The organism is Streptomyces sp. ISL-98, assembly GCF_018614055.1.
GTDB lineage: Bacteria > Actinomycetota > Actinomycetes > Streptomycetales > Streptomycetaceae > Streptomyces > Streptomyces spiramyceticus.
This window is the reverse complement of sequence record NZ_JAGGPB010000065.1, coordinates 1-57,671: the sequence shown is the minus strand read 5'-3', so window position 1 is coordinate 57,671 and position 57,671 is coordinate 1. Positions and strand designations below refer to the sequence as shown.

Genomic DNA, 57,671 nt, shown 5'->3' with positions numbered 1-57,671 from the left:
TGGGGCGGACACTTCTGGTCCGGCTCCTACTTCGCCGGATCGTGCGGCGGGCCACCCCTGACCGTTGTCAAGCAGTACATCGAAAACCAGCAGCGCCCCGTCTGACCGTCACCACGCAGGCGCAGAGCCCTCCGGCCCAAGGATGACCCTTCCCCCCTGAAGGGCGAAGCACTGGCCAAGATCAGAGGTAGAAGTTCAGGTGCGTAGATACGAAGCTCCGTTGACGTCCAGTACCGCGCCCGAGCACCAAGTGGCTTCGGGAGAGGCCAGGTAGAGCACGGCGGAGGCGATCTCGTCCGGTGTGGCGACCCTGCCGAAGGGGCTCTGTGAGCGGATCCGATCGCCCTCCGCGTCACTGAGCCGGTCGGCGACCCGTTCGGTGGCGACGAAGCCGGGCGCCACCGCGGCGACCGCGATGCCGTGGGGCGCGAGGGAGACGGCCAGTGACTGCCCGAAGGCGTGCAGCGCCGCCTTGGTGGCGCCGTATGCCGGGTGGTCGGGCTCGCCCCGAAACGCGCCGCGCGAGCCGATGGTGACGATCCGCCCCTCCCGGCCACGCTCGATCATGCGATGGGCGGTGCAATAGGTGACGTTGACCGTGCCGAACAGATTCACCGCGGCGGTGCGCTGCCATGCGTCCTGCCAGTCCGGGTAGGACGTAGTGGCCGGCGGGTGCGCAATCATCACAGCAGCGTTGTTCACCAGTACGTCCACGCCGCCGAGTGCCTCGTCGGCTTCGGCGACCAGGGCTTCGACGCGCGCGGGGTCGGTGAGGTCCCCGCTGACGAGTGTGTGGCCGTTCCCGGCGAGGCCGGCGAGGGTTTCCTCCGCGTCGGACCGCCGGGTGGAGCAGTGCACTGCGACCCGATCGCCCTGTCGGGAGAACGCTGTGGCTACGGCACGTCCGATTCCCCGAGATGCGCCGGTCACCAGTACGCCTCGGCTCATTTCGCGAACACCTTTGACTCGTCCGACTCGTCCTGGAATACGTGAAAGCAGGGGCGGCTCATACGAGGCTCCTTCCGTGGTTGTCGGGTTGTCGTCATGACTTTGACCCTCCGCATGACTGAATGTCAACATTAGGCTTTATGGACATACTTGGAGTTCCGGTTGGGGGTCAGAACCCGGCTGTGGGCAGAGCGCGGCGGCGGGGCCTGGCCGAAGAGGCCGCCGATTGCATTCGAGAGGCGATCTTCGCCGGGCGTTTTCCGCCTGGTGCGCCTCTGCGCGAGGTCGAGCTCGCGGCGGCGCTGGACATCAGCAGGGGATCGGTCCGCGAGGGGCTGGCCGTGCTCGCGCGGGAGGGGCTCATCCGCAGCGCGTGGCACCGGGGCACGAAGATCATCGATGTGACAGCGGACGAGGCCGAGGAGGTGTACGCCGTCCGTGCGGCGCTCGAGCGGCTGGCCGCGCGCCTCGCCGCGGAGCGGGCCACCGAGGAGCAAATCGCGGAGCTGAACGGGATCGTGGACACGATGGCGGCGGAACTCGCCGAAGGCGCCGACGGTCCTCGGTTGCTGGCCTTCGACCTGGAGTTCCACGACCGGATCTACCGCCTCGCCGGCAACCGCCGCCTGTACGACGGCTGGGAAGGCGTGCGCTCACAGGTCCGCCTGTTTCAGCTGACCCGCGTACGGCTCGGGTACGAGGCCTACCGCGCGATCGTCGTCGACGAGCACCGCGAGCTGGTACGGCTGATCGGCGAAGGGGACATCCCGGCGCTGCAACAAGCCGCGGAGGAGCACGTTCTGTCGGCCTGCCGGGCCTTGTGCGGGCAACTCGCCGGGATGCCCGGGCCCGAGGAGTAACCCCCCGTCGAGCCGGAGGGGGGTTCGTCACAGGTTCTGCGCGGCCGCCAGCAGGATCTTCAGCAGCTCGTCAGGCGCGTCGCGCATCACGTTGTGGCCGGATGCGACGGCGTGCGTGCGCCAGGCGGGGTCGTCGACGAGCCGTTCATAGAGCGGGGTGAACGGAGACTGCCCGTCCCAGCCGGTGGCGTAGAGGTAGTCCCGGCTCCGGTACCGGTCGAGGCCGCCTTCCAGACGGATTGACTGGAGCAGGGAGGCCAGAGGGTGCGGGGTGGCCCGGGGGTCGAAGAAGGGCAGGGGGGCGCTGGTGAAGCCGGTCTCGTGTGCCCCGTCGAGGTACCAGGCCCGCTCCTGATCGGTGACCAGGGACCAGCAGGAGTCGCCGTCTTCGGGGACCATGGCGTCGATGTAGACCAGTCCGGCCACCCGGTCCGGGACGCGGTCGGCGGCGCCGGTGATCACCATGCCTCCGTAGCTGTGTCCTACCAGCACGGCGTCAGCGATCTGCTGGTCCGTCAGGAGATTGACGACGTCATCGATGTGGGTGTCGAGGTTGACCGAGGCGGTGAGCAGGTGGCTGCGCTCCCCCACTCCGGTGAGCGTCAGGGGGTAGGCATCGTGTCCGTGCGCGCGTAGCTGCCGGGCCAGCGGTTCGAAGGTCCATGCGCCGTGCCAGGCGCCGGGTATGAGAACGAAGGTGGTCATCGGAACATCCCTTGGGTGGTCAGTCGGTGACGGAGAGGACGATCTTGCCGGTGGTGCGGCGGGTGTCGCCGAGTTCATGAGCCTTCGCCGCCTCCTCGAGTGGAAGCACGGTGTCGATCTCGGGCCGCAGCAGGCCCGCCTCGGCCAAGGCCGCGATCTCCCGCATGCCTGCCTGGTCGGCCTCCACGGCCATGAAAGCGGCGCGCAGTCCCAGGGGGCGCGCCTCGTCGGTCAGGTACGCCTCAGCCGGGGACGCGAGGGAGACGAGTACGCCGCCGGGGCGGAGGGTGCGCAGGGAGCGCGGCCCGTAGGCGCCGCCGATCGCGTCGATGACCACGTCGACCGGTTCGACGGCCGTCTCGAAGTCGGCTTTGGTGTAGTCGACCAGCTCATCCGCGCCGAGTTCACGCAGGAAGTCGTGCTTGGCCGAACGGGCGGTGCCGATCACGTAGGCACCGCGGGCTTTCGCTATCTGCACGGCAAGGTGGCCGACGCCGCCCGCCGCCGCATGGATCAATACCCTTTGGCCGGGCCGCACTTCGGCGACGTCGACCAGGGCCTGCCAGGCGGTGAGCGCCGCCAGTGGCAGCGCGGCGGCCTGTACGTGGGTCAGACCTGCGGGCTTGCGCACCAGGTGCCGGGCCGGGGACGACACGTACTCGGCGTACGTACCGGCCGGAAGCGGGTGGCGCGGCATGCCGAACACCTCGTCCCCAGGAGCCAGTGTGGTCACCCCCGGGCCGACGGACTCGATGACGCCGGAGACGTCCCAGCCGAGCCGGATCACGGCACCTGCCAGCCCACCGGAGGCCCGGTGCCAGGAGTCGGTCGGGTTGACCCCGGCCGCGTGCACCCGCACCAGCACCTCGGCCGGCCCGGGCTCCGGGCGCTCCACCTCGATCATCTTCAGTACCTCGGGCCCGCCGAAACCGTCCTGACCAATCGCACGCATCGTCATCCCCCTTGTCCATTCGGGCCGTTGCGGCCTCGCTTGGATCAAGCTTCTCGCTTTCCAGCGCCCAGAACGAGCGGCAAGATTGCCAGTATCTGAAAGAATCTTGCCATGCACCGTGTCGTGGTCCTGGCCCTCGAAGGCGTTTATCCCTTCGAACTCAGCATTCCCGTAAGGATCTTCGGCAGCGCCGCCGGACCTGACGGTGAGCCGCTGTACGAAATCACCACCTGCAGCCTGGACGGCCGCCCGGTCACCACCAGCGCCGACTTCGCCATCACCGTGACCCACGGGAGCGAGGCGCTCCGGACGGCCGACACCCTTGTCATCCCACCCTTCACCTGCGGTCCCGACGAGGAACGCGACTGGCTGCCCGATGAAGTGGCCCGCGCCCTGGCCCTCCTGCCGGCCGGCGCCCGAATCGTCTCCATCTGCACCGCCTCCTACGTCCTCGCCGCCGCCGGCCTGCTCGACGGCCGCCCCGCCACCACGCACTGGAACGAGGCCGACCACTTCCAGCGCGCCTTCCCGCAGGTGGAGGTCGATGCGAATGTGCTGTTCGTCGACAACGGCCAGGTCCTCACGGCGGCGGGAGTGGCAGCCGGAGTCGATCTCTGCCTGCACCTGGTACGCCGTGACCACGGCAGCGAGATCGCCAACCGGGTGGCCCGGCTCTGCGTGGTACCCCCATGGAGGGAGGGCGGCCAGGCCCAGTACATCGAACGCCCCATGCCGGAGCCCTCCACGGACACCACGGCGGCGACGCGCGACTGGGCTCTGCGAGAGCTTCACCGCCCGCTGGCCCTGAGCGAGCTGGCGGGGCACGCCCGAATGAGCGTCCGGACATTCTGTCGACGCTTCCGTGACGAGGTCGGCATGCCGCCCGGCCAGTGGCTCTCCCAGCAGCGTGTCGAGCACGCGCGACGGCTGCTGGAGGCCACCGACCTGCCGGTCGACGAGGTCGCCGCCCACGCCGGCTTCGGCACCGCCGCCTCACTGCGCCAGCACCTCGCCACCACGATCGGTGTCTCGCCTACGGCCTACCGCCAAGCATTCCGCACCAGGTGAGACACGAGGTCAAACAGCAGGCAGCCCTTCCGACGCGAACACGGGCCCGGGCTGCCGGTTGGGCTCAGGCAGTTTGTGCGGCGGCAGATACGGGGGCCGGTTCCGGGCGCGTTCCCGCCGCCCACCGTGCCACCGGCCCCGCCGCGTACGACGCCGCCAAGTGACTGCGACGGTGTCCGGGTGCAAGCGCGAGATCGACCAGCGTCCGCACCGGACCGTCCGGGCACAACAGCGCGTCGCACAACTCGAACGATGCGTCGCCCCGCGCGGTCGTGCACGCGTCCCACTCCCACCGGAAGTGGGACGTTAAAGGTGTCCCGTAACTGCTGGCCGGGCCGGCCGCCGCTCAGGCACGTTGCGGTGAGGGCCCTCGGTAAATGAGAGGCGGGGTGCTGCTGGTTGGGCCACACTGGCGGGGCATCAGTTCGTCCCTCCTCCAAGCACCTACCAGCCAGCTCGCCATGGGAGCGTCCATGACAGCACCTCGCCTGACCCCGTTGTTGCAGCAGTTCGACTTCGCATGTGAGCGCCTGGCCAACCGCATGGCAGGGCCGGTGATGGACAGCGGTGACGGTTCGGAGACCAAGGTCGGCCCTATGACCGATGAGGAGTACTTCTGGGAGCCGGTGCAAGAGTGCTGGTCGGTCCGGCTGCGTGCGGCCGGACCGGGTCCGCGCGCGACCCTCCTGGCCGGCACCGGAGACTGGGGACGTGACACCGCGTCCTACCCGCACCCCTGGCCGCCGCCCTTCACCACCATCGCGTGGCGCCTGAGCCACCTGAGCGAGATGCTGTCCCTCCGCGCCGATCACACAGCCGGCGGCCACACCCTCACCCGGGACGACTACCGCATCAGCGGGAACGTGGCAGGTGCCGTCGCTGAGTTCGACGCCGGCGCCACGGCCTGGCGGAAGGCGCTGCTGAGCATCGACGACGCCGCACTCGACACCGTCGGCTACTGCACCTATCCGCACGGCAGCGACCCGGAGGAGCCGTTCATCGACATCGTGTGGTGGGTCAACCAGGAAGTCCTGCACCACGGAGCCGAGATCGCCCTGATACGCGATCTGTACCGCGCACGACAGCCCTGACCCAGCACACAGCGACGGGCGGACCGTCAGGATGTGGCTGTAGCCGGGAGGTCCGGGTGGGTCGGCGGGTGGCCGGACGCGGCGGGGAGCGTGAGGACCATGGTCATGCCGCCACCGGGAGTGTCCTCGGCGGACAGCGTGCCGCCGATCGCTTCGGCGAAGCCGCGGGCGACCGCCAGGCCGAGGCCGACCCCGGCGCCGCGCGGGGCGTCGCCGTAGCGCTGGAACGGGGCGAAGATACGGTCCTTCGCCTCGTCCGGGACACCGGGGCCGCGGTCTGTCACCCGGACTTCCACACGGTCCGCCATGGAACTGGCAGACACCACCACGGGCTCGCCGTCGGGGGCGTACTTGACCGCGTTCTCGACGATGTTGGCGACCGTGCGTTCCAGCAGGCCCGGGTCGACCGCGACCATCGGAAGGTCTTCGGGTATGTCGAGAACGACGCTGTCCTGCGGTACGCCGCGGAGCGCCATCGGGACGACTTCGTCGACGTCGATCTCCCGGATGAGCGGGGTGATGGTGCCGGTCTGGAGGCGGGACATGTCGAGGAGGTTGCCGACGAGGTGGTCGAGGCGGTCCGCGCCCTCCTCGATGCCTTCGAGGAGCTCTGCGCGGTCCTGGTCGGACCACTCCACGTCGTCGGACCTGAGGGAGGAGACGGCGGCCTTGATGCCGGCCAGTGGCGTACGCAAGTCATGGCTGACGGCGGCGAGCAGGGCCGTACGGATGCGGTTGCCCTCGGCCAGTTCGCGGGCCTGTTCGGCCTCGCCGACCAGGCGCTGACGGTCCAGTACCACGGCGGCCTGGGCCGCGAAGGCGGCCAGTACCCGGCGGTCCTCGGCCGGCAGCAGGCGGCCGGAGAGGGCCAGGGCCATGTGGTCACCGACGGGCATGTCGACGTCCGCGTCCTCGGGGCGTGAGAGCGGATGGGCCATCCCCACGCTGCCGGTGCAGGTCCACGGCTCGACGTCGCCGGCGCGCTCCAGCAGCGCCACGGATTCCATGTTGAAGGTCTGGCGGACCTGGTCGAGCAGCGCTTCCAGGCTTGTCTCGCCGCGCAGCACGTTGCCCGCGAGGAAGGAGAGTATCTCGGACTCGGCGCGCAGCCGGGCGGCTTGGTGGGTGCGGCGGGCCGCCAGGTCCACCACGGAGGCGACCGAGACGGCCACCGCGAAGAAGACCACTATGGCGACGATGTTCTTGGGGTCGGCGATGGTCCACAGGTGCAGCGGCGGCGTGAAGTAGTAGTTCAGCAGCAGCGAGCCGAAGGCGGCCGATGCCAGGGCGGGAAGCAGTCCGCCGAGCAGCGCGGCGCCGACCGTCAACGACAGGAACAGCAGCATGTCGTTGGGCAGGCCCATTGCGGGAACGATGCTGGTGTGCAGGTACGTGAGCAGTGCCGGGCCGCCCACGCCGATCAGCCAGCCCCAGATGATCCGGGCTCGGCCCAGGCGGGCGACGCGGGCCATGGGCAGGCCCCGGCCCTTGGCTGCCTCTTCGTGGGTGACGATGTGAACGTCGAGGTCGGGTCCCGATTCACGGGCGACGGTGGCACTGACGCCGGGGCCGAAGGCGTATTGCCAGGTCCTGCGGCGGCTGACGCCGAGCACGATCTGGGTGGCGTTCACCCCGCGCGCGAAGTCGAGCAGGGCGGACGGGACGTCGTCGCCTATGACGTGGTGGAAGGTTCCGCCCAGATCCTCGACCAGTGTTCGCTGGACGGCGAGTTCCTTGGGCGAGGCGGCGGTCAGGCCGTCGCTGCGGGCGATGTAGACCGCCAGTACCTCGCCGCCGGCGCCCTTCTCGGCGAGCCGGGCGGCGCGGCGGATGAGGGTGCGCCCCTCGGGGCCGCCGGTGAGACCGACCACGATGCGTTCGCGGGAGCCCCAGATCTTGGAGACCCGGTGCTCGGTGCGGTACTCCTGCAAGTATTCGTCGACGCGGTCTGCCGTCCACAGCAGCGCCAGCTCGCGCAGTGCGGTGAGGTTGCCGGGCCGGAAGTAGTTGGACAGGGCCGCGTCGACCTTGTCGGATTTGTAGATGTTGCCGTGAGCCATCCGGCGGCGAAGTGCCTGGGGCGACATGTCGACCAGCTCGATCTGGTCGGCGCGGCGGACGACCTCGTCGGGGACGGTCTCGCGCTGCCGTATTCCCGTGATCGACTCCACCACGTCGCCGAGCGACTCCAGGTGCTGGATGTTGACCGTGGAGACGACGTCGATGCCGGCCTGGAGCAGTTCTTCGACGTCCTGCCAGCGCTTGGCGTTGCGCGAGCCCGGGACGTTGGTGTGGGCGAGCTCGTCGACAAGGGCGACGGCCGGGCGGCGCTCCAGCACCGCGTCGACGTCCATCTCCGTGAAGACGGTGTTGCGGTACTCGATCTCGCGGCGCTGAGTCTCCTCGAGGCCGTGCAGCATCACTTCGGTGCGGGGCCGGTTGTGGTGTTCCACGAACGCGACCACACAGTCCGTGCCACGTTCGGTCCGGCGGTGCGCCTCGGAGAGCATCGCGTACGTCTTGCCGACGCCGGGTGCCGCGCCGAGGTAGATCCGGAGCTTGCCGCGTCCCATGGTTCCGATCTTTGCAGTCAAAGGCTTGTTTGCCGCTCCGCGTTCACAACGGCCTGCTGGACCGCGGAGGGCCTCACATCTCGAAGCGGTAGCCCATACCGGGGGCGGTGATGAGATACCGGGGATGCGAAGGGTCTGGTTCGAGTTTGCGCCTCAGTTGAGCCATGTAGACGCGGAGATAGTTGGCCTGGGTGTTGTAGGTGGGGCCCCACACTTCCTGCAGCAGTTGCTTCTGGGTGACAAGCCGCCCGCGATGGTGGATCAGCACTTCCAGCAGGTGCCATTCGGTCGGGGTGAGGCGGACATCGCGCCCGTCCCGCTTGACCTTCTTGGCCATCAGGTCGACGGTGAAGTCCTCGGTCGCGACACTCGCCGGATCCTCGGTAGGCGCCAAAGCCGTCGTCCGGCGAGATGCGGCCCGAAGCCGGGCCAGCAGTTCGTCCATGCTGAACGGCTTGGTGATGTAGTCGTCGGCCCCCGCGTCGAGCGCTGCGACCTTCTCGTCGGAGCTCCGGCGGGCGGAGACCACGAGGATCGGCACACGAGTCCAGCCGCGAAGCCCGGTGATCACTTCGATGCCGTCCATGTCGGGCAGGCCGAGGTCCAGCAGTATGACGTCGGGGTGGCGGGCGGCGGCCAGCCGGAGAGCAGTGCCTCCGTCGGGCGCTGAATCCACCTCGTATTTGCGTGCCTTGAGATTGATTTCGAGAGCCCGTACGAGCTGTGGCTCGTCCTCCACCACCAGCACCCGAGTCATCGGTGTGCCGCCTTTCCGTTGTGCACGAGGAGCGTGTCGTCATGGACTGGGGAGGGAGCCGTCGGCCCGAGGAGACTCCTCGGGCCTCGGGCTCCCGCCCATCGGCGTAAGACACTCACCTCTCGGTGAGTTCCTTGAGTGCGATGTTGAGCTTGAGGACGTTCACCCGGGGCTCGCCCATGAAGCCGAGGATCCGGCCGTCCGTGTTGTCCGCGACGAGCTTGTCGACCTGCTTGACGTCGAGGTTGTTCTTCTCGGCGACGCGGTGGACCTGGATCTTGGCGTACTCCGGGGAGATGTGCGGGTCCAGGCCGGAGCCGGAGGAGGTGACGGCGTCGGCGGGCACGTCCGACGGCTTGGGCTTGTAACCCTTCGCCTCGTTGTCTGCGACGACCGCCTTCTTGGCGTCGGTCACCCACTGAATCAGTTCCTTGTTGTCGCCGGACCGATTGGTCGCGCCGGAAAGGATCAGCGAGTACTGCGTGTTGACGCTGTTGGAGCCCAGGCCGTTGGACGGACGCGGCTGGAACCACTTCAGGTCCGGGACCGCCGCTTCCTGTGCGTCGTCGGGGTTCTTCTTCGGCAGGTTGTACGTCTGCCCGATCAGCTCCGAGCCGACGACCTTGCCGCCGGACTTGATCTCGGAGCCGTTGGCCTTGTCGTTGAACAGAGCCTGTGCCACGCCGGTGACGGCGAGCGGGTAGATGACGCCGCAGATGACGGTCAGGACGAGGAGGGCGCGGAGCCCTGCCCCGATGAGCCGTGTGGTGCCGCTGAAAGAGTTGTTCATGACGTCACCCGATGCCAGGGATGAGGGAGATGAGCAGGTCAATGATCTTGATGCCGATGAACGGTGCGACCAGGCCGCCGAGTCCGTAGATCCCGATGTTGCGGCGCAGCATCTTGTCGGCGCTCATCGGCCGGTACTGCACGCCCTTCAGGGCGAGCGGCACCAACGCGACGATGATCAGCGCGTTGAAGACGACGGCCGACAGGATCGCCGACTCCGGGGAGGACAGGTTCATGATGTTGAGCTTGTCCAGGCCCGGATATACGACCGCGAACATTGCCGGGATGATCGCGAAGTACTTCGCGACGTCGTTGGCGATGGAGAAGGTCGTCAACGCTCCCCGGGTGATGAGGAGTTGTTTGCCGATCTCGACGATCTCGATGAGCTTGGTCGGGTTGGAGTCCAGGTCCACCATGTTCCCGGCCTCCTTGGCGGCCGAGGTGCCGGTGTTCATGGCCACTCCGACGTCCGCCTGCGCCAGTGCGGGCGCGTCGTTCGTACCGTCGCCCGTCATCGCGACGAGTTTGCCGCCGGCCTGCTCGCGCTTGATGAGGGCCATCTTGTCCTCGGGGGTGGCCTCGGCGAGGAAGTCGTCGACACCCGCCTCCTCCGCGATGGCCTTGGCGGTCAGCGGGTTGTCACCCGTGATCATGACCGTCTTGATGCCCATGCGGCGCAGCTCGTCGAACCGCTCCCTCATGCCCTCCTTGACGACGTCCTTGAGGTGAATGACGCCCAGGACACGTGCGCCGCGCTCATCCTGACGAGCCACCAGCAGCGGCGTACCACCAGCCTGTGAAATCCGGTCGGTGAGTTCCTGGGTGTCCTCCGAGACACTGCCGCCCCGCTCCTTGACCCAGGCGACGACCGAGCCGGTCGCGCCCTTGCGGACCTTGCGGGCCTCTCCGTCCTCGGAGAGGTCGACGCCGGACATGCGGGTCTGGGCGGTGAAGGCCACCCACTCCGCGTCCACGAGCTCGCCCTGGTGCCGCTCGCGGAGCCCGTACTTCTCCTTGGCCAGTACGACGATCGAGCGGCCCTCGGGGGTCTCGTCGGCGAGCGAGGACAGCTGGGCGGCGTCCGCCAGCTCGGCCTCCGTCGTGCCCTTGACCGGGACGAACTCGGCGGCCTGGCGGTTGCCGAGGGTGATCGTGCCGGTCTTGTCGAGCAGCAGCGTCGACACATCGCCCGCGGCCTCGACGGCGCGGCCGGACATCGCCAGTACGTTGCGCTGTACGAGCCGGTCCATGCCCGCGATGCCGATCGCGGACAAAAGCGCGCCGATGGTCGTCGGGATGAGGCAGACCAGCAGGGCGGTCAGCACGATCAGGGACTGCCTGGCGCCGGCGTAGATGGCGAACGGCTGCAGGGTGACGACCGCGAGCAGGAAGACGATCGTCAGTGAGGCGAGCAGGATGTTGAGCGCGATCTCGTTCGGGGTCTTCTGCCGGGCAGCACCCTCGACGAGGTTGATCATGCGGTCGATGAAGGTCTCGCCCGGCTTCGTCGTGATCTTGATGACGATGCGGTCGGACAGCACCTTCGTACCGCCCGTGACCGCGCTGCGGTCGCCGCCGGACTCGCGGATGACCGGGGCCGACTCACCGGTGATGGCGGACTCGTCGACCGACGCCACACCCTCGACGACGTCTCCGTCGCCGGGGATGACGTCGCCGGCCTCGCAGACCACCAGGTCCCCGATACGCAGCTCGGTGCCGGGCACCAGCTCCTCGTTCTTGCCGGGCTCGCCGCCCTTGGCCAGACGACGGGCGACGGTGTCGGTCTTGGCCTTGCGCAGGGTGTCGGCCTGCGCCTTGCCCCGGCCCTCGGCCACCGCCTCCGCGAGGTTGGCGAAGATCGTGGTCAGCCACAGCCAGGCCGTGATCGCCCAGCCGAACCAGTCGCCGGGGTCCTTGAGCGCCAGCACGGTGGTGAGCACCGAGCCGATCAGCACCACGAACATCACGGGCGACTTGATCATCACCCGCGGGTCGAGCTTGCGGACGGCGTCCGGGAAGGACTTGAGCAGCTGCTTGGGGTCGAAGAGACCCCCGCCGACACGTCCGGGCTCGGTCTTGTGACCGGTCGGCACGTCGGAGTGCGGCGCCCGGGTCGGAGTGGCGGTGGACATGGAGCCGGGCTCCTCATGCTTCTTGATGTCGGTGGTCATGACGCCAGCCCCTCGGCGAGCGGACCCAGCGCCAGGGCCGGGAAGTAGGTCAGACCGGTAATGATCATGATCGTGCCGACCAGCAGCCCGGTGAACAGCGGCTTTTCGGTACGCAGCGTGCCCGCGGTGGCCGGGACCGGCTTCTGCTCGGCGAGCGAACCCGCCAGGGCGAGGACGAACACCATCGGCAGGAACCGGCCGAGCAGCATCGCGAGACCGATCGTGGTGTTGAACCACTGCGTGTCCGCGTTCAGGCCGGCGAATGCGCTGCCGTTGTTGTTGGCGCCCGAGGTGTACGCGTAGAGGATCTCGGAGAAGCCATGCGCGCCCGAGTTGGTCATCGAGTCGGCCGGGGTGTCCAGCGCCAGCGACGCGGCGGTGAAGCAGAGCACCAGGGCGGGGGTGATGAGGATGTAGCAGGCGGCGAGCTTGATCTCGCGGGTGGAGATCTTCTTGCCGAGGTACTCCGGCGTACGGCCGACCATCAGGCCCGCGATGAACACCGCGATGATCGCCATGATCAGCATTCCGTAGAGGCCGGAACCCGTGCCACCAGGGGCGATCTCTCCCAGCTGCATGCCCAGCAGGTTGATGCCGCCGCCCAGGCCGGTGTTCGACGAGTGGAAGGAGTTGACCGCACCCGTCGAGGTCAGCGTGGTGGAGACGGAGAAGATCGCCGAGCCGCTGATGCCGAAGCGGGTCTCCTTGCCCTCCATCGCACCGCCCGCGGCCTCGAACGCCGGACCGTGACCCGCGAACTCCGTCCACATCATGAGCAGGACGAAGCCGACCCAGATGGTCGCCATCGTGGCGAGGATCGCGTAGCCCTGCTTGATCGAGCCGACCATCCGGCCGAACGTCCGGGTCAGCGAGAACGGGATCAGCAGAATGAGGAAGATCTCGAAGAGGTTCGAGAACGGGTTGGGGTTCTCGAAGGGGTGGGCCGAGTTGGCGTTGAAGTAACCGCCACCATTGGTGCCCAGCTCCTTGATCACCTCCTGGGAGGCGACAGCGCCGCCGTTCCACTGCTGAGAGCCGCCCAGGAACTGGCCGACCTCGTGGATCCCGGAGAAGTTCTGGATGGCGCCGGCGGCGACCAGCACGATCGCGCCGATCACCGAGATCGGGACCAGGATGCGTACGACACCACGGACCAGGTCGGCCCAGAAGTTGCCGAGCTCACCGGTGCGGGATCGGGCGAAGCCGCGTACGAGCGCCACCGCGACCGCGATGCCGACGGCCGCCGAGACGAAGTTCTGCACCGCGAGGCCGCCGGTCTGGACGACGTGGCCCATGGCCTGTTCGCCGTAGTACGACTGCCAGTTGGTGTTCGACACGAACGACGCGGCGGTGTTGAACGCCTGGTCCGGGTCGATCGAGGAGAAGCCCAGAGATCCGGGCAGCGAGCCCTGGATCCGCTGCAGCAGATACAAGAAGAGGACGCTGACGGCGGAGAAGGCGAGGACGCCGCGCAGGTACGCGGACCAGCGCATCTCGGCGTTGGGATTGGCTCCGACGGCCTTGTAGATCCACTTCTCGACGCGCAGATGCTGGGTCGAGGAGTAGACGCGGGCCATGTAGTCGCCGAGAGGACGGTATGCCAGTGCCAGCGCGGCTATCAGCGCGAGCAGCTGGAGCACACCAGCGAGAAAGGGGCTCATGACTGTGCTCAGAACCTCTCCGGGTACACAAGGGCGAGGACGAGGTAACCCAGCAGGGCGACGGCCACGACAAGGCCGACGATGTTCTCGGCGGTCACAGCTTTGCCACCCCCTTGGCGATGAGTGCCACCAACGCGAAGACCGCGATCGTGGTGACGACGAAGGCCACGTCGGCCATCGTGAGCTCCTGAGAGAGGTGCGGGAATGTTCGGACCCCCAGAGCAAAGCCTGTTTCCGACCCGGCACCGGCGCCGTTGACGGGTCCCTTACGGCCATTGGCGCGCTCTTGACGACTCTCTTACGCCCGCCCCGGCCGACCTGCGGAGAAACCGGTGGCCGTTACACCGACCGCGAGGGTGTGACCCACTGGCCGCGACCTTTTCCGGTCACCGCCGAGGAGCGGGCGGCCGGGGCACTTACCGCTCCCTGACGCCCTTTCAGTACTTTTTGACACACGCTTGACGCCAGGCCGGGGAAGCCGTCAGAGGGCCGTAAATTCCCTGGGAACAAGGCGAGTTGACCGCACCTTGGCCCCTAAATTCCCTGTGGCCGCTCAAGGTCGCGGACGTCAGTGGCATGACAGCACCCCTGGGGTTCGCCCGCGGTTCGTCCCCTGCCGACTCCCCCGGCCCACCCCATGCGGGGCCCGGACCCATCAGAAGGTCTCATCCATGCTTCCCGCCGCTCCTCAGCAGGCCCCTACGGCTCCCACAGGCCGGACCCCAGGGAGTGGGCCGGACCACCGGCCTCCTCGTCGCCGGCGCCGACAGGGTGGGCTCATCGATCCCGTACAGCTGCTGAAGTCCTTCCCGGAGGCCGTCCGCAAGCTGCACCCACGGGCCCTGGTCAGGAAGCCCGTACTGTTCGTGGTCGCGGCGGGATCGGTGCTGACCACTCTCTCGGCGTTGTTCCACCCTTCTGTCTTCACCTGGGTCGTCAGTGTCTGGCTCTGGCTGACGGTGATCTTCGCCAACCTCGCCGAGGCCGTCGCCGAGGGCCGCGGCAAGGCGCAGGCCGAGTCCCTGCGCCGCGCGCGTACGGACACGGTCGCGCTGCGACTGCGGACCTGGCGCGTCGGCATCGACCTGAACCGTGCCGAGACGGAGGCCGTCGCCGCGACCGACCTCCGCCTGTTCGACTTCGTGCTGGTCGAGGCCGGCGAGCTGATCCCGGCCGACGGCGACGTCGTGGACGGGGTCGCGGCGGTCGACGAGTCCGCAGTCACCGGCGAGTCCGCCCCCGTCATCCGGGAGTCGGGCGGCGACCGGTGCGGTGTCACGGGCGGTACGACCGTGCTCTCCGATCGCATCGTCGTACGGGTAACCTCCCGCCCCGGTCACTCCTTCCTGGACCGGATGATCGCCCTGGTCGAAGGAGCATCGCGGCAGAAGACCCCCAACGAGATCGCGCTCAACATCCTGCTGGCGGCGCTCACCATCGTCTTCGTGCTGCTGGTCGTGGCACTCCAGCCAATGGCCGCCTACGCGCACGCCGCCCAGTCGACCACGGTGCTCGTCGCCCTCCTGGTCACCCTGATCCCGACCACCATCGGAGCCCTACTCTCCGCGATCGGCATCGCCGGTATGGACCGGCTCGTCCAGCGCAATGTGCTGGCGATGAGCGGCCGCGCGGTCGAGGCCGCAGGCGACGTCAACACCCTGCTGCTCGACAAGACCGGCACCATCACCCTCGGCAACCGCGAGGCCGCCGGATTCGTACCGCTGCCCGGCGTGGACGAGCTGATCCTCGCCGACGCCGCCCGGCTCTCCTCGCTGGCCGACGAGACGCCCGAGGGCCGCTCGGTCGTCGTACTGGCGAAGCGCAAGTACGGTCTGCGGGAGCCCGCCGAAGGAGAGCTGAGCCATGCGCAGTTCGTGCCCTTCTCCGCGCTGACCCGGATGTCGGGCGTCGACCTGGCCTGGGACAACGGCGCGGCATGCCACATCCGCAAAGGCGCCGCGTCCGCGGTGACCGACTGGGTGCAGATGCGCGGCGGGACCGTACCGGCTGAGGCCGGCATGTTCGCCGACTCCATCGCGGCCTCCGGCGGCACCCCGCTGCTCGTGGCGGTGCACGACTGGGACGGGGCGCGAGTCCTCGGGATCGTTCACCTCAAGGACGTGGTCAAGGAGGGCATCCGGGAGCGGTTCGCGGAGCTGCGCCGCATGGGCATCCGTACCGTCATGATCACCGGTGACAACCCGCTGACCGCGCGCGCCATCGCGCAGGAGGCGGGTGTCGACGATTTCCTCGCCGAGGCCACCCCCGAGGACAAGCTCGCCCTGATCAAGCGCGAGCAGGCCGGTGGCAAGCTGGTCGCCATGACCGGCGACGGTACGAATGACGCCCCCGCCCTCGCCCAGGCTGATGTCGGCGTCGCGATGAACACCGGCACCTCCGCCGCCAAGGAAGCCGGGAACATGGTCGACCTCGACTCCAACCCCACCAAACTCATCGAGATCGTCTCGATCGGCAAGCAACTCCTCATCACACGCGGGGCGTTGACCACCTTTTCCATCACCAACGACGTCGCGAAGTACTTCGCGATCATCCCCGCGATGTTCACGGGTGCGTATCCGGGCCTCGAAGCGCTCAACATCATGGGCCTGCACAGCCCCACGTCCGCGATCACCTCGGCGATCATCTTCAACGCCCTGATCATCGTGTCGCTCATCCCGCTCGCTCTGCGCGGCGTGCGCTACACCCCGGCGTCCGCGCACGACCTGCTGCGCCGCAACCTCGCCGTCTACGGCCTTGGCGGTCTAGTGCTGCCCTTCCTCGGCATCAAGCTGATCGACCTGCTCGTCTCGACGATCCCCGGTCTGGGCTGACACCCATCAGAGCACCGTCAAGGACCGCACGGGACTCTTGAGCCCGTGCCCGCAAGCCAGTTGCATGAAGGCGTGAACAGCAGCCTGCGCCATGACGACCGGCCACCCCATAGGGTGCCCCCGGCCGTGCGCGCTGCTCACCCGCCGGTGCGGTGACGCACCGTTTGCCCGCGGCCTCCTGACGGCGGCCGCTTTCTTTCCCGTACGCCCGCTCCCTGAAGGGCGTACGTACCCACACCCTTCGCACGTCGCGTGCTCTCGTTCCACAGCGAGGGCATCGGCGCGTGCCCGTTCCCAGGAACTGATCATGTCTTCTGCATCCCTGTCCGGCCGGACCGTGCTGGTCACCGGCGCCACCTCCGGCATCGGCTACGAGACGGCCCGGCAGCTGGCCGAGCGCGGCGCCACCGTCCTCGTTCACGGCCGCATCGCCGAAGAGGCGCGGGCCACGATCGACCGGCTGACCGCGACCGCCGGGGTCGACGCCACCCACCTGTGCGCATTCGCCGCCGACTTCACACGCCTGGATGAAATGGAGGCAATGGCCGCCCGCGTGGTCCTGGAGCACCCGAATCTGGACGTCCTGGTCAACAACGCCGCCATGGCCGCCCCCGAGCGCCACACCGTCACCGACGACGGCAACGAGATCGCCTTCCAGGTGAGCTTCCTCGCCCACTACCTGCTCACCGGCCTGCTGGAGGAGACCCTCACCAGCGAACCCGGCGGGCGCGTCATCAACGTCTCCTCCTCGCTTCACCGCACGGGCTCCATCCAGTGGAGCGACCCCAACCGCGCCCGCCGCTACTCGCGTCTCGCGGCCTACGCCCAGTCACAGCTGGCGCTGACCGTCTTCGCCGCCGACCCGCGGGTCACAGCCGCCTCCCTCCACCCCGGCATCTGCGACACCGCGCTGCTGCCGCTGTACGCCCTCAAGGGGGCCACTGCTGCCGACGGCGCCGCCCACGTCGTACGGCTCTGCGACCCGGCGGTCGAGATCGTCAACGGCGCCTACTACGACCGCGACGAGCGCGTCGAGCCCGCTCCGGCCGCCACCGAAGTCCGCACGGTCAAGCGCCTCAACAAGCTCGCCGACGTCCTCGTCGGCCACACCGCTAGAAGGGACAACGCTGCCCCTGCGCCATCACCCTATGTGGCGTTGGCGCAGGGGCTCCGGTGCCCGGTCCCACCGGTCAGCCGGTGGGACCGGGGGCCCAGAAGAGCGATGAGACCGAAGCCCTCGTTGAACCACGTCCGACCAGATCCACCCCACAGCCGAAGTCAGGTGGTCTCTCCCGTGATCCAGCTTCAGACGCCCCGTCTCCCCGCCCTCGCCGACTGGTTCCCCGCCGGGGCACCCGGCGCCGCGGCCCTGGCCGAACATGTCCTGGCCACCGGGGCCGGACAGTGTTGGGCGGACCGGGCCGTCCAGCCGCGGGCTGTCGCGGTCGCCTGGGCGGACCATGTGCTGCTCCGAGGCGATCCGCGCGCCCTCACCCCGGATTCCCTGACGCATCTCGCCGACAGCTACATCGAGGCCCCGGAGCGCTTCCTTCCGGCCCTGGGTGCCGCGTTCGCCCAGGTCGTACCGTGGGAACGGATGGTGTACGTACACCGCGCGCCCGCAGAGGCACCCCGCCCGCCGCGTGGCGTGACGGTGCGCCGGCTGGTCCCCGAGGACACCCCGGCGCTCGTCGCACTCGACGCCGATTTGGCCTGGATCCACGGAAGTTGGGGTGGCCCGACCGGCCTCGCCGCCTCCGGGCTCGGCTGGGCCGCCTTCCACAAGGGCCGAGTCCTTGCCTTGGCCTGCACCCGGTTCCTCGGAAGCGCCTACGAGGACATCGCCTGCGTCACCACTGCGGACCACCGGCGCAGACGCCTCGCCCTCGCGTGCGTCGCCGCGCTGTGCGCGGACATCACCGAACGGGGCCGCACCGCGAGCTGGTCCTGTTCCCGCGACAACCGCCCGAGCCGACTGCTGGCTTGGACCGCCGGATTCCGGCTGGAGAGCGAGTACATCCACTACGCCACCGGAAAGTCCGCCTCACAGCGCATGCGGGGCGCGAGAATCTCCGCGTGAGCATGCGGCGCACCGGTTCGGCGCCGAGTTCGGCGGATGCAGCGCGTGCTGCGGCACAGTCGGTGCACGTAACAGTGTGACCGCATAGGTTCGCCGGATTGGGCGATCAAGGCCATGAAGACGAGCGATTGGCATCCCCATCAATTGCCTTGCCCGCTAAGGGCCTTGGCGTGTTCGCATCGTCGGCACGGCACTAGAGTGAGACGGTGACCTCTCTGCCGGAAGACCCGCCGTCGCTGATCAGCGAAGACGACCGCGACACGGCCGTGCAGCGCCTGCAGGAGGCGTACGCCGAAGGGCACATCTCGCACGAGGAGTTGGACGAACGCCTCCACCAGGTGCTCACCGCCAAGACACGCAGCGAGCTCGTGTCGCCTCTGGCCTCGCTCCCGGAGGAGAATGCGGGCACCACGTCCAGGATTGCCGCCGCCGGCGGACGGATCCGGCGGCGCGGCGCATGGCGGGTACCTCGGATCCTCAAGGTCGAGTCCGCATTCGGAAGGGTGCACCTGGACCTGTCCCGGGCGGTCATCGAGCATCCGGTAGTCGACATCGAGTTGCAACTCGGCACCGGCAGGGCCAAGATCACGGTGCCTCGCGACGCGATCGTCGACGTCGAGGCTCTGCGCACCGGGTGGAAAGACTCGCTCTACAAGACCCGGCGGCGCTCCCGCCCCGGCGGGCCGAGGATCCGGATCTCCGGAACCATGGGGTTCGGACGGTTGAAGATCCGCCACGCGCGGCGTTGAGGCCCCATCCGGCACCAGGACCACCTGTCCGTCACTTCTTCGTCCCCGCTCGACTGCTGATGCTGTGACCTCATTGGGTCGCCAGTTGGCTCAGGCCGCGGTCTTGAGGGGGGCGTCCGCCCCAGCGGATGCGTTTCTCACTGCGGATGCGGGCGCGTTCTCGGCGTTCGGCGGCCAGGACGTCGCGGTGGCGGGCGTCGGCCTGGACCAGCTGGGCGATCACCGGCACCCGGTTCCCGCCGGCCGAGGCCAGCAGCATCATCGCGCGCCGGTATCGCACCGAACTCGTGCTGCCCCGGCGCACGATCTGCTGCAGCCGCTGCCCCTCCTGGTCGGTCAGTCTGCGCACACGGACAGGCTCGGCCACCGCGCCTCCAGCGGTCGGATCGGACGTCACCACACATCCAACCGCCACGACCCCCAACCCGGCGAACCTACGCGGTCAGAGCACTAGCCAATGACGGGCCGCTCCTCGGGCAGCTGGTAGAGGCGGCCGCGTACGCGCAGCGCGAGCGCGGAGGCCACGGTGATCGGGCCGATCCGGCCGATGAACATCAGTGCGACCAGGATGAGCTGCCCGGCCTCCGGCAGGTCACCGGTGATGCCCGTGGTCAGTCCGCAGGTGCCGAACGCCGAGGTGGCCTCGAAGAGGACCGCCAGCAGCGGCTCGTCACTGATCGTCAGCAGAACCATGGTGGAAACGATGACCGCGCCCACACCCAGCAGCGCGACGGTCAGCGCCTGGCGCAGTACGGAGGATGTGATCCGGCGGCCCATCACCTCCACGGCGGTGTTGCCACGCACCTCGGCGAGAATCGCCGTGCCCAGCACCGCGAAGGTGGTGACCTTGATTCCGCCCGCGGTGCTCGCACTGCCACCGCCGATGAACATCAGCACGGTGGTGACGAGCAGAGTCGCGGGCTTCATCTCCCCGACGTCGACGCTGTTGAAGCCCGCCGTGCGAGCGGTGACGGCGTTGAAGAAACCGTTGGACAGCTTGTCCGGCCAGGTGAGCGGTCCGAGGGTCCCGGGGTTGGACCACTCCAGCAGCCAGGTGAACACACTTCCCACAACGAGCAGGACAGCGGTGGTGAGGAGGGTGAGCCGGGTGTGGAGCGACCAGTGGCGGGCGGACCGCACGAACGCGCCCGAGCGGCCGCTGCGCAGCAGTTCCAGCAGCACGGGGAAGCCGATGCTGCCGAGGATGCAGGCCACAGCGATCGGCAGCATGACCCAGATGTCGGAGGCGTAGCCGACGAGATTGTCGGGGCGCAGACCGAAGCCGGCGTTGTTGAACGCCGAGACCGCGTGGAACAGCCCGTAGTACGCCGCCTCCCCGATCGGCTGCCCGTGGGCGAAGCGGAAGCGCAGCATCAGCCATGCAGCGACGGCCAGTTCCACGACCACGGTGATCCTGGCGACGCCGAGCAGGACTCTGCGGACATCCCCGATGCCCAGGCTCCCCGTCTCGGCCTGCGCAGTCAGCTGCAGGCCCAGCCGGATCCGGCCCAAGACCAGCAGCCCGAGGAGCGAGGCGAACGTCATGATGCCGAAGCCGCCGAGCTGGATCAGGCCCAGCACCACGACCTCACCGAATGTGTTCCAGTGACTGCCGGTGTCGACGACGGACAGCCCTCCGGACATCGCGCCGGTCGCGGTGAACACGGCGGTCACCACGCTCGACGCCCGCCCGTTCTCCGCCGAGACGGGGAGGACAAGCAGCGCGGTGCCGAACGCAATGACCAGAGAGAAGGCACCGACCACCACCAGTGCCGGACGGGCGAGCAGCGCTGCCCATCGCGTGCGGTCCATGCCGTGTCCCTTCGCCGCCGACACCGTCACCAAAATAGCGGCGATCCGTCAGAAAAGGATCATATGGCCCTATTCGGGACGCCGGGTCCAGGCCGGCCACTCAAGGCCGCAGACGTCAGTGGCTCTGCAGCCGGAAGCGCAGTCGGCAGATCACGGCGTCCGTGTCCCGGCGGACGGCGTGCGCGACGACCGCCCCGCGCTGGTTCTGCAGCACGCGCTGCCACAGCCGGGCCGGTTCGACCTCGGGAATGAGCACGGTGATCCGGGTGCCCGGTCGGGCGGCTGCCAACTCGCGTACGTACGCGGCGATCGGGCGACCGACGGTGCGGCGGGCCGAGGCGACGCGTATCAGCGGGACGCCCGGGTTCCATAGCGCCCAGTCCCGTTCCAGGGCCTCGGTCTGCTCGCGGTCATCGGGATCGGGGTGACAGACCGTCACCGCGCGCACCTCGTCGCCGAGCGACACCGCTGCGGTCAGGGCTTCGCTGGTGAGCCGGGTCAGGGAGGAGACCGGGACCAGTACCAGCGAGCGGTCGCAGTGCGGGGGTTCGGGGATACGGCCGACCCCGAGGCGCTCGCCGATCCTGCCGTACGCACGGTGGATGCACTCGAACCCGACGACCAGCAGCGGCAGGGCGACCACGATGAGCCATGCACCGTCGTGGAACTTGGTGGCGGTGACGACGACCGCGCTGACACCCGTGAGTACCGCGCCCAGACCGTTCAGGAGGGCTTTACCCACCCACAACGGGCCGCGTACCTCGCGCCAGTGAAGGACCATTCCGGTCTGGGCGATGGTGAAGCCGACGAAGACGCCGATCGCGAAGAGCGGGACGAGTGTGTTGGTGTCGCCGCCGGAGAAGACCAGCAGCGCGGCGGAGACGGCCGCGAGGGCGAGGACCCCGTGCCGGTGGACCTGGCGGTCGGCCTTCAGCCCGAAGACATGCGGCAGGTAGTTGTCGCGGGCCAGCAGCTTCAGCAGGACCGGCAGCCCGCCGAAAGACGTGTTCGCGGAGAGCGCCAGCAACACCATGGTGGCGAACTGGACGACGTAGAAGGCGAGATTGTGCCCGAAGGACGCGTCGGCGAGCTGGGCGAGCACGGTCACGCCCTCGGCCGGTTGCAATCCGAAGCGGGAGATCAGTACGGACAGGCCGATCAGCATCACGCCGAGAAGCGCGCCGAGGGCGACCTCGGCGCGCTGGGCGCGGCGGGCGGCCGGGGCGCGGAAGGACGGGACGGCGTTGGCGATGGCCTCGACACCCGTCAGCGCCGAGCAGCCGGAGGCGAAAGCCTTCAGCAGGAGGAGCGCTCCGACGGTGATGGCGTTGTCCGCGAGGACAGAGGCGTGGCCGGCGGCCGCCTCGGTGCTGACCGGGGCTGCGCGGAACAGGCCCACCGCGATGAGGCCCAGGATGGAGCCGATGAAGACGATCGTCGGCACGATGAACACACGGGCCGAGTCGACGATCCCGCGCAGGTTCACCGCGGTGATCAGGACCAGTACGACCAGGCACAGCCACAGCCGCTCGCCGTACAGCTCGGGGAAGGCCGACGTCAGCGCGGCCATGCCTGCGGTGACGGCCACGGCCACATTGAGGACGTAGTCCAGGACCAGGGACGCTGCCGCGACCAGGCTTGCACGACGGCCCAGATGTGCCTTGGCGACCGCGTAACTCCCGCCGCCGTCCGGGAAGGCGGCGATCACCTGTCGGTACGAGGCAACGAGCACCGCCAGCAGCGCGGCGATCGCCACGGTGACGGGGAGGGTGAAGCCGAGTCCGTAGCTGCCCGCTGCGGCCAGGACCAGGACGATCGCTTCGGGCCCGTACGCCACCGAGGCCATCGCATCGAGCGACAGCGCGGCCAGGCCGGTCACGGCGGTGAGCTTGTGCCGTGCGCCGGTATCCGGGGGTTCCTCCGCGCGGGGCGCAGTTCCGGGTTCGGTGGTCATGGCGGACATGCGGGTGGGCTCCTTTGTTGCAGGTCCGCTCAGGGTGCGCCCGAATCCGGCCGGTCCTGCCCGGCCCTGGCGCGTTCTTGGCGCGAAACGGCGATGCCTTCACGCGTTCTTGACGACAGCCGTCACGAGGGCGTCAAAGTTGACCGACGCCTCGTCAGCGGTTCATCAATGATCCGGGTACCCGCCCTCAACGGCCCTAGCGTCGGCTGCATGAGACGGAGCACACGACTCGTTCCGGGGCGCGCCCGCGACCGAGTGGAGCCCCCCGGAACGTACGCTTCCAATGCCGGCTGGGCCGGTGATCTACGGTCCGCGGCCGGCTGCGCCGCATTGCTTGTCGTTCTACTGCTGCTGATCGACGGCGGATCGGGCAGCCTCACTGCCCCGCGTGCCGTCCTGTGGACGGGACTCGCCGTCCTGCTGCTCGTGGTGCTGTTTCCGGCACGAGTGACAGCGGGCGAGGGCTGGCTCGCCTCGCGCAGCCTCCTGTGCGAGCGGCGCGTACGGACCGACCAGTTGGTGGCCGTCCGCTGGTCCGACGGCGTCGCGCAACGCCTCGTCCTGCGGGACCTGGACGGCGGACGGGTCGAGCTGGACCCACTGGTGCTCGTCGCCAATCCACCGCTGTGGCGTCTGCTGGACGCGGGCGCCCGTACGTCGCTGGGCCGGGGCACGCTGCTGTGCGGTGCGACCGCCCTGAAGCAACTGTCGCAGCGGATCGACGGCGAGACCGCCCAGACGGTCTTCAAGGTGTCCGGCCTGCAATAGCGTCAGCTGGTCACTCGCGGCTTGCCGACTCCGGTCGGCCGCCGGGGGCCAACTGCAGCATGTATACGCCGCCCGGCGGATCCCTAACGAGTTCTTGAGTCCTCACCTGGTAGTGCGGTCGTGCTGCCGAACAGGCGGGGCGGCCTACGCTCGCGCCGTGCTCAACGTGACGGGGATCCTCAAACGGCTGGTCATCGGCCGGGCCATGCGCAGTGAGGAGCTGGGCGAGACCCTGCTGCCCAAGCGCATCGCACTGCCGATCTTCGCCTCCGACCCGCTGTCCTCGGTGGCGTATGCCACGCAGGAGATCCTGCTGGTACTGACCTCGGCGGACTCGCCTACCTCCACTTCATCCCGTGGATCGCCGTCGCTGTGGTGGCACTCATGACCGTGGTGGTTCTCTCGTACCGCCAGGTCGTGCATGCCTATCCGAGCGGCGGAGGATCGTACGAGGTCGCATCGACGAACCTCGGCCCGTCGGCCGGGCTGGTCGTCGCCGCCTCGCTGCTCGTCGACTACGTCATGACCGTCGCTGTGTCGGTCGCCTCCGGCGTTGACAACATCATCTCCGCCCTGCCGGACATGGCCGAGCACCGAGTTCTGATGGCAGTGGGCTTCGTCGCGCTGCTGACCGCGATCAATCTGCGCGGCGTGCGTGAATCCGGCCGGGCCTTCGCCACCCCGACGTATCTGTTCATCGGTGGTGTGCTGATCATGGTCGGCACCGGCCTGTTCCGCTATCTGGTGGGTGACGCACCCGTGTCGGAGAGCGCCCGTTACGGCGTTGAGGCGGAGCCCGGCGACGCGGATCTGGCGGGGTTCGCACTGCTGATGCTGGTGCTGCGGGCGTTCTCCAGCGGCTGTACGGCGCTGACGGGCGTCGAGGCGATCTCGAACGGCGTACCGGCGTTCCGCAAGCCCAAGTCGGCGAACGCGGCCGCCACCATGCTGGCCATGGGCGCCATCGCCATCACAATGTTCGCCGGTGTCACCACGCTGGCGATCGTCGCCAAGGTGCACATCGTCGAGGACCCCTGCCACCTGACCGGACTCGCCGACTGCGGCTCGTACTCCCAGCGCACCGTCATCGCCCAACTGGCTGCCTCGGTCTTCGGCGGCTCGGACACCTTCGGCTTCTACTACATTCAGGCAGCGACCGCGCTCATCCTGATCCTCGCCGCGAACACCGCCTTCAACGGCTTCCCATTGCTCGCCTCGATCCTCGCCCTGCACCGCTATCTGCCACGGCAGTTGCACAACCGCGGCGACCGGCTCGCCTTCTCCAACGGCATCGTGGCGCTCGCGATCGTCGCGGCCTGCTGCTGTGGGCGTTCAAGGCGAACGTCACCGACCTCATCCACCTCTACATCCTCGGTGTCTTCACCTCCTTCACGCTCTCTCAGACGGGCATGGTCAAGCACTGGAACCGTGAGCTGCGCGTGGAGAGAGATCCGGCCGTGCGCGGCCGCCACCAGGTCGCGCGGGTCATCAACGGGGTGGGCGCCTGTGTCACAGGCCTGGTCCTGGTGATCGTGCTGTCGACGAAGTTCACACAGGGCGCCTGGCTGGCGGTACTCGCCGCGATCTTGCTCTGGGTGATGATGCGCGGCATCCGCCGCCACTACGACGCCACCTCCGCGGAGCTGGCGGTCACCGATCCGCACCGCGAGATGGTGGCGCCCTCCCGGGTGCTGGCGATCGTACTGGTCTCCACCATTCACAAGCCCACCCTGCGGGCGCTGGCCTATGCCCGTGCCTTCCGCCCCGACAGCCTCGAAGCCCTCACGGTCGCGGTCGACCGCGACGCTTCCACCGAGCTCAAACGGCAGTGGGAGCACTACGGCATCGAGGTGCCGCTGAAGGTTCTCGACTCCCCCTACCGCGAGATCACCAGATCGGTCGTGGAGTACGTCCGCTCCATCCGGCGGGAAAGCCCACGCGACGTGGTCGCCGTCTTCATCCCCGAGTACGTCGTCGGCCACTGGTGGGAAACCCTCCTCCACAACCAGTCCGCACTATGGCTCAAGAGCCGCCTGCTCTTCACCCCCGGAGTGATGGTCACCAGCGTCCCCTGGCAACTCACCTCCTCCGCCCACGCCGACCGCCCCGCAGCCCGCGCCCCCGGCGCCGTCCGCCGTGGAGAACCCAACAACACGCGCAAGAGCAGCGACGTCGGCACGCACCACTGACCTGGGTTTCCTGCTGACTGCACCAACGAGGTTCCTACACCTTGCGCTCGCAACGCACGGCCCATCACCTCGCGTGTCCACCCCGGAGTGCGTCGGCGCTGCCAAGAGGTCGCATACTCAGTGATCGTTGCGGTGTCGTGATGCGGTGATGCGGTGATGCGGTGATGCGGTGATGAGCAGCAGCCGACCAGGAAAGGTTGATGGGGGATATGAAGGACGACGCGATGGAACCGGTGTTGCCGGAGGTGGTGGACAGTCCCGCACTGCGGGCGCAGCCGACCGGGAGCGTGGCGCGGTGGCTGCTGCGCCACCAGGTTCAGCCGGTCGGACCGGCGGCCGATGAGGGGCACGCCGAGCCGCACGCCTGGTGGAAGGTGATGTGCCTGACCGGCGTCGACTACTTCTCCAGCCTGGCCTACGTACCGGCGATCGCGGCACTCGCCGCCGGGGCGGTCTCACCGCTGGCGACGCTCCTGATCGTGGCGCTGACCCTGCTGGGGATGCTGCCGATGTACCGGCGGGTGGCCAAGGAGAGCCCACACGGAGCCGGATCAGTGGCGATGCTGGAGGACCTGCTCCCGTTCTGGCGGGGCAAGCTGTTCGTGCTGATCCTGCTCGGGTTCGTGGCCACGTCATGGATCATCACGATCACCCTGTCCACGGCAGACGCCTCCGTGCACGTCGTGGAGAACCCCTTCTTCCCCCAGGCCCTGCATGGCCACGAGGTCGCCCTCACGGTGGCGCTGCTGCTGGTGCTCGGAGGGGTCTTCCTGCTCGGATTCAGCGAAGCGGTCAGCGTGGCCATCCCGCTGGTCGCGGTCTTCCTCGTGCTCAACGCGGTGGTCATCGGTGTCGGTTTGGTGGACGTGTTCACCACGCCGGGGGCGTGGTCGGCGTGGACGGACGCACTCGGCGAGGAGGGAGGCGGCCTGGGCGATCTCATGCGGCCGGCGCTGCTGGCGTTTCCGCTGCTGGTGCTCGGCCTGTCCGGATTCGAGACCGGCGTGAGCATGATGCCGCTCGTGGCAGCCGAAGGTGACAACCCCGAGCAGCGGCTGCGCTCGCGGATCCGCAACACCCGCAGGCTGCTGACCACCGCCGCGTTCATCATGAGCGTCTACCTCCTGTCCGCCAGCTTTGTCACCACCGTCCTCATCCCCGAAAAGGAGTTCGAGCCGGGGGGTGCGGCCAACGGCCGCGCCCTGGCCTGGGTCGCCCACGAGAACGTCGGGGAGGCGTTCGGCACCTTCTACGACATCAGCACCATCTTGATCCTGTGGTTCGCGGGCGCATCCGCGATGGCAGGGCTGGTCAATATCGTCCCGCGGTACCTGCCCGACTACGGCATGGCCCCCGAATGGGGACGCGCAGTACGCCCCGTCGTCATCGTCTACACCGCCCTCTGCATCATCATCACCATCGCGTTCGACGCCGATGTCGATGCTCAGGCAGGCGCGTACGCCACCGGCATCCTGGCCATGATGGTCTCCGGCGCCTTCGCCGTCACCGTCTCCTCAGTACGCCGCCGCCGACGCGCCACCGCCACAGGCTTCGCGCTGCTCACCGCGATCCTGCTCTACGCCCTGGTGTACAACATCGTCGACAAGCCCGACGGCATCGCCATCTCCGGCATGTTCATCGCCGGCATCATCGCCGTGTCGCTGATCTCCCGGGTCTCGCGCACCACCGAACTGCGCGCCGACCGACTCGTCTTCGACCCGGCCGCCCGCCAATTCATCACCGACACGCTCGCCCACGACAACTCCATCAACATCATCGCCAACCGGCGTCAGGCCGGCGACAGCGCCGAGTACACCGACAAGGAGCGCGAGCAGCGCGGCACCAACCCGGTGCCCGGCCCGGCAGATGTGCTGTTCCTGGAAATCGACGTGGTCGACCCGTCCGACTTCAGCGAAACCCTCACTGTCCGCGGCGTCGAAGTCGGCGGATACCGGATCCTGCGCGCCGAGGCCCCGGCCGCGCCGAACGCCATCGCCGCGATCCTGCTCGCCCTGCGCGACGCCACCGGTGTCCGGCCGCACTGCTACTTCGCCTGGGCAGAAGGCAGCCCCCTGCGGCACATGTTCCGCTACTTCCTTCTCGGCCGCGGCGACACCGCTCCGGTCACACGCGAAATCATCCGCAGTCACGAACCCGACCCCGACCGCCGCCCCGGTATCCACGTCGGCGGCTGACCCGCCACAGCGCCTGGCTCCACAAGGGACGTTGCCGACAGCACGAAGCCCCGGGAATTCGCCATGACCTCCCGGGGCTTCGCGCTTCGCTGTGCGCACGCGCCGCCGAACAGCAGACACCGTCGCGCCGAGACCGTCGACCTGATCCTGCGCCGCCCGCGGTCGCCGACTCATTCCGTCCGCAGGCCGACGGTCATGGTCAGGCTGCTGGGGAGGGCCTCGCAGGCGTCGCGCAGGTGCAGGGCCAGTGCCTCCCCGGCGGGTGACTCCGGGTAGGCCGGGGACATCCAGGTCCTCGCGGCATGCCTCCAGGACACCCGCTCCCATCTCTTCCTCACCTCCGAGTACCTCGGCGGCCTCGACCTGTTCGAGGACCTGGGCCTGATCGCGGTGAGCGACGACGAGGTGGGTATCTTCTGGTCGTTCGGCGCGTACTGACGTACGGGCGGCCATGACGCACGCCATGGGCAACAGTCGTTAGCAGCCGCAGGTACGTACGAGATCGACCCGGCGGCATCGACGGTTGGCTTCGACGCGCGTGCCATGTTCGGGCTGCTCCCAGTCCGCGGCACCTTCACTATCAAGCATGGCTGGATCAATGTTTCCGAACTTGCAGAAGAGTTGTCGGTGAAAGTCGTGACGGAGGCAGCCAGCTTCGAAAGCGGCAATCAGCAGCGTGACGACCATGTCAGGTCCTCCGACTACCTGAACGTGGCTCGATGTCCCGACGGAGACACTGAATCCGTCAATGACAGGCACCGTCACCGTGACGCCGTGGCAATGGCAGCCGCCCGGCACATCGCCCGACGGTGTGCCGCGCCGGCTCCTCTTGAGTGGAGTTGCCGCGCCTCCCGCCGCGAGTCACCGCTCTCGGTCCGGTTCGACGGCGTACTGGACGAGGACGAGCCCGGAACCCTCCCAGGTACGGGTGCCGAGCAGCCGCAGGGAGACCGGCGGCCGGCTCTCGAAGGCGGGGGTGCCCGCGCCCAGAACGCCGGCGCCGATCATCAGGTGGAGCTCGTCGACGAGGCCGTGGGCCAGCAGGTCGTTCCACAGGGTGTGGCTGCCGAAGACGATGATGTCGCGGCCCTGGCCGCGCTTGAGCTCAGCAATCTGCTCGTGCGCATCGGCGCGGCCGACGATGCGTGTGTTCTGCCACGGCGCGGCCGGGTCGGGCGTGAGGTTGTCGGAGACGACCACCTTGTCGATGTCGTTGTTACGGCGCGAGATCTCGCGCTCCAGCGGTGGCGCGTCAGGATCGTCGGCGATCGCCGGCCAGTAGCTCCTGAACCCTTCGTACGACGTGCGGCCGAGCAGCAGGGTGTCCGCTGATCGCAGCCGCTCGGCGTTGTACTCGGAGAACCCCTGGTCGAACGGCATGGCCATGACGTCACCGCCCGGGCCCGTGAAGTAACCGTCGAGCGAGATGATGTTGCAGACGATCAGCTTGCGCATCGCCGACACCCCTTCCGGGCATTCGTCCTCGGCATTCGGTCGTACAGGGTAGAACGCATCCACGCCGCGAAGTCATCGGACGCGCGGTTCTTCGAGCCGAGTTGTCTTCCCGGGTCCGGTCGTGAGGGTTCGGTGCACGGGCCGGGCAGGACAGGCGTGCGCGCGGGTTCCGAAATCCCCGGCGGACCCCGGCCGGGGTGAGCCGGGCGGGCACGGCGGGCCGTTCCCAGGGTCGGCGGAGGTCGGCCGCGAGTGGGCAGGCAAGGCGGAGCCGGTGTGGGCGGTGATGATCAGCCTTGTCCAGCCGCCGGCGGCCTCGGGGGTGCGAATCTTCGGCCGGGTCCATACGAGCGTCTGCTTGATCGCACTGAAGCAGTGCTCAAGTTCGACCCTGCGCAGGAACGCCTGGCACCGCAGATCGACGTCCTCGCCGGTCATCCCGGTTTTGTATCGATCACAGCCGCAACCCCACGGAGACAACACAACCTGCGGCTGTGGTCCGGGCGTTCAGCTCCCCTTCGGCTCACCACCCGCCGAAACGGACGCTGTCAGTGTGCGCCCCTACAGTGACCGCATGATCCCTGAGACACAGCCTGAGAGCGCCCCGCAGCATCTGCTTCAGAAGTGGATCGGCGACCTGCCGTATCAGCTGCTGCTCCTGGAGAAGGTGCTCCTTACCGACGATTTTCCCTTCGACTACTCCCCCAAGTCGCTGGACGCTTTGGAGGCTCGCCTGCTGCAGCGCTACGAATCCGCCCAAGTCCCCGAGAAGCGGACGGAGTTCGTGGAGAGTGCGATGGCCTATCTCGGCGAAATCCTGCTCGGCATCGCGGGCGGTGCTTGGGGCTGGAATACTCGGCCGGTCGACGATCTCCCGGGGCAGCCCGTCGTCTGGCCGGACCCCGAACTTGAACTCTCACCCGTCGCACCGATGTTGCTGATCTCGTACGCCCTCCGAGTCCGCACCGGGACCGCGTTCGCCGAGGAGATCGAGCGGCTGCGGCAGGCCGTGGCGGCACGGCAGCATGCGGTTCCGGGGTGGGAGCCGGTCAAGGAGCACACGCCACGCGTGGACCCCAGTGCGCCGCTGCCGCAGGATCCGGTGCTGACAGCGTGGCTGGCCGAGCGGAGGAAGGCGCTCTCCGTCTGGGCCGAGGACGCGTTCGACGGAGCGTGGAGGTGGAATTTCCACCCCGACACGTTGGACTGGCTGGAAGTTGTGGTGAGGCGGCGGTTCGCCACGGTGGAGGAATTCGACGCCTCACGGGACGAGCCGTTCGTACAGGGCGCCTGCTGGTACATGGGCGAGGTGATCCGGCGGAACAAGGGGGCGGTGTGGCAGTACATCCCGTTCGATCCTGACGCCGAGCCCGGGGCCCCGGGGTCGCGGGAGAGCGTGTGGACCGAGGTGCCGTTCGTGGATCAACCGGACAAGCGGGTCGGGGGCGCGGCGATTCCGCTGGGGTGCCTGCGCGAACTGCTCCTCCAAGAGGAGGTGGACGGGGAACCGAAGGAGCGCAAGGACACGCTGCGGGACGTGCTGTTCTGGTTCAGGTCGTCCTCGTACGCACACGTGGGGGCGCTCCTGAAGCGGATGGGCATGGTGGCTCGGGAGAAGGTCGACAGCGTCCTCACGAAGTACGTCGAGTTCGCGCACGACGAGCTGCCACCCCACGAAGTGCCTGCCACGCTCGAAGCGTTCGGTGTGGCGATCTCGGCCCACGGGGACGATGTCGACGATCTCGAGGAGAGCTACGCGGGCATCCTGGAGGAGGCCGCGGCACTCACCGACGGCGCGGTCACCATCACCGACGTCAGGCTGCACGGGGGCGAGTACGGCGACGTCCTGGAGTTCGCCCGCAACGGCGTCCTGGTGACCCAACACACCGAGCACATGTCGGACGACTACCTCGACCACCTGGCGATCACGGAGTTCATCGACCACGTCGATCCCGACCCCGGCGACGACATACGCCGGTTCTACCTGGTCGGCTTCGTGCGCCTCAGGGACGCCAACTACGAGAGCTACTTCGTTTTCGCCACGCCCGAACAGGCTGCCGTGCTGGAGACGGGACTCGGCCTGGAACTGCGCTGAGCGAACCGAGCGGACCGGTGATCGGCCCCGGCGCGGGGTGGGGCCGATCGACCCGGATCCGTCGTGACGCACAGGCGTGGCGCGGAGACCTCAGCTTGCCTCTTCGACGCCAGATACGGCGCACCTCGCATGGTGTCGGCGTACGAGCCCAGGTGCAGAGGCGTTGGGCCCCTCGCGTGGCAGACCGGCCGGAGCGGACCGGGGCGCCCACCTCACGGGCGCCCCGTCACCCGTGACCGCTCACGATGCGTCCGGACCCACGTCCGCCGCCGTGAGGGGACGGCGGAGAGGAGCCAGTGTCGAGTACTCGTCGGCGCCGATGTCACGGGTGGTGCCGCGCGAGTGGCCGTCGATGTCATCGGCCACGGACGGGCTCCCCAGCGTCGCTGCGCCGATCGCCGGGCTGCCCGCCGACAGCCGGAATACACCGTCGGACTCCTGCCGAAGGAGCGGGTCGACCCGGCGGTAGGTGCCGGAGGGGATGTTGCCATTGGACGCCGCACCCCACAGGATGTTGCTCTGCCAGGTGAAGCCGGTGGTCTTCCCCACCGCGACCAGGCTGCCGGCGCTGCCGACCAGGAGGTTGTCGGCGATGACCACGTCACGGGGCTCGTAGTCCCGGGTCTCGCCCGAGAGCGTTCCGGCGTTGCCGAGCAGAGTGTTGTGCACGATCACCGCGCGGTCGCACGCGTCGTTGCCGCGCCTTTCTTCGGTCGTCTCGCCGGGGTGGTGGTCGCGGGTGGTGCCGCTGCCGATCACCAAGGCCCGGCCCGACAGGCCGCCGAGGTAGTTGTTGACGACCAGATGATCGTTGCCGTAGACGCGCAGCCCGTCGGTACCGCCGATCAGGTAATTGCCCTCCGTCGTGGAGTGGTTACCGTGGCGCAGCACGATTCCGCCGCGGCTGTCGCGAATCGTGTTGTAGCGGATGCTGTTGTCCGAGGATTTCACCGAGATGGTCTCGGGGTCTCCGTCGCACCGCTCGAACAGGTTGTACTCCACGATCGCGTGCGCGCTGGACAGCGCCCGACTGCTGACGCCGAGCCGGATCGGCTCGCCGCCGTTGGCGCCGGCGTAGCTGTGGCCGGAGAAGTGGTTCTTGTAGATGTGGAGACGCTGGGCCATCGCGGTCGAGCCGGGGCCGTCGACGACGACGAAGATGCCTTCGGTCGTCTTGTCGTGGAAGCGGTTCCGGTCGATCTTGACGTCGTCGGCCCGCACGACGACCCAGTCGAGCCCGCTGATGTCGGCGAAACGGAAGTCGTTGCGGGTCAGTCGGATGCGGGGACAGCTCGCCGGAATCTCCAGAGTGGTGCTCTGGCGGAAGGCGAAGCCGCTGAGGGTTATGTTGCTCGAGTTGCTGAATACGAAGCTGCGCCGGCCCTGGAGCACCGCGCCGCCGCGAGATTCCGAGACGATGGTGATCGGCGCGCTGCTGGTGCCGTTCTTGCCCGAGACACTGATGGCACCCCCCGACGGGACGGTGTACGTGCCGTCGGCCAGGACGATCCGGTCGCCGGGTACCGCGCGGTCGATCGCGTTCTGGAGGGCGTCCAGGGAACTGACCGTCGTCGTGGCCGCCGACGCGCTGGTCGGCAACAGGGCGTCGAGTGGCACAGCGGCGAACGCTGCGCCCAGCAGGGTGCCTGTGAGAAACGTGCGTCGTTGCATGATGCCTCCGGTAGGAACGGAAAGGTGCTGAGCCGGCACCATCAGGTTGGGAAAACGCTCAGTGCCCTGTTGCCAGGAGCTAGGAGCTAGGACAGGCTTCGGAGAAGTAGCTGCGGATCGCTTGGCGTTGCCGACCTCGCCCGTGGCCGGCTCATCCGATCGGGGCTCCCGACGCACCCCGACCCCGTGGGCCCAACCCGAAGCCGCCGCAGGCGGTGAGCGCCAGGCTGAGGGCGGCAACGGCCGCGGCCACCGGCAAGGCCAGAGCGATGGATGGAGGTACACGTGTGGGGACTCCCCGTGTCATGCAATCAGTACGGCTTGCTCATAGCTTCGGGCCCTGCGCTGCCGTTCCGCTGACGTACCGCTGACGTGCTGCTGTTCCGGTCCACCTCGTCGAAGACCTGCCGCCGATTCCGCGGCGGCCGACCCATCTTCGCTATCGGAGCCAACAGCGGCTCCAGCCACCACCACTGTTGGTCTGTCAGATCCCCCCGGCCCCACGAGCGGATCCTGGCACACCTGGCCTCGTGCGTGGTGTGGTCAGCAACTCCCCGCGTCTCAGCGGGACCGGTGGTTCGACGAACTGAGGTCCTCGGCATCAACCCGTCGGAGAACGACGTCCCCACAGAGTTCCTGGACGGCAGCTGGCTTCAATCAGCATCGTGAAGCCTTCTGAACACGCCTTTCACAACACGCCTTAGGCGCTGAACGCCCAGATGAGGGTGATGGTGCCGACGAGTCCGACGGTGCCGAGAATGGTTCCGGCAATGGCGGTCCACAGGCGGCCGGTGCCGTGGACGGCGTAGTGGATGCCCGCTGCGCCGAAGGTGACGGCGAGGGCTCCGGCGATGAACCCCCATGGGAGCGTGGGCACGAGCGCGGGCACCCATGAACCTATGGCGGAGAAGGCTCCGAGGACAAGTGCGGTGGGGCCTAGGGCGACGGCGGGTGTGTCGGTTCGGTCGGGCACGGTCGGCTCAGGCATGACCTGTTCCTCCTTTGAACGTGTTCAAATTCTGCTCTGATCGTACCGACAGGGGGTGGCGGCCGACTGGTTGGGGTCGAGGCATGGCGAAGCCCCGCCGGTCCGCACGGACCGGCGTTCGGGGGTCCCGCACACGTGGCCCTTCACCTGACACTGTTTTGAGCGCTGGCCGCGGCCGCGCTTGAAGTGCTGACGGCTTGCGGATCAGACAGCTCGGGCGTTCAACTCACCGTCGAGGGTGATCCGTTGCGCTGACCAGTGCGCCATACGCCAGCAAGGTGTGTGGGCTCACTCGGCCTCCAGGCGGTAGCGCGAGGTGGTCACCACGATCTGCCCCTAGGTGGCCTTGTGCCGCTCCGCTCTCAGCCGGTGTCGCCATGTCCGTGATCCACATTCCCGTCGCGATGCATGCATGCATGCAGCCAGAAGGGATGCCGACGTGCACAACTGGCCACAAGACTTGCCGCGCCTCACCAGCGGGCGACCGCCCAGGCGAGCGCATAGCCCGCGCTGTTGAGGGCGCAGTGCAGTGCGACGGGTGGGATGAGGCTGCCGGATCGGCGGCGGAGTTCGCAGAAAAATACGCCGGCGAGGGCGGTGCCGGCCACCGCTGCTGCCACAGACAGGGCGACCCCTGTCGGGCCCGTGCCAAAGACAGCCTCGGCAGCCGCGTTCGCGCGCGTGAGCCCCCGCGAGGGCTCCACGTGCCAGAGCCCGAAGAGCACCGAGGACGCGGCGGTCGCCCAGGTGTGTCCCCACCTCCGCTCGACCATGGCCCACAGCACTCCCCGGAACGCGATCTCCTCGAGCAGTACGGTGCCCAGCGGTACACGGACCAGCACGCGGAACACCAGTTGTTCCGGGGTGAGGCTCGCAGCGCGTTCGTCCAGGAAGGCCTCCCGGGTGAACGGCACGGCCAGACCCAGCAGATAGACCACCATGACGGCACCGACCAGGACAAGACCCCAGCGCAGTCCCCGGCGGGCGGAGCTGGCTCCGAGGCCAAGGTCCGCCCAGCTGAGGCCGTCCCACCGGGCGATCAGCAGGAGAACGGCGGTCGTGGCGGCGCAGAGGGGGACGTACCAGTCGGCCGCGAGCCGATTGGCCCACACCTGCACGGCAGCGAGTACCGCGATGACCAGAGTGATCCGCATCGTCCTACCAGGATCGCCGAAACCAGTGGCGGTCCCCCGCGCAACGCGCCGGTCAGCGGTCAGGGTGCGAACTCCGGTCAGCCTGCCTTCGTCAGGACATCCTGAGCCGCACCACATCCCCCGCCCTGCCACCTGCAAGGACGTCGATGCGGACGCCGTCGGCGGGGTCCGTGAAGGTCTGGCCCGGGGCGTAGGCCGCCAGGTCGAGCCCGGTGCACCCGGTGGGTGGCGTCGAGGCCGGGTTGCCGTTGATGACCCGGACCGGTCCCTCACCGGTCGGGGTCGCGGAGTCGACCTTGTAGATGAGGACGCCGGCGGAGCACGCATTCCTGTCGTTGCCCTCGGCTCGGCGGGACTCCGCGACGTACGCAGTCGTCTCGCTGGTGCGCAGCACGGCGATCTTGGTGCCGTGCGGCCGTTCCACCGGGGTCAGTCGTACGGTGCGCTGTCCGGGAGCGGTCAGGCAGGCGACCTGGGTGTCACGGGTCCACCCGAGCTTCCAGGAGTGCCAGCCCAGGTACTGGGGAGCATGGCCGGCGATGTTGCCCATGACGTCCCAGCCGCCGACGTACTGATGAGTGGCGCCGGTGAAGGAGTACAGGTCCGGGAGGCCGAAGGTGTGGCCGGTTTCGTGAGCGACGACCTTGTGGCCCCAGCGCCAGAGGTCCTGTCCGAAGGTCACGGCCCACTTCACACGCGTGCCGTCGGCGATCACGCCGGACGATGCGGGGTCGTAGAGGTAGGTCGGGGAGAAGGAGATCGCGGACGCCGCCCTGGTGGGGACGACGTAGACCATGTCGTAACGGGAGAAGTCCGCGTACGGGTCGGCGGCCGCGATCGCGTCACGTACGTACTTTTCGTGGCTCTCGAAGGTGAGGCCGCGTTCGAAGCCGTACGAGTCCGAATCCGCCGGCATGCGGATCCAGCGGTGCAGTGAGGTGAGGGCGAGACGCGAGCGCCCGTAGCTGGCTTTGCGGATCCAGTCGGCGGCCGGGGCGAGTTGAGCGGCGTACGCGCCGGTGGAGTCGGTGGCCCGGGCGTCGGGGAAGTCCACGAACAGTGTCAGTACGCGCCGGGTTCCTGTGGAGGGCTGGAACTGGACCCGATCGGTGTCGTGGCCTTCGTCGGTCCACCCGGTCTTTCCGGGGAGCGCGCACGCGGCGGCGGGCGCGGCAGACCGGGGCGCGGGAGATGGGGTGGCTGCGTTCGCCGTGGCAGCGGCGGTCAGGCACGAGGCGAGGGCGAGAGCTACGGCGACGGAACGCGGGCAGGTCGGCAGGGCAGGCATGGGACTCCCGTCGGAGGCGAGCGATGTCTGAGAGGGGATGGAGGCGAAGAAACGGGGAACGAGTGGGCTACGCGCGGCCTGCGGCCAGGTCCATCAGGCGGGCCAGTACGCGGCCGCCGGAGGCGGTGACGCCGTCGTGCTCCCACTCGTTGGTGACCCAGGCACGGCTGGCACCGACTTCGCGCACCGTGCGCAGGGAGAGATCCGCATCGACGTACATGTCGTCGTGGTAGACGACCGCGGCCAGGGGGACCTGGTTGGCGGCCAGGCGGCGAGGGTCGTAGAGCGGGGGCCAGTCGGTGCGTCGGGCCAGGAGGTCCGCGGCGTCGGCGAAGGGGCGCAGGCCATTGATCTCCCGGAACATCCAGGGGTAGATCATCTCCCCGGTGAGCAGGAGAGGGTCCGCCTCCTCGGCGAACTCGGGGCAGTCGGCGAGTGCGCGGGAGGCCGCCCAGCCGGTCGGGCCGGCCCCTTGCCCGTACAGAGTCTCCTGCATGACGGCGAACAGCGGATTGTCGGTGAAGCCGGTCAGGGCCTCGGCCTGGTGGAGGAAGGTGTCCGTCAACTCGCCGTGCCCGTCCAGGGATTCGTCGAGCAGCCAGTGGATCCGTTCGAAGCCGTCACCCATGCCGAGGGCGAGTCCGAGGGTGCGCAGGCGGCGGGGTGTGAGGCGGTCCCCTCCCGGCAGCCGGATGTCGTCGGCCGCGAGGAGGTCGGCAATCTTGCGGAGTCGGGGGGCGTCGTCCGGGTAGCGGGCGTAGAAGCCGAGGACCCGCTCCCGCACCCGGGGGTACGTGCGGGCGTACACGTCGTCGGCGGTCGCGGTCAGACCGGGCAGTCCGCCGGTGACGTAGCAGGCCCGCAGGCCTTCTGGGGCCCGGGAGAGGTAGGTGAGGGTGATGAAGCCGCCGTAGCTCTGGCCGAGCGTCTCCCAGGGCGCGTCGCCGCACAGGCGGCGGCGTATCAGTTCCGCGTCGGCCACGATGGCGTCGGCGCGGAAGCAGGCGAGGTACGCGGCCAGCTGGGCCGGGGAGTCGAACCGGGAGGCCGTGCGAGCTGTGACCGGGGTGGAGCGGCCGGTGCCGCGCTGGTCGAGAAGCAGCACACGGTGGGTCTTCAGCGCCTGAGGCAGCCACGTCGGCGAACCCGCCGAAGGGCGCGGTGCCTTGCCGCCGGGGCCGCCCTGCAGATAGAGCAGCCACGGCAGTTGGTCACCGGTGCGGGCCGGGTCGACGACCTCGCGCGCGAACACCCGGATGGTCTGGCCGCCCACCGGCAGGGAGTGGTTCAGCGGGACGGTGAAGAAGTGATCGGTGGTGGCGTACGCCGGGTTCATAGGTCCCTTTCACAGCACGCTAGCGCCAGGTGACGTGTGACATTTCATTGAGTAGCGTGAATCAGCGACCCCGTTCCGAGGAGCTCTCATTCGGGCATAGCACCGCGTTAGGGCCCCGCGTTATGGGGCCACCCGTGCCGCTTCAGGCCGAGCGCTTCCCGGTACCTCGCGCCGCTCGCTTGGTTCCGGTGGTTCCGGCCTGTGAAGGGCCGCCGCTGCCGGCCCACAGAGAGCGGACATGACCCAGGTGCCTGGCCATGCACTTCTCAGCCCTCTTCGCGTCGCCCGCGAGCATCAGGTCGAGGAGTTCCAGATGCTCCTCGGCCGAGGGGATCAGCTCGCCGCGCTCGTCCAGGACGGTGAGCCCGTACAGTCGGGACCGCTTGCGCAGGTCGCCGACGGTCTCGACGAGGCGCTCGTTGCCGGAGAGCTCGAGGAGCGACAGATGGAACTGCCGGTCGGCCTCCAGGTAACCGATGAGGTCGTGGTCACGGGCGGCCCGGACGATCTCCTCGGCGACCGGGCGCAGCGCCTCCAGTTCCTCGCGCGTGGCGCTGCGGGTGACCCGGCCGACCGTGGGGATCTCGATCAGTGCGCGGATTTCCGTGTACTGATCGAGGTCGCGCTCGCTGACCTCGGTGACCCTGAACCCCTTGTTCCGGACGGGCTCGACCAGGCCCTCACGGGCCAGGTCGAGCATCGCCTCGCGCACGGGGGTGGCGGAGATGCCGAAGTCCTCGGCGAGCGTGGGAGCCGAATACACCATGCCCGGACGCAGCTCACCGGAGATAAGTGCTGCCCGCAGGGCGTTGCTCACCTGGTCGCGCAGCCGCTCCCGGGTGGCGTTGAGATCGGTGTGCTTCAGGTGCCCCATGGAGGTCATGATCCCTTCGGTCCGGTACGAATCCACCGTACAATGTCACGTTGCTTTCGCAGGTGACAGGGTGTAAGTCCGGCTGGAGGTGTAGAACTCCAGCGCCGCCCGGCCCTGTTCGCGCGGCCCGTGGCTGGATGCCTTGGCGCCTCCGAACGGCACGTGGAAGTCGACGCCGGTGGACGGTGCGTTGATCCTGATCATTCCGGTGTCGAGCTGGTCGAGTCCGCACAGGACCGTGTTCAGATCGGCGGTGTGGACCGAAGTGACCAGGCCGTACGGCACGGAGTTGGTGATCCGCACCGCGTGGGCCACGTCCTCGGCGGGCAGCAGCGCCGCTACGGGTCCGAAGACCTCTTCGCTCAGCAGGCGGTGTCCCGGGGGGACCTTCTCGACCAGGGTCGGGGCCGCGTACCAGCCGGGCCCGTCGGGCATGCTGCCGCCGGTCAGCACACTCAGGCCGTGCCAGGCGTCGCAGACCTGCTCGCGGGCGTGCTGGTTGATGAGCGGCCCGCTCACGGTCGCCGCATCGGACGGATCGCCGACCACAACGGCCCGCAGCGCCTCGGAGAGCGCCTCGCGCAGGGGATCCAGAGCCGCACCCACCGCGATGACACGGCTGGTCGCGGTGCACTTCTGGCCCGCGTACCCGGCGATCGCGGCGGCGATGTGAGCCGCGGCCTGCTCGATGTCGGCGTCGGGAAGGACGATCGCCGCGTTCAGACCGCCCATCTCGGCCTGCACCGGGACGCCCCGGGCCGTGGCGCCGCGTGCGACAGCCCGTCCCACGGCGGTCGACCCGGTGAAGGAGACCGCATCGGCGGAGGAGACGAGCGCGTTGCCCTCCGTCGCCCCGCCGGGCAGGACGGTGAACACCCCGGCCGGCAGGGCCCGCTGGACGATCTCGGCCAGGCGCCCGGCGCAGGCGGTGGCCTCAGGGGCGGGCTTGAGGACGACCGCGTTCCCGGCCGCGAGCGCCGGTGCGGCCTTCCAGCTCGGAATGGCGAAGGGAAAGTTCCAGGGCGTGATCAGTCCGGCCACGCCGTGCGGCCGTCGGCGGGTGAGCAGCAGGCCTGGGCCCGCAGCGGTCTCGTGGACCGCGCCGACGGGCTCGTACGGGGCCTGGGCGTAGTAGCGCCAGATCGCAGCCGTGCGCGCGACCTCGGCACGGGCTTCGGCGAGGGGCTTGCCCACCTCCCGGACGGCGAGCGCAGTCAGCTCGGTCGCCGCGGCGTCGATGGCATCGGCGACCGACCCGAGTGCGGCCGAGCGGGCGGCCGCACCGCCGAGCATCCACCCCGGCTGGGCGGCGCGCGCCCGTTCCACGGCGTCGACCGCTGCGAAGGCGCCGGGCGCCTGAACCTGGAGGAGTACGTCGGACGGGTCGGCCGGATTGCGTGAGGTGATGAGAGATTCGGTGGCGGTCACAGGAGGAAACCTCCGGGGAAGGGGTCGTCCGGGTCGAGGAAGTACTGGGCGGTGCCGGTGATCCAGGCGCGTCCGGTGACGGTCGGCACGACGGCGGGCACCGTGCCGACGGTTGTCTCCTCGGTCAGGCGGCCGGTGAAGCGGGTACCGATGAAGGACTCGTTGATGAAGTCGCGGCCGAGGGGCAGCTGCCCACGTGCGTGCAGCTGGGCCATCCGGGCCGACGTGCCCGTGCCGCACGGAGAGCGGTCGAACCAGCCGGGGTGGATGGCCATCGCGTGCCGTGAGTGGCGGGCGTCGGAGCCGGGAGCGGCCAGGTACACGTGTTTGACTCCGGCGATCTCGGGGAGCTCGGGGTGCACGGGCCGCTCGGGCGAGGCGTTGATCGCCTTCATGATGGCGAGCCCGGCGGCCAGCAGGTCGTCCTTGCGCGTGCGGTCGAACGGCAGCCCCAGCGCGTCGAGTTCGACGATGGCGTAGAAGTTCCCGCCGAACGCGAGGTCGTAGGTGACCGTGCCGTATCCGGGTACGGAGACCTTGCTGTCCAGAGCGGCACAGAAGGCCGGCACGTTGGTGAGCGTGACCGCTGTGGCCGCGCCGTCCGCCACTTGGACCTCGACGGTCACGAGTCCCGCCGGGGTGTCGAGCCGGACCGTGGTGACCGGTTCGGTCACCGGCACCATGCCCGTTTCGACCAGGACGGTGGCGACGCCGATCGTGCCGTGTCCGCACATCGGGAGCAGCCCGGAGACCTCGATGTAGAGGACTCCGAAGTCGGCGTCGGGGTGGGTGGGCGGCTGGAGGATGGCGCCGCTCATGGCGGCGTGGCCGCGCGGCTCGTACATCAGGAGCGTCCGGAGATGATCCATGTGTTCGATGAAGTGGAGCCGTCGCTCGGCCATGGTGGCACCGGGGATGGTGCCGACGCCACCGGTGATCACGCGCGTGGGCATGCCCTCGGTGTGTGAGTCGACTGCATGGAAGACATGGCGTGTACGCATGGGCTTCCCTTCGGTCAGCGGGCGAAGTGGTCAGTTGGGGCGGTGGGTCAGTGGGCGGAGTGGTCAGTGGGCGCGGTGGTCAGCGGTGGCCGTCGGCGACGGCCTTTTCGGTGGCGGCCCGCACTCCCGCCTCGGTCTCCCCGGTGAGCGGGAAGCGCGGGGGGCGGGTGGGTCCGCCGGGCCGGCCGACGATGTCCATGGACAGCTTGATGGACTGGACGAACTCCGTCTTGGAGTCCCAGCGCAGCAAGGAGTGCAGGGACGTGTAGAGCGAGAGGGCCGTGGCCAGGTCGCCGGCGACGGCGGCGTGGTACAGCGTGGAGCAGCTGGCGGGGAACGCGTTGGGGTATCCGGCGATCCAGCCGACGGCACCGGCGACGGCGAGCTCGAGCAGCACGTCGTCGGCGCCGATCAGCAGGTCCAGTTCCGGAGCGAGTTCGGCGATCTCGTACGCCCTGCGGACGTCACCGGTGAATTCCTTCACGGCGACGATGCTGCCGTCCTGGTGCAGCCGGGCCAGCATGCCGGGAGTGAGATCGACCTTGGTGTCGATGGGGTTGTTGTACGCGACGACCGGCACGCCGGCCCGGGCGACCTCGGCGTAGTGGGCGCGCACGGCCGGCTCGTCGGCCCGGTAGGCGTTCGGGGGCAGGAGAAGCACCGAGCCACAGCCTTCCTCGGCAGCCTGCTCCGCCCAGCGCCGGGCTTCGGCGCTGCCGTAGGCGGAGACGCCGGGCATGACCCGTGCGCCGCCCGCCACTTCGACCGCGGTGCGCACCACGCGGGCCCGCTCCTCGTCGGTGAGGGTCTGGTACTCGCCCAGCGAGCCGTTGGGCACAACGCCGTCGCAGCCGTTGGCGATGAGCCAGGCGACGTGTTCGGCGAAGGCGTCGTAGTCGACGGACAGGTCGTCCCGCAGGGGCAGGGCGGTGGCGACCATGATGCCCCGCCAGGGGCGGGTGCTGTTCCAGGTGGTGCCGGTCATTTCAGTGCAACCTCTCTATGGAATGTGACATTTCACAATGCGTGCGATGTCCACGAGGGACCTCGGTCAGACGTCATGCCGAGGCACGACAGGGTCGTCGAGCGCGGCGAGCGCCGCGAGGGGCACGGGGACGGCGAAGGGGCGGCGTTCGGGCGGAGGTTCGGCGTCCTCACCCCGGGCCGCGAGGCAGGCGACCGCCGGACCGCACATGCGCCCCTGGCACCAGCCCATACCCGCGCGGGTGAACAGTTTGACGGTGCGTGCGTCACGCGCTCCGAGGTCCTCGATCGCTTCACGGACACGCCCGGCGGTGACCTCCTCGCAACGGCACACCTCGGTGTCGTCCGCCAGCCAGCGCGACCACCCGGGGCCGGGCGCGTGAGCGGCGGCCATCGCGGCGGCGAAGGTACGCATCCGGTCCCTGCGGCGCTGGAGTTCCCCGACGCGGCCGCCATGGGCAGGGCGTCCCAGCACGCGGGCAGCGACGGCAATCCCCGCCAGCTCGCCTTCCGTGCGGGCCAACCCCGCCCCTCCCACTCCCCCGGTCTCGCCTGCCGCCCACAGGCCGCGCACCGAGGTCTCCTGAAGGCCGTCCAGGGCCAGGGCCCTGGTGCCGTCGGGCAGTGAGCGGGTGGCGCAGCCGAGCGCCGTGGCCAGTTCAATCTGGGGGACAAGACCGTGCCCGACGGCCAGCGCATCGCACACGATCCGGCGTCCCGCCCCTCGTACGGGACGCCAGTCACGGTCGAGACGTGTGACGGTGACGGCCTCCACCCGGTCGGTGCCGTGCACCTCGGTGACCGCGCTGCGCAGCCGCACCGGCACCCGGTGCCGAAGCAACGCGGCTCCGTGGACCAGCGCCTCGACCGCCTTGTGCGGATTGGTGACGAGTGCCCGGGGGTGCCGCGTGTACCGCAGATATCCGGACGCCTCGACGACGGCCGGCACCGTCGCACCGGCGGCTGCCAACGAGGAGGCGACCGCGAGCAGCAAGGGGCCGCTTCCTGCCACGACAATCCGCCGGCCGGGCAGCACCAGACCGGACTTGAGCATGGCCTGCGCTCCACCGGCGGCCACGACACCGGGCAGGGTCCAGCCGGGAAACGGCAGCTGGCGTTCGTACGCCCCGGTCGCGAGCAGCACCGCGCGGGCCCGCACGCGCACCGGCCGCTCTTCGCCTCCGTCGGCTCCGGTGACGGCGTGCACGGCCCACATGCCGGTGGCCTCATCGTCCTGCGTCACACTCCACACGTGGTGGCCGGGAAGATGACTGACATCGCTCTGCGCCAGCCGTCCGCGCAGGTCGGCGTAGGCGGACCAGTCATGGTGCAGGGCTTCGGGCCGCACGGCGCCCATGGCGGGCGCGGGATGCCGGTAGAACTGCCCGCCGGTGTGCGCGGAGGCGTCCAACAGAGCTACGGAGAGGCCGAGTTCACTGGCCGTGACGGCTCCGGCCAGTCCGGCGGATCCGGCTCCGAGGACCGCCAGGTCGTACGGCTCACTTTCCGAGGTGGTCATGGCCGTGTCCCTCCTGTGTGGTGATCACGTCGCCGGGACGCGCGGGCACCAGGCAAGCTCTGCGGTTGGGCTGTGCGTTGATGGTGGCCAGGCAGTCGAAGCACTGGCCGATGCCACAGAACACACCTCGCGGGCGGCCTTCACCGCGGGTGGTACGCCAGGCCAGGATCCCGGCTCCCCAGAGTGCGGCGGCTACCGACTGCCCGGGCCGGGCGGTGATGCGACGGCCGTCGAAGGTGATCTCGAACGGCGGATCGGGCTGCGCCCCGACCAGCTCGGCGGGTGTACGGGCCACTGCGGGCCTCCTTTCTCGACGGGCGCGGTTGAAGGGTCGAACGGGTTCAGGCATCGGCAAGAGGACTCGGCGCGGCCGGAGGGAACCGTTCGGGCCTGAAGGGGCTGATGTCGAGGGGCGGTTCACCATCGGCCAGACACCTGGCGACGATCAGCCCCGTCGCCGGTGCCAGTCCGATTCCCGCCCCCTCGTGGCCGCAGGCGTGCAGCAGGCCGGGGACGCGCGGGTCGGGGCCGATCGCGGGCAGGTGATCCGGGAGATACGGGCGGAAACCGGCGTACGTACGTATGGCCCGCACCTCGGCCAGCACCGGGAAGAGCGCCGTGGCCCCGGCCGCGAGGCGCCGCAACGCTTCCACCGACAGCGTCCGGTCGAATCCGACCCGCTCACGGCTGGCGCCGATCAGGACCGGTCCTGCCGGAGTGCCCTCGACCACCGCCGAGGTCTGCAGCGCGGCGGACCCGCTCGCCACGTCCGCCACATAGTCGGCCGCGTACACCTTGTGGCGCACGACGCGCGGCAGCGGCTCGGTGACGAGGACGAACCCCCTGCGGGGCCGCAGCGGAAGGTCCACACCCGCGAGGCGGGCGAACTCGCCGCCCCAGGTGCCGGCGGCGTTCACCACGTACGGAGCGTGGAGCTCCCCACTCGGTGTCCGCACTCCGCGCACCTCGCCACCGGCGCCGACAAGAAGTCCGGTGACTTCCTCCCCCAGCCTCAGACGCACCCGGTCGCCACAGGCGCGCAGCAGATGCGCGGCAGCGAGTGCCGGCATGACCTGGGCGTCCCCGGAGTAGTGGAAGCCGCCCGCCAGACCGGGGGCAAGGTGCGGCTCCAGGTCGTGGAGCCCGCCGCCGGAGATCTCTTCGGCTGTGACGCCTGCCTTCCGCTGCCGCGCAGCGAACTGCCTCAGTGCGGCCATCCCGGCCTCGTCCGAGGCGACGACCAGACCGCCTTTGGGTTCGTATTCGATATGCGACGGCAGCAACCCGGCCAGTTCGGTCCACAACCGCGTGGACAGCAGGGCGAGTTCCAGCTCGGGGCCCGGTTCCTTGTCGGAGACAAGGAGGTTGCCCTCACCGGCCCCCGTGGTGCCGCCGGCAACGGAACCGCGGTCGATCACGGTGACATGGAGACCGGCGCCGACGGCGTAGTAGGCGCAGGCCGCGCCGACCACACCGGCGCCGACGACGATGACGTCCGAGGAGTTTCTCGTGAGCACGGCAGTAATATTTCACATTGCACTGGCCCTGCCAAGACCGCAGCACCACCTCTTCGCCTCCACCACCCCTTCGGACACGGGTCGATAACGAGGCGCCCGACGCCTTGTCAGTGCAATTTCACATTACTATGTTACAGGTCACATTCCAGCCGCCCTCGGCTGTCCAACTGCTTCCGGAGTGACCACTCATGGACAAGCGCACCTGTACCGCTCTCGCCACAGCACTGGTGGCGGCCCTCACCCTCGGCACAGCCGGCTGCTCCGGCGGGCCGCAGGCGAGCGGCGCCCGCAACGGCAAGAACCCCGCAACGACCAACAACGGCAAGGTGGTTGGCGGGACGCCGAAGAAGGGCGGCACCCTCACCGTCCTCTCCAACCAGGACTTCACCCACCTCGACCCGGCCCGTAACTGGGTGATGGGCGACATGGACTTCGGAACCCGGCTGCTCTACCGCACCCTCGTCACGTACAAGGCCGAACCGGGCGCCAAGGGCGGGGAGTTGGCCCCCGACCTCGCCGATGACCTCGGCGTCTCCTCCAACGGAGCCAAGACGTGGACCTTCAGGCTCAAGAAGGGCCTGAAGTACGAGGACGGCTCGCCGATCACCGCCCAGGACATCAAGTACAACGTGGAGCGGTCCTTCTCCCCCGACCTCCCCGGCGGCCCCGACTACGCGGCCCGCTACCTCGCCGGTGCGCAGGGCTACCAGGGCCCGGCCCAGGGCAAGCACCTCGACTCCATCAAGACCCCCGACGATCACACCATCGTCTTCGAACTGCGCAAGCCCTTCGCGGAGTTCCCCTACGCGACAGTCCTGCCCACCTTCGCCCCGGTGCCGAAGGCGAAGGACAAAGGGCCTCAGTACGACAACCGCCCCTTCTCCTCGGGGCCGTACAAGATCGAGTCGTACGACCGGGACAAGCAGCTCGCGCTGGTCCGCAACACCCACTGGGACCCGGGAACCGACACCGTGCGCAAGGCGTATCCGGACAAGATCGTCGTGGTGATGGGGCTCAAGGCCAACCAGATCGACGACCGGCTCATCGCCGGCCAGGGCCAGGACGCCTCCGCTGTGCCCTGGGGCAAGCTGCGCCCCGAGAGCACCCCCAAGGTGCTGACCAAGGACGACGTCAGAAAGCGGCTGCTCGCCGAGTCCACCAACTGCACCGAGATGGTGCAGATGCACACCGGCCGTGCGCCGTACAACAACGTCAAGGTGCGTCAAGCCGTGCAGTACGCCCTGGACCGCGAGGGCGTCCTGACCGCCTCCGGCGGGCCCGCTCTCAACGACATGGCCACCGCCTACATGCCGGGCCCGCTCTTCGGCGGCAATCAGCCAGACACCCTGAAGATCCCCGCAACCGGTGACGTGGAGAAGGCGAAGCAGCTGCTGAAGGAGGCGGGCAAGCCGGACGGCTTCTCCACCAGCATCACCGTCTCCAACGGCGACAAGGGGGTCGGCGAGGCGATCCAGCAGTCCCTCGGCCGGGCCGGGATCAAGGTCACCATCGAGACGGTGGACCCGTCCGCCTTCTACGACACCATCGGCGACACCAAGAACCGCACCGACCTGGTCTACACCGGCTGGTGCCCCGACTACCCCTCCGGATCCACCTTCCTGCCCTTCGTCTTCGACGGCCGCTACATCAAGGAGAAGGGCAACTCCGGCAATCACTCGCTCTTCCGCGACAAGGCGACCATGAAGCGGATGGACGAGATCGCCGCCATGACCGATGCGGAGCAGGCGGGCAAGGCATGGCGCGAGCTGGACGGACAGATCCTCGCCAAGGCCCCCGCGGCGCCCGCCGTCATCGAGCGCATGCCCCTCCTGCTCGGTACCAACGTCGCGGGCGCGTTCGGCCACACATCCTTCGGCGGCCAGATCGACTACGCCACGGTCGGCCTCAAGAACCCCTCCAAGAGCAGCAACTGAAGGTACGTCACCTCATGGCTTCCACCGTCTCCGTTCCGGTGGGCAGCAGCCCCTGGCAGCTCGCCCGCGCGGAACTGCGCCGTCGCCCCTCTGTGAAAGTCTCCCTCGTCGTGGTCGCGCTCTTCGCGGTCATGGCAGTGGCCGCGCCCCTGCTCAGCGCGCTGGGTGGCTGGTCCCCCGAGGAGTTCGACAAGTCCGCCGTCGACCCCTATCTGGGCGGACAGCCCATCGGTCCGCTCGGTGGCGTCTCGGCCGAGCACTGGTTCGGCGTCGAACCCGTCACGGGACGGGACCTGTTCGCCCGCGTCGTGCACGGCGCCCGGATCTCCCTGCTCATCGCCTTCGCCGCCACCGCGATCGTCGTCATTGCGGGGACGGTGGCCGGGATCGCGGCCGGCTACTTCGGCGGCCGCACCGACGCCGTGCTCTCCCGCCTGATGGACCTCACCATGTCCTTCCCGTCCCTCATCTTCATGATCGCGATGATGTCCGTGGCCAGGGACGTCAACCGGGTCGTCCTGATGACCGCCGTGATCGGCCTGTTCGGCTGGCCGGGCATCGCCCGCATCGTGCGCGGCCAAACACTCTCGCTGAGGCATCGCGAATACGTGGACGCAGCACGCGTCGCCGGCTCGGGGCCCTGGCGGATCATCGGCCGGTCCATCCTCCCGGGCGTCGCCGGGCCCGTCATCGCGTACACCACTCTGATCGTCCCGGGCATGATCGCCACCGAGGCAGCCCTGAGCTACCTGGGCGTCGGCGTCCGTCCGCCCACCCCCTCGTGGGGGCAGATGATCGCCGAAAGCGTCGCCTTCTACGACACCGATCCGATGTACCTCGTCATCCCGAGCCTCTGTCTGTTCCTGACCGTGCTCGCGTTCACACTGCTCGGCGACGCGCTGCGCGACGTCCTCGACCCGAGAGGAAGCCGCACGTGATCGTCTACCTCGGCCGCCGGATGCTCGGCGTCATCGGCGTCCTGATCGCCATCGCGGCCGTCACCTTCACCATCTTCTACGTCCTGCCCTCGGACCCGGCCGCCGCGGCCTGCGGCAAGTCGTGCAGCGCCGAGCGCCTGGAGGCGATCCGCGCCCACATGGGGCTGGACCAGCCGCTGTGGCGACAGTTCGCGGACTTCGTCACGGGTATCTTCACCGGCCGCACCATGGGCAGCGGCCAGTACGCGCTGCACTGCGACTTCCCGTGCCTGGGCTACTCGTACGAGAACAGCCAAGGCGTGTGGGACCTGCTGATGGACCGGCTCCCGGTCTCCGCCTCACTCGCCCTGGGCGCCGCGGTGATCTGGCTGTTCCTCGGCCTGACCGCAGGAGTCACCGCCGCCCTGCGCAAGGACACCCTCACCGACCGGGCCCTGATGGTCGGCGCGGTCGCCGCCGCCTCCCTGCCCGTCTACTTCACCTCGGTGATGCTCATCTACGCGCTGATCCGGACCGCCGGCCTCCTCCCCTACCCGCAGTACGTGGAGTTCACCTCCGACCCCCTCCACTGGGCCTCGAACCTGCTGCTGCCCTGGCTGGCTCTGGCCATCCTGTACGCGGCCATGTACGCGCGCCAGAGCCGCAACTCGATGATCGAGACCATGGCGGAGCCGTACATCCGCACCGCCCGCGCCAAGGGTCTGCCGCGCCGGACGGTCGTGGTCAAGCACGGGCTGCGGGCCGGTATGACACCCATCCTCACCCTCTTCGGAATGGACCTGGGCGGACTGCTCGCGGGCGCGGTGATCACCGAGTCCATCTTCGGGATCCCCGGCATCGGGCGGCTCTTCTACGGAGCCCTCTCCACCGGCGATCAGCCGGTCATCCTCGGCGTCACACTGCTCGCCGCCACCTTCATCGTCGTCGCCAATCTGGCCGTCGACCTGCTGTACGCCGTCGTCGACCCCCGAGTGAGGTACTGATGAGCGCTCCCGAACCCGTGCTCTCGGTACGGGATCTGACGGTCACCTTCCCCACTCCGCACGGTCCCGTGCGGGCCGTGGACGGTCTCGGCTTCGAGGTGCGGCACGGAGAGACCCTCGGCATCGTCGGCGAGTCCGGTTCCGGCAAGTCCGTCACCTCCCTGGCAGTGATGGGCCTGCACACCGGCGCCTCGGTCTCCGGCTCCATCACGCTGGGCGGCCGGGAGCTGACGGGTCTGCCGGAGCGCGAGCTGAACCGGTTGCGCGGCCGGAGGATGGCGATGATCTTCCAGGATCCGCTCTCCAGCCTCCATCCGTACTACACCGTGGGCGAACAGATAGCCGAGCACCACCGCGTGCACTTCGGCAGCGGCAGACGGGCCGCCCGTGAGCGGGCCGTGGAAGCGCTGGCCGAGGTCGGCATCCCCGAGCCGAGACGCCGGGCGCGGGAGTACCCGCACCAGTTCTCCGGCGGCATGCGTCAGCGCGTGATGATCGCGATGGCTCTGTCCTGCGAACCCGAGCTGCTGATCGCGGACGAGCCGACCACAGCTCTGGACGTCACCGTCCAGGCGCAGATCCTGGAGCTCATCGCACGGATCCAGCAGGAGCGGGGGCTGGCCGTCATTATGATCACGCACGATCTGGGCGTGGTCGCCCGCGTTGCCCATGAGGTGCTGGTCATGTACGGGGGCAGGGCTGTCGAAAGTGCCGACGTGGACGCCCTGTTCACGGCACCGGCCCACCCCTACACCCGCGGCCTGCTCGACTCCCTTCCCCGCCTTGACGACAGCGACGACGAACCGCTGAGGGCGATCCCCGGCACCCCGCCGTCCCTGCTCACCCCGGCTCCCGGCTGCGCGTTCGCGCCCCGCTGCCCCAGGCCGGCCCGCGCCTCCACCCAGGAGCGCTCACGCTGCGAGACGGAACTCCCTCTGCTCGACGGCCCGGCCGGACATCCGGCCGCCTGCCACTTCCCCGCGTACGAAGGCATGGCCTCATGACGTCGATCGAACCCCTGCTGGCTGTACGGAACCTGACGATGACATTCCCCGGACGGCGGCGATCCGCCCCGGTCCGGGCCGTCGACGGCATCACCTTCGACGTGGCGGCGGGCGAGACTCTGGGACTGGTCGGAGAGTCCGGCTGCGGCAAGTCCACCACCGGCCGCGCGATCGTCCGGCTCCTGGAACCCACCGCCGGCTCCGTCACCTACGACGGACGCGACATCAGCCACCTGTCACAGCGGGAGCTGAAGCCGCTCCGCAAGGACCTGCAGATGGTCTTCCAGGACCCGCACTCCTCCCTCAACCCCCGCCAGACGCTGGCCCGGATCATCTCCGACCCGCTGCTCGTACAGGGCAGTTCGGCGGCGGACGCACGCACGCGCTCCGCCGAGCTGATGGAGCTGGTGGGGCTCATCCCCGAACACATCGACCGCTACCCCCACGAGTTCTCCGGCGGTCAGGCCCAGCGCATCGGCATCGCCCGCGCTCTGGCCACCGGCCCCCGGCTGGTCGTCGCCGACGAGCCGGTCTCCGCCCTCGACGTGTCCGTCCAGGCCCAGATCGTCAACCTGATGGAGCGGCTCCAGAACGAACTCGGCCTGGCCTACCTCTTCATCGCCCACGACCTGTCGGTCGTCAAGCGGGTGTGCGACCGGGTCGCCGTGATGTACCTGGGCCGTATCGTCGAGATCGGCGCGAAGGAACACGTCTACGCCGCTCCGGCCCACCCGTACACACGCGCGCTGCTGTCCGCCGTGCCCCTGCCCGACCCGGCCGCGGAACGGGCCCGCGAGCGGATCACCCTGCTCGGCGACCCGCCCAGCCCGGCCACTCCACCGCCCGGCTGTACCTTCCATCCGCGCTGCCCCAAGGCACAGGTGATCTGCCGCACCGAGGCACCTTCACTGCGTGACGCGGCGCCGGGCGCGGTGCGGCAGGTTGCGTGCCACTTCCCCGAAGCGGCCTGACCGCGAGAGTGCCCCGGCTGCCGTGCGGCAGCCGGGGCACAACCGTCCAGCGAGGTCTTCCGTGCCGTGATACCGGCCTGACCTGCAGGTGAAACTGCCTTCACTCGGCTGCAGCACGCTTCGGGCGCGGTGCCCTCGCCCCACCCTTCCCATAGGGCAGGGTCGAAGCGGCGCAGACGACGACTGGAGGAAATCGTGACCCGAACAGCACGGCATCGGGGCCTCGCACTGGCTGTCACGACACTACTCGTGACCGCGACGGCGACCGGGTGCGGCAACGACGGCGGGGACGGCCAGACGCCCCCCGCCTCCGCACCCACTCCGACGGCGTCGAAAACGCCGGCCGTGAACCCCGCCGACTTCGTGACGACCATCGACAATCCGTACATGCCGCTCGTCCCCGGCACGAAGTTCCGCTACGAGGGCACCACCGAGGACGGCACGGAGACGGTCGCGGTCGAGGTGACCCGCCGGACGAAGAAGATCCAGGGCGTCACTGCGGTCGTCGTACGGGACACCGTCAGCGAGGACGGCCAAGTCGTCGAGGACACCTTCGACTGGTTCGCCCAGGACCGCGAAGGCAACGTCTGGTACTTCGGCGAGGACTCGAAGGAGATCGAGGACGGCAAGGTCGTCAGCACCGAAGGATCTTGGGAAGCGGGCAAGGACGGCGCCGAGCCGGGGATCGTGATGAAGGCGAAGCCGAAGGTCGGCGACAAGTACCGCCAGGAGTACTACAAGGGCGTCGCCGAGGACAGGGGCGAGGTCTTGAGCACGACCGAGAAGGTCAAGGTGCCGTACGGCTCGTACGACAACGTCCTCAAGACCAAGGACGACACCCCGCTCGAACCCGATGTGGTCGAGCACAAGTACTACGCCAAGGACGTCGGCCTTATCCGCGAAATCCAGGTGGAGGGAGGCGAGGACCAGCTCGAACTCATCAGCGTCGACAAGCCCTGACGGAGCGCGTGCGGCTCGCGAGCTGAGCCGATCGACCACCTGGTCAAGCACGGCTTTCGCGGACCGCTCCGGAAGCGCGATCGCGGGAACTTCTCCATGGCCACGTCAAGGCGCTCACTCTGCGAGCTCACGCTCGGCTCAATCGTTCGAGGGAAAGGCAGATCATGGCGGCCGCCATCACCGAAGACTGCATCAACTGTGGAGCATGCGAACCCGAGTGCCCGTCGGAGGCCATCTCCTTCACTGACGGCGACGAATTCTATGTGATCAAATCTGACGCATGCTTCGAGTGCGTCGGCTATTACGACGCCTACGCTTGCCAAGCCGTGTGCCCGGTGGAGTGCTGCGTACCGAACGAGAACAAGCGCGAAACCGAGAAGCAACTCATCGACAAAGCGCTCAAGCTGTTTCCCGATGACGAAGACCTGGGCCAGAAGGCCGCGGCGAACGACTACCCTTCCCGGTTCCGCACGTGACAGATCCCGGTCGCCCGCGCCTGGCCAACTACCCGATGACCGCACCGCCATAGGCCAACGAGATCAGCCCAATGACGGCATGGAGCCCTGTCGGCGATACCGCTCAGGGGCAGAACTCGTAGGAGTACAGGCCACGTTCACCCACGGCCACCAGCCCGCGCCCGTCCGGCATCCAGGCGCATGAGGTCAGCGGCGTCTCGGCGCGAACGGCGGCGACCGTGTGGCCGGCGATACGGTCCCACACCCGCAGCATGGACCCGGCGGTGGCGATCCAGGCCCCGTCCGGGGAGATCGCTGGCGAGCCGACCGATCCGTCGGGATCGGTGAAAGAGGCGATGAGCGCTCCCGTCAGGGGATTCCACAGGCTCACCACTCCGTCCGCACCGGCCGTGGCGAGCCACCTGCCGTCCGGCGCGATGGCCACGCCGGTCAGCTTCTCCCCGCAGTGGAGTTCGTGGGTGCACCGACCGGACGCGACGTCGAACACCTTCAACGTGCCCTCGTCTCTTCTCTCCCCGGGCAGCCACACGTGTTCCACCGTGGCCAGCCACGAGCCGTCAGGGGCGATGGCCACGGCGTGCGCGCGGCGGTTGCCGCCGGACAGGGATGCCGTACGGGTACCCGTTGCCCGGTCCCAGAGCTGGACCGCACCGTTGCCGTCCGCGATGGCGAGCCAGGTCCCGTTGGGCGCGATCGCCATCGCTTCTCCCGCGACGTCCAGGCGGGCCGTCCGGGTTCCGGTCTCCCGGTCCCAGAGCTCCACCTGTCTCGACGGTCTGTACGCATTGGCGTACCAGCTGCCGTCCGGCGCTACCGCTACAACTCCCACCTCGTCTCTCGGACGAGCCCTCAGAACCCAGGTCCAGCTTCCCGCTTCCGGGTTCCAGAACAGCACCCGGCCGTCGCGGTGCACGGTGACCAGCCACCTCCCGTCCCCGACAACATCGACCCTGTCCATCTGTCCGGTACGGCTCATGTCCCGGGCCTGTCCGGGGATGTCGGAATTCCAGATCCGTACCGTCCTGTCGACACCGGCGCTGGCCAGCCACCTCCCGTCCGAGGCGATCGCCACGGCATTGACCGGTCCCGTGTGGCCGACGTAGACGGCGCGGGCGCGGCGTTCTTCGGACTCCAGGTCCCACAGCCTGACGGTCCCGTCCTCCCCGCCAGAGGCCAGCCACGTCCCGTCCGGGGAGACCGCCACCGCCGTGACCGGCCCGTTGTGCCCGGCTAGGAGGGCGGTGCCGGTCAGTGTTCGTTCGTCCCAGAACTGCAGCGTGCATCAGGCGCAGCAGCAGCGCCCAGCGGCCGGTGGCCCGCAGCAGCCCCCGTACCAGCTCCTCCGGCAGTCGAGGCAGCTCCCAGGTGAGGACGGTACGAGCCTGAGCAGGCGTCATCTCGTCCACCCGCACTCGTTCCGTGCCCGGCGGCAGTACGGCGGGAACCCGGGTGGTGACCAGCCGCACGCATCGCTCCCCGCCCCGCAGGAACGGCCTCACCTGCTCGTCCTCCCATACGTCGTCCAGGACGAGCAGAGTCCGCTGCCGCTGGTCGAGCAGCCGCCCGAGGTGGTCACCGGCGAGGTCGGGATCGTCGAAAGTGGTCGCATCCCCTGTGATGAACCGGGTGACCTCCGCGACCTTCGCCGCCACCGCCGCCCGGCCCCGCACGTCCCGCCCGATCGTGACCGTATAGACCCGGCCGCGAAAATGCCTGCGCACACGAAGACTCGCGGCCACCACCGCGGCCAGAGTCGTCTTCCCGAAACCGCCCGCGCCTTCCAGCGAGGTTGTGATCGCGACCGCCCTGCGCCCGCGCCGCGTGCGACACACGGCCGCGATCGCCCGGCTGCCCTCCGTACGGCCGACCACCCACTCCGGCACGGGCTGTACGGGCGGCGGGGGCGGGTCCGCGGCCCCGGCGGCGGGCCGTTCCTGCCGCCAGGCCATGACCACCGCTGTCAGTACAGCGGCCATTGCGAGCCCGGCGACCCAGTACCAGGGATGCTGCCGAATCCCGTCGAGCGCACCCGGCCAACGGTCGTCGGACGTGGCCGCGTTGGCCGCCAGAGATGCCAGTACGGCTACTACCGCCGCGCCCCCGGCGAGTGATACGCCCTTCACAGATCCACGCATACGGCCACCCCCGGCCCGACAATAGCCGCACCGATTCTTCAAGCCTGATCGGGGCAATGCCCAGCCGGCATCAAGTGTGGGGTTGGCTCCACGGCCGGGGGATCAGGACCCACTGCAAGGCATGTTCACACGACTGTGACGGGTGCGATCAGCCTGTCGGTGGACTCTGCCGGGACCGGGGTGGCCTGAGTAGTGATCAGATCGCCCGCTTCCAGAATTCCGGATCCGGAAAGGTCGACGTGAACGCGGAGTCCGTAGACAGCGGTTGGGTCGAGATCGGGCACCTGCACGCGGAAGGGGACACGGCCGCCCGGAGCCAGCTGGATGTCTGCTTGGACCTGCTCCCCGACCACAGTGGAGGGTGCGTCGGCGGAGGAGACGTCGCGAACCTCCACAAGCACGCGGGCAGCCGGGCCTGCCGGCGCGTTGGGAGGCAGAGACACGAAGCCCGTGACGGAGCGCGTCATCCCGCCCTCGCCGCCGGGGACCGTACTGCTGTCGCCCGCCCTGGCTCCCGGCCGTCAAGCCGTGACAGGAGCGCAGCGATCTCCGCGGTGATCGGCAGTCCGGTCCGCTCCTCCACGAACAGCCATTGTCCGGCGGGGTTCACCTCGAAGAACACATGCTGCCCGTCCGGGCGCCGACGAAGGTCGACGGCACCGTACACGAGGCCGAGGCTGCGCATGAAGCGGAGGATCCGGTCAGTGAGGGCCGAGGGGAGAGACACCGGCCGTAGCCCGGCTTCGTGGAGCACCATCCGCATGTCCACGGGGTAGCTGGTCGCCGAGGCATCGATCTCGGCGGCGAAGAGACGGTCGCCCACCACGGTCACACGGAGGTCGGCCCCCGGCACGAACTCCTGGAAGATCACCGGGGCGTAGCGTACGGCGTCCAGGGTGGCCAGGTCCTCCGTGCGGACGAGCCGGGTCTCCCGCCAGGCGTCGGCGGAGGCGATGAAGGCCTTGAAGACGGTGCGGCCGACGCCCACCTCCTCAATAAACCGGCGTGCCTTCTCCGGCTGGTTGGTGACCAGGGTGCGTGGCAGGGTGAGCCCCATGCGACGCGCCACTTCCCATTGGTACGGCTTGTGGTGGGCGATCCCGTCCAGCGCCGGCGGATTGATCCAGGTGCAGTTGAGCGAGTGGAAGAGGCCGTGCAGCGCCTGGCCGGTTTCGCTGATCGCGAAGTTCTGGTCCCGGGCGGTGCCCAGCGCCCGGTCGACGGTGAAGGGGCGCACGCGCCGCCACCATGCGGCGCGGCACCGGTCGAGTCTGGCGTGGGCCGTCGGCGTCGTGAGCGTGTGGGCCGGTCCTCCGGCCGCAGCGTAATCGAGTGTGATCTCGCCGCGGGCGGGGAAGTCGGCCAGATCGACGTGGACCACCTCGTGGCCGTCCGCCTCCAGTCGGCGTACGACCGCGAGGGTGTGGTCCTCGTCGTACGAGACAACCAGGATCATCGCGGTTGCCCGGCGCCACCGGGGAGAGCGGAACCGATCTGGGTCAGAAGGCTGTTGTGGCTCGCCACGACCGCGGACAGCCCCTGCTGCAGTGTGCCGATCATCTGGCTCAGCTGGCGCACCTGCTCGGCCAGCCCGTCGGACGGGCCGGCCATGGCCGGCGACTGGTGCGGCGTGGCCAGCACGAACGGGCTGACGGTCGGCTGGCTCTGAAGGTCCAGACCGGGGAGCTTGGCGGGCACGTCGTGGATCGGATCCTTGGCGAGTTCCTTGAGGGTGAAGACAGGCTCGTGGATCGGATCCTTGGGGATTTCCTTGAGCGTGGGAGATGTCACCGGGTACATCATGTGCACGCCGTCGATGTCACCCTGGGACAGTTCTGTGCGCTGGCCCATCACGACACCGGGGGGCAGTGGGTTCCGCGGGATGATGGTCGGCCGGGTGGTGTCGATCGCGAACGCCCCGGGCGGGTAGTGCATGATCGATCCGTAGTCGTACGGTCCCAGGTCGTCGCCGTCCGCGATGTGCTGCAGGAAGTTGTGCTGCATGTCCGGGTCGACGTTCGTGAACACGATCGCGACGAAGCGATCACGGTCTTCTCGGCTCTGCTCGTGCCACAGGCCCACCGTGTGGCCGATCTCGTGGATGGTGTTGCCGGTGGTGCAGTTGGGCCCAAGTGTGATGGTCTGCCTGCCGCCCCGTCGGCCGATGTTCGAAGAGCACCCGTCGCCCGGAACGAATCGCACAAAATCGGGGAACTGCGCCGCGTTGGCAGATGTCCGCTCCGCGAACCGGATGCGGGTACGGGATTCCCAATGAGCGATCGCGTCCCTGACGCGCTGCTGGTTGGGAAGGGCGGGGTCGATCTCGAACGGCACGGTCGCATTCGGCCAGCGCCGCTGCTGCCCGGCCTCGACGGCCGGGATCCCGATCGACTCGAGCACCGGCCCCTGGGCTGCCAGCTCTTCCATCTCCTGCACAGTGCCGAGGACGATGTCGCCCTCGAACATCGCCATGCCGTCCACCTCGGCGTACTGGAGGCCCTTGGCGCGGAAGGTCGCGCCGTCCACCAGCGCAGTCCCCACGACCGGTCCCGACCGGTATTCGCCGCTGCCGTTCGCCTTGCGCGAGGATGTCGCCTTGCGGGCGGTGGCTTGCTTCCGGGCGGGGGTCGTCTTCTTCGCCGCGGAGCTCTTCCGGGCGGCGGTTTTCTTGGTTCGGCGGGTGGGATCCGACGGGCTGGCGTTCATGCTTCACCTCAGTGCAGGGTGGGGACCGGTGACTGCGTCAGCACCATCCGTTCCACACCCGGCCCGTCGTCTAAGGCCTGTCTGATAATTGA

At 68.9% G+C, this 57,671-nt stretch carries 45 protein-coding genes and 6 pseudogenes (1 of these 51 running past the window's edge); 20 read left to right on the top strand and 31 right to left on the bottom strand.

Annotation, left to right across the window (positions count from 1 at the left end; translation table 11 throughout):
• On the top strand, positions 1-105 hold the 3' end of the coding sequence (gene tnpA / locus J7I98_RS34320; RefSeq protein ID WP_214928963.1) for an IS200/IS605 family transposase. It extends 324 nt beyond the left edge of the window; only the last 105 of its 429 coding nucleotides appear in the window; its start codon lies beyond the left edge, outside the window; the stop codon is at positions 103-105.
• 90 nt (positions 106-195) lie between these two features.
• On the opposite strand, the gene J7I98_RS34315 is transcribed toward tnpA, so the two are convergent.
• A complete protein-coding gene (locus tag J7I98_RS34315) occupies positions 196-948 on the bottom strand; it encodes an SDR family NAD(P)-dependent oxidoreductase (RefSeq protein ID WP_214928962.1) in 753 nt (250 codons plus the stop codon).
• Between the two features lie 182 nt (positions 949-1,130).
• Between J7I98_RS34315 and J7I98_RS34310 the strand changes: the two genes are divergently transcribed.
• Positions 1,131-1,808 carry a GntR family transcriptional regulator gene (locus J7I98_RS34310; RefSeq protein ID WP_308378035.1) on the top strand — a complete coding sequence of 226 codons (678 nt, stop codon included), beginning with the start codon at positions 1,131-1,133 and terminating at the stop codon, positions 1,806-1,808.
• Positions 1,809-1,835: 27 nt separating this feature from the next.
• On the opposite strand, the gene J7I98_RS34305 is transcribed toward J7I98_RS34310, so the two are convergent.
• Positions 1,836-2,513 carry an alpha/beta fold hydrolase gene (locus J7I98_RS34305; protein ID WP_214928960.1) on the bottom strand — a complete coding sequence of 226 codons (678 nt, stop codon included), beginning with the start codon at positions 2,511-2,513 and terminating at the stop codon, positions 1,836-1,838.
• Between the two features lie 19 nt (positions 2,514-2,532).
• Positions 2,533-3,465, bottom strand: a complete 933-nt coding sequence (locus J7I98_RS34300; protein ID WP_214928959.1) for an NADP-dependent oxidoreductase — start codon at positions 3,463-3,465, stop codon at positions 2,533-2,535.
• A 111-nt stretch (positions 3,466-3,576) separates the two neighbouring features.
• Here J7I98_RS34300 and J7I98_RS34295 point away from each other — a divergent pair, with 111 nt between their 5' ends.
• Entirely contained in the window at positions 3,577-4,533 is a 957-nt protein-coding gene (locus J7I98_RS34295; RefSeq protein ID WP_214928958.1) for a GlxA family transcriptional regulator, read from the top strand.
• A gap of 473 nt (positions 4,534-5,006) precedes the next feature.
• The gene (locus J7I98_RS34290; RefSeq protein WP_214928957.1) at positions 5,007-5,624 is read left to right on the top strand and encodes a DinB family protein; all 618 of its coding nucleotides are present in this window, start codon (positions 5,007-5,009) and stop codon (positions 5,622-5,624) included.
• 26 nt (positions 5,625-5,650) lie between these two features.
• Here the strand turns inward: J7I98_RS34290 and J7I98_RS34285 are convergent, their stop codons facing one another.
• From J7I98_RS34285 to kdpF, 6 genes are all read right to left on the bottom strand, one after another.
• The gene (locus J7I98_RS34285; RefSeq protein WP_214928956.1) at positions 5,651-8,197 is read right to left on the bottom strand and encodes a sensor histidine kinase KdpD; all 2,547 of its coding nucleotides are present in this window, start codon (positions 8,195-8,197) and stop codon (positions 5,651-5,653) included.
• A gap of 73 nt (positions 8,198-8,270) precedes the next feature.
• Positions 8,271-8,954 carry a response regulator gene (locus J7I98_RS34280; protein ID WP_214928955.1) on the bottom strand — a complete coding sequence of 228 codons (684 nt, stop codon included), beginning with the start codon at positions 8,952-8,954 and terminating at the stop codon, positions 8,271-8,273.
• 115 nt (positions 8,955-9,069) lie between these two features.
• Positions 9,070-9,744, bottom strand: coding sequence for a potassium-transporting ATPase subunit C (locus tag J7I98_RS34275; protein ID WP_214928954.1), 675 nt, complete (start codon positions 9,742-9,744; stop codon positions 9,070-9,072).
• 4 nt (positions 9,745-9,748) lie between these two features.
• Positions 9,749-11,914: a potassium-transporting ATPase subunit KdpB gene (gene kdpB, locus J7I98_RS34270; protein ID WP_214928953.1), complete on the bottom strand. Its 2,166-nt coding sequence runs from the start codon at positions 11,912-11,914 to the stop codon at positions 9,749-9,751.
• Positions 11,911-13,575 carry a potassium-transporting ATPase subunit KdpA gene (gene kdpA / locus J7I98_RS34265; RefSeq protein WP_214928952.1) on the bottom strand — a complete coding sequence of 555 codons (1,665 nt, stop codon included), beginning with the start codon at positions 13,573-13,575 and terminating at the stop codon, positions 11,911-11,913. The genes kdpB (J7I98_RS34270) and kdpA overlap by 4 nt, the downstream gene beginning before the upstream one ends.
• Positions 13,576-13,583: 8 nt before the next feature.
• Positions 13,584-13,673: a K(+)-transporting ATPase subunit F gene (gene kdpF / locus J7I98_RS34260; RefSeq protein ID WP_175264873.1), complete on the bottom strand. Its 90-nt coding sequence runs from the start codon at positions 13,671-13,673 to the stop codon at positions 13,584-13,586.
• Positions 13,674-14,246: 573 nt separating this feature from the next.
• Between kdpF and kdpB (J7I98_RS34255) the strand changes: the two genes are divergently transcribed.
• The 4 genes and pseudogenes from kdpB (J7I98_RS34255) to J7I98_RS34240 all read left to right on the top strand — a co-directional run bounded on the left by kdpB (J7I98_RS34255) (position 14,247) and on the right by J7I98_RS34240 (position 19,235).
• Positions 14,247-16,406: a potassium-transporting ATPase subunit KdpB gene (gene kdpB / locus J7I98_RS34255; RefSeq protein WP_214928951.1), complete on the top strand. Its 2,160-nt coding sequence runs from the start codon at positions 14,247-14,249 to the stop codon at positions 16,404-16,406.
• Positions 16,407-16,713: 307 nt separating this feature from the next.
• Positions 16,714-17,520, top strand: a pseudogene (locus tag J7I98_RS34250) (SDR family NAD(P)-dependent oxidoreductase); the annotation flags it as partial.
• Between the two features lie 108 nt (positions 17,521-17,628).
• Entirely contained in the window at positions 17,629-18,486 is an 858-nt protein-coding gene (locus J7I98_RS34245) for a GNAT family N-acetyltransferase (RefSeq protein ID WP_308378036.1), read from the top strand.
• A gap of 206 nt (positions 18,487-18,692) precedes the next feature.
• A complete protein-coding gene (locus J7I98_RS34240) occupies positions 18,693-19,235 on the top strand; it encodes a DUF1707 domain-containing protein (RefSeq protein WP_214928950.1) in 543 nt (180 codons plus the stop codon).
• Positions 19,236-19,431: 196 nt separating this feature from the next.
• Here the strand turns inward: J7I98_RS34240 and J7I98_RS34235 are convergent.
• From J7I98_RS34235 to J7I98_RS34225, 3 genes and pseudogenes are all read right to left on the bottom strand, one after another.
• Positions 19,432-19,602: pseudogene (locus J7I98_RS34235) on the bottom strand (IS630 family transposase); the annotation flags it as partial.
• Between the two features lie 83 nt (positions 19,603-19,685).
• A complete protein-coding gene (locus J7I98_RS34230) occupies positions 19,686-21,071 on the bottom strand; it encodes a TrkH family potassium uptake protein (RefSeq protein WP_374225201.1) in 1,386 nt (461 codons plus the stop codon).
• 91 nt (positions 21,072-21,162) lie between these two features.
• Positions 21,163-23,010: an APC family permease gene (locus J7I98_RS34225; RefSeq protein WP_214928948.1), complete on the bottom strand. Its 1,848-nt coding sequence runs from the start codon at positions 23,008-23,010 to the stop codon at positions 21,163-21,165.
• Between the two features lie 210 nt (positions 23,011-23,220).
• On the opposite strand from J7I98_RS34225, the gene J7I98_RS34220 reads away from it, so the two are divergent.
• The 4 genes and pseudogenes from J7I98_RS34220 to J7I98_RS34205 all read left to right on the top strand — a co-directional run.
• Entirely contained in the window at positions 23,221-23,778 is a 558-nt protein-coding gene (locus J7I98_RS34220) for a hypothetical protein (RefSeq protein WP_251021607.1), read from the top strand.
• Positions 23,779-23,983: 205 nt separating this feature from the next.
• Positions 23,984-25,967 (top strand): annotated as a pseudogene (locus tag J7I98_RS34215) (APC family permease).
• A 200-nt stretch (positions 25,968-26,167) separates the two neighbouring features.
• Positions 26,168-28,162, top strand: coding sequence for an amino acid transporter (locus J7I98_RS34210; RefSeq protein WP_251021606.1), 1,995 nt, complete (start codon positions 26,168-26,170; stop codon positions 28,160-28,162).
• Between the two features lie 543 nt (positions 28,163-28,705).
• Positions 28,706-28,849, top strand: a pseudogene (locus J7I98_RS34205) (YceI family protein); the annotation flags it as partial.
• A 174-nt stretch (positions 28,850-29,023) separates the two neighbouring features.
• Here J7I98_RS34205 and J7I98_RS34200 read toward each other — a convergent pair.
• Together J7I98_RS34200 and J7I98_RS41710 are read right to left on the bottom strand one after the other, a co-directional pair.
• Positions 29,024-29,617 (bottom strand): dihydrofolate reductase family protein, encoded by a 594-nt coding sequence (locus J7I98_RS34200; RefSeq protein WP_214928947.1) that lies wholly within the window; start codon positions 29,615-29,617, stop codon positions 29,024-29,026.
• Positions 29,618-29,700: 83 nt separating this feature from the next.
• A pseudogene (locus tag J7I98_RS41710) lies at positions 29,701-30,064 on the bottom strand (transposase); the annotation flags it as partial.
• 127 nt (positions 30,065-30,191) lie between these two features.
• Here J7I98_RS41710 and J7I98_RS34195 point away from each other — a divergent pair.
• Positions 30,192-31,712 (top strand): hypothetical protein, encoded by a 1,521-nt coding sequence (locus J7I98_RS34195; RefSeq protein WP_214928946.1) that lies wholly within the window; start codon positions 30,192-30,194, stop codon positions 31,710-31,712.
• A 240-nt stretch (positions 31,713-31,952) separates the two neighbouring features.
• Here the strand turns inward: J7I98_RS34195 and J7I98_RS34190 are convergent, their stop codons facing one another.
• From J7I98_RS34190 to J7I98_RS34135, 12 genes are all read right to left on the bottom strand, one after another.
• A complete protein-coding gene (locus J7I98_RS34190; protein WP_214928945.1) occupies positions 31,953-33,383 on the bottom strand; it encodes a polysaccharide lyase 6 family protein in 1,431 nt (476 codons plus the stop codon).
• Between the two features lie 700 nt (positions 33,384-34,083).
• Complete coding sequence (locus tag J7I98_RS34185; RefSeq protein WP_214928944.1) at positions 34,084-34,371, bottom strand: hypothetical protein; 288 nt, start codon at positions 34,369-34,371, stop codon at positions 34,084-34,086.
• A gap of 470 nt (positions 34,372-34,841) precedes the next feature.
• Positions 34,842-35,525 (bottom strand): CPBP family intramembrane glutamic endopeptidase, encoded by a 684-nt coding sequence (locus J7I98_RS34180; protein ID WP_214928943.1) that lies wholly within the window; start codon positions 35,523-35,525, stop codon positions 34,842-34,844.
• A 91-nt stretch (positions 35,526-35,616) separates the two neighbouring features.
• The gene (locus J7I98_RS34175; RefSeq protein WP_214928942.1) at positions 35,617-36,813 is read right to left on the bottom strand and encodes a M6 family metalloprotease domain-containing protein; all 1,197 of its coding nucleotides are present in this window, start codon (positions 36,811-36,813) and stop codon (positions 35,617-35,619) included.
• A gap of 67 nt (positions 36,814-36,880) precedes the next feature.
• On the bottom strand, positions 36,881-38,149 hold the full coding sequence (locus tag J7I98_RS34170) for an alpha/beta fold hydrolase (protein WP_214928941.1): 1,269 nt from the start codon (positions 38,147-38,149) through the stop codon (positions 36,881-36,883).
• A 142-nt stretch (positions 38,150-38,291) separates the two neighbouring features.
• Positions 38,292-39,023 (bottom strand): GntR family transcriptional regulator, encoded by a 732-nt coding sequence (locus tag J7I98_RS34165; protein ID WP_214928940.1) that lies wholly within the window; start codon positions 39,021-39,023, stop codon positions 38,292-38,294.
• 45 nt (positions 39,024-39,068) lie between these two features.
• On the bottom strand, positions 39,069-40,451 hold the full coding sequence (locus tag J7I98_RS34160) for an aldehyde dehydrogenase family protein (RefSeq protein ID WP_214928939.1): 1,383 nt from the start codon (positions 40,449-40,451) through the stop codon (positions 39,069-39,071).
• A complete protein-coding gene (locus tag J7I98_RS34155; RefSeq protein WP_214928938.1) occupies positions 40,448-41,452 on the bottom strand; it encodes a proline racemase family protein in 1,005 nt (334 codons plus the stop codon). Before J7I98_RS34155 ends, J7I98_RS34160 begins: the two co-directional genes overlap by 4 nt.
• Before the next feature lie 79 nt (positions 41,453-41,531).
• Positions 41,532-42,437 carry a dihydrodipicolinate synthase family protein gene (locus J7I98_RS34150; RefSeq protein ID WP_214928937.1) on the bottom strand — a complete coding sequence of 302 codons (906 nt, stop codon included), beginning with the start codon at positions 42,435-42,437 and terminating at the stop codon, positions 41,532-41,534.
• Positions 42,438-42,503: 66 nt separating this feature from the next.
• Positions 42,504-43,955: an NAD(P)/FAD-dependent oxidoreductase gene (locus J7I98_RS34145; protein ID WP_214928936.1), complete on the bottom strand. Its 1,452-nt coding sequence runs from the start codon at positions 43,953-43,955 to the stop codon at positions 42,504-42,506.
• Entirely contained in the window at positions 43,936-44,250 is a 315-nt protein-coding gene (locus J7I98_RS34140) for a (2Fe-2S)-binding protein (protein ID WP_214928935.1), read from the bottom strand. Before J7I98_RS34140 ends, J7I98_RS34145 begins: the two co-directional genes overlap by 20 nt.
• 46 nt (positions 44,251-44,296) lie before the next feature.
• Positions 44,297-45,472, bottom strand: coding sequence for an FAD-dependent oxidoreductase (locus J7I98_RS34135; RefSeq protein WP_214928934.1), 1,176 nt, complete (start codon positions 45,470-45,472; stop codon positions 44,297-44,299).
• Positions 45,473-45,660: 188 nt separating this feature from the next.
• Between J7I98_RS34135 and J7I98_RS34130 the strand changes: the two genes are divergently transcribed.
• From J7I98_RS34130 to J7I98_RS34100, 7 genes are all read left to right on the top strand, one after another.
• Positions 45,661-47,406: an ABC transporter substrate-binding protein gene (locus J7I98_RS34130; RefSeq protein WP_214928933.1), complete on the top strand. Its 1,746-nt coding sequence runs from the start codon at positions 45,661-45,663 to the stop codon at positions 47,404-47,406.
• A 14-nt stretch (positions 47,407-47,420) separates the two neighbouring features.
• Positions 47,421-48,344, top strand: a complete 924-nt coding sequence (locus tag J7I98_RS34125; RefSeq protein ID WP_214928932.1) for an ABC transporter permease — start codon at positions 47,421-47,423, stop codon at positions 48,342-48,344.
• Positions 48,341-49,327: an ABC transporter permease gene (locus tag J7I98_RS34120; RefSeq protein ID WP_214928931.1), complete on the top strand. Its 987-nt coding sequence runs from the start codon at positions 48,341-48,343 to the stop codon at positions 49,325-49,327. The genes J7I98_RS34125 and J7I98_RS34120 overlap by 4 nt, the downstream gene beginning before the upstream one ends.
• Complete coding sequence (locus J7I98_RS34115; RefSeq protein ID WP_214928930.1) at positions 49,327-50,331, top strand: ABC transporter ATP-binding protein; 1,005 nt, start codon at positions 49,327-49,329, stop codon at positions 50,329-50,331. Before J7I98_RS34120 ends, J7I98_RS34115 begins: the two co-directional genes overlap by 1 nt.
• Positions 50,328-51,302 (top strand): ABC transporter ATP-binding protein, encoded by a 975-nt coding sequence (locus tag J7I98_RS34110; protein ID WP_214928929.1) that lies wholly within the window; start codon positions 50,328-50,330, stop codon positions 51,300-51,302. The genes J7I98_RS34115 and J7I98_RS34110 overlap by 4 nt, the downstream gene beginning before the upstream one ends.
• Before the next feature lie 195 nt (positions 51,303-51,497).
• Complete coding sequence (locus tag J7I98_RS34105; protein ID WP_214928928.1) at positions 51,498-52,262, top strand: hypothetical protein; 765 nt, start codon at positions 51,498-51,500, stop codon at positions 52,260-52,262.
• Between the two features lie 119 nt (positions 52,263-52,381).
• Positions 52,382-52,738 carry a YfhL family 4Fe-4S dicluster ferredoxin gene (locus J7I98_RS34100; protein WP_285438123.1) on the top strand — a complete coding sequence of 119 codons (357 nt, stop codon included), beginning with the start codon at positions 52,382-52,384 and terminating at the stop codon, positions 52,736-52,738.
• A gap of 103 nt (positions 52,739-52,841) precedes the next feature.
• Here J7I98_RS34100 and J7I98_RS34095 read toward each other — a convergent pair whose 3' ends face one another.
• The 5 genes and pseudogenes from J7I98_RS34095 to legP all read right to left on the bottom strand — a co-directional run bounded on the left by J7I98_RS34095 (position 52,842) and on the right by legP (position 57,579).
• On the bottom strand, positions 52,842-53,990 hold the full coding sequence (locus J7I98_RS34095) for a WD40 repeat domain-containing protein (protein ID WP_251021608.1): 1,149 nt from the start codon (positions 53,988-53,990) through the stop codon (positions 52,842-52,844).
• Positions 53,991-54,183: 193 nt separating this feature from the next.
• Positions 54,184-54,687 (bottom strand): annotated as a pseudogene (locus J7I98_RS43120) (NB-ARC domain-containing protein); the annotation flags it as partial.
• A 311-nt stretch (positions 54,688-54,998) separates the two neighbouring features.
• Positions 54,999-55,340, bottom strand: coding sequence for a YbaY family lipoprotein (locus J7I98_RS34085; protein WP_214928925.1), 342 nt, complete (start codon positions 55,338-55,340; stop codon positions 54,999-55,001).
• Positions 55,337-56,329: an MvdC/MvdD family ATP grasp protein gene (locus tag J7I98_RS34080; protein ID WP_214928924.1), complete on the bottom strand. Its 993-nt coding sequence runs from the start codon at positions 56,327-56,329 to the stop codon at positions 55,337-55,339. The genes J7I98_RS34085 and J7I98_RS34080 overlap by 4 nt, the downstream gene beginning before the upstream one ends.
• Positions 56,326-57,579 carry a Dot/Icm T4SS effector Zinc-dependent metalloprotease LegP gene (gene legP / locus J7I98_RS34075; RefSeq protein ID WP_214928923.1) on the bottom strand — a complete coding sequence of 418 codons (1,254 nt, stop codon included), beginning with the start codon at positions 57,577-57,579 and terminating at the stop codon, positions 56,326-56,328. The genes J7I98_RS34080 and legP overlap by 4 nt, the downstream gene beginning before the upstream one ends.
• Between the last annotated feature and the right edge of the window lie 92 nt (positions 57,580-57,671).

Coding starts and splice junctions, on each gene's coding strand:
- J7I98_RS34300 (WP_214928959.1), bottom strand. CDS start 3,465: ATGCGTGCGATTGGTCAGGACGGTTTCGGCGGGCCCGAGGTACTGAAG.
- J7I98_RS34225 (WP_214928948.1), bottom strand. CDS start 23,010: ATGTCCGCCATGACCACCGAACCCGGAACTGCGCCCCGCGCGGAGGAA.
- J7I98_RS34210 (WP_251021606.1), top strand. CDS start 26,168: ATGGGGGATATGAAGGACGACGCGATGGAACCGGTGTTGCCGGAGGTG.
- J7I98_RS34145 (WP_214928936.1), bottom strand. CDS start 43,955: ATGACCACCTCGGAAAGTGAGCCGTACGACCTGGCGGTCCTCGGAGCC.
- J7I98_RS34080 (WP_214928924.1), bottom strand. CDS start 56,329: ATGATCCTGGTTGTCTCGTACGACGAGGACCACACCCTCGCGGTCGTA.
- J7I98_RS34125 (WP_214928932.1), top strand. CDS start 47,421: ATGGCTTCCACCGTCTCCGTTCCGGTGGGCAGCAGCCCCTGGCAGCTC.
- kdpB (WP_214928953.1), bottom strand. CDS start 11,914: ATGACCACCGACATCAAGAAGCATGAGGAGCCCGGCTCCATGTCCACC.
- J7I98_RS34200 (WP_214928947.1), bottom strand. CDS start 29,617: ATGCGCAAGCTGATCGTCTGCAACATCATCTCGCTCGACGGTTACTTC.
- kdpA (WP_214928952.1), bottom strand. CDS start 13,575: ATGAGCCCCTTTCTCGCTGGTGTGCTCCAGCTGCTCGCGCTGATAGCC.
- legP (WP_214928923.1), bottom strand. CDS start 57,579: ATGAACGCCAGCCCGTCGGATCCCACCCGCCGAACCAAGAAAACCGCC.
- J7I98_RS34155 (WP_214928938.1), bottom strand. CDS start 41,452: ATGCGTACACGCCATGTCTTCCATGCAGTCGACTCACACACCGAGGGC.
- J7I98_RS34110 (WP_214928929.1), top strand. CDS start 50,328: ATGACGTCGATCGAACCCCTGCTGGCTGTACGGAACCTGACGATGACA.
- J7I98_RS34170 (WP_214928941.1), bottom strand. CDS start 38,149: ATGAACCCGGCGTACGCCACCACCGATCACTTCTTCACCGTCCCGCTG.
- J7I98_RS34295 (WP_214928958.1), top strand. CDS start 3,577: ATGCACCGTGTCGTGGTCCTGGCCCTCGAAGGCGTTTATCCCTTCGAA.
- J7I98_RS34185 (WP_214928944.1), bottom strand. CDS start 34,371: ATGCCTGAGCCGACCGTGCCCGACCGAACCGACACACCCGCCGTCGCC.
- J7I98_RS34315 (WP_214928962.1), bottom strand. CDS start 948: ATGAGCCGAGGCGTACTGGTGACCGGCGCATCTCGGGGAATCGGACGT.
- J7I98_RS34130 (WP_214928933.1), top strand. CDS start 45,661: ATGGACAAGCGCACCTGTACCGCTCTCGCCACAGCACTGGTGGCGGCC.
- J7I98_RS34085 (WP_214928925.1), bottom strand. CDS start 55,340: ATGACGCGCTCCGTCACGGGCTTCGTGTCTCTGCCTCCCAACGCGCCG.
- J7I98_RS34305 (WP_214928960.1), bottom strand. CDS start 2,513: ATGACCACCTTCGTTCTCATACCCGGCGCCTGGCACGGCGCATGGACC.
- J7I98_RS34175 (WP_214928942.1), bottom strand. CDS start 36,813: ATGCCTGCCCTGCCGACCTGCCCGCGTTCCGTCGCCGTAGCTCTCGCC.
- J7I98_RS34245 (WP_308378036.1), top strand. CDS start 17,629: ATGAGACCGAAGCCCTCGTTGAACCACGTCCGACCAGATCCACCCCAC.
- J7I98_RS34115 (WP_214928930.1), top strand. CDS start 49,327: ATGAGCGCTCCCGAACCCGTGCTCTCGGTACGGGATCTGACGGTCACC.
- J7I98_RS34180 (WP_214928943.1), bottom strand. CDS start 35,525: ATGCGGATCACTCTGGTCATCGCGGTACTCGCTGCCGTGCAGGTGTGG.
- J7I98_RS34165 (WP_214928940.1), bottom strand. CDS start 39,023: ATGGGGCACCTGAAGCACACCGATCTCAACGCCACCCGGGAGCGGCTG.
- J7I98_RS34290 (WP_214928957.1), top strand. CDS start 5,007: ATGACAGCACCTCGCCTGACCCCGTTGTTGCAGCAGTTCGACTTCGCA.
- J7I98_RS34275 (WP_214928954.1), bottom strand. CDS start 9,744: ATGAACAACTCTTTCAGCGGCACCACACGGCTCATCGGGGCAGGGCTC.
- J7I98_RS34150 (WP_214928937.1), bottom strand. CDS start 42,437: ATGACCGGCACCACCTGGAACAGCACCCGCCCCTGGCGGGGCATCATG.
- J7I98_RS34195 (WP_214928946.1), top strand. CDS start 30,192: ATGATCCCTGAGACACAGCCTGAGAGCGCCCCGCAGCATCTGCTTCAG.
- kdpB (WP_214928951.1), top strand. CDS start 14,247: ATGCTTCCCGCCGCTCCTCAGCAGGCCCCTACGGCTCCCACAGGCCGG.
- J7I98_RS34285 (WP_214928956.1), bottom strand. CDS start 8,197: ATGGGACGCGGCAAGCTCCGGATCTACCTCGGCGCGGCACCCGGCGTC.
- J7I98_RS34220 (WP_251021607.1), top strand. CDS start 23,221: ATGAGACGGAGCACACGACTCGTTCCGGGGCGCGCCCGCGACCGAGTG.
- J7I98_RS34280 (WP_214928955.1), bottom strand. CDS start 8,954: ATGACTCGGGTGCTGGTGGTGGAGGACGAGCCACAGCTCGTACGGGCT.
- J7I98_RS34190 (WP_214928945.1), bottom strand. CDS start 33,383: ATGCAACGACGCACGTTTCTCACAGGCACCCTGCTGGGCGCAGCGTTC.